This window comes from Shewanella sp. SW24 (assembly GCF_025653395.1).
GTDB lineage: Bacteria > Pseudomonadota > Gammaproteobacteria > Enterobacterales > Shewanellaceae > Shewanella > Shewanella oncorhynchi.
The window spans coordinates 1-57,671 of record NZ_JAKKSH010000016.1 but is presented as its reverse complement, the minus strand read 5'-3'; the positions used below and the strand labels follow the sequence as shown (position 1 = coordinate 57,671).

Annotated in this window: 44 protein-coding genes and 1 rRNA gene (1 of these 45 running past the window's edge); 25 read left to right on the top strand and 20 right to left on the bottom strand. The window is 45.2% G+C overall.

The window, feature by feature from the left end; translation table 11 throughout:
- The 4 genes in view from motA to L5M17_RS14190 are tightly spaced (at most 34 nt apart) and all read left to right on the top strand, a layout consistent with a single transcriptional unit that may run on beyond the window.
- Positions 1-164 carry the 3' portion of a flagellar motor stator protein MotA gene (gene motA / locus L5M17_RS14205; protein WP_168825865.1) on the top strand. 694 nt of this gene lie to the left of the window's left edge, so only the last 164 of its 858 coding nucleotides appear in the window; the start codon falls outside the window, past its left edge; its stop codon occupies positions 162-164.
- The gene (locus tag L5M17_RS14200) at positions 164-1,084 is read left to right on the top strand and encodes a flagellar motor protein MotB (RefSeq protein ID WP_131523401.1); all 921 of its coding nucleotides are present in this window, start codon (positions 164-166) and stop codon (positions 1,082-1,084) included. The genes motA and L5M17_RS14200 overlap by 1 nt, the downstream gene beginning before the upstream one ends.
- A 34-nt stretch (positions 1,085-1,118) precedes the next feature.
- Positions 1,119-1,553, top strand: a complete 435-nt coding sequence (locus L5M17_RS14195; protein WP_113940805.1) for a pilus assembly protein PilZ — start codon at positions 1,119-1,121, stop codon at positions 1,551-1,553.
- Positions 1,554-1,561: 8 nt separating this feature from the next.
- Positions 1,562-1,849, top strand: coding sequence for a hypothetical protein (locus L5M17_RS14190; protein ID WP_113940804.1), 288 nt, complete (start codon positions 1,562-1,564; stop codon positions 1,847-1,849).
- Positions 1,850-1,913: 64 nt separating this feature from the next.
- Here L5M17_RS14190 and L5M17_RS14185 read toward each other — a convergent pair whose 3' ends face one another.
- From L5M17_RS14185 to prmA, 4 genes are all read right to left on the bottom strand, one after another.
- Positions 1,914-4,928, bottom strand: coding sequence for a UvrD-helicase domain-containing protein (locus tag L5M17_RS14185; protein WP_263148198.1), 3,015 nt, complete (start codon positions 4,926-4,928; stop codon positions 1,914-1,916).
- 340 nt (positions 4,929-5,268) lie between these two features.
- A complete protein-coding gene (gene fis / locus L5M17_RS14180; RefSeq protein ID WP_006083371.1) occupies positions 5,269-5,574 on the bottom strand; it encodes a DNA-binding transcriptional regulator Fis in 306 nt (101 codons plus the stop codon).
- Between the two features lie 16 nt (positions 5,575-5,590).
- On the bottom strand, positions 5,591-6,559 hold the full coding sequence (gene dusB / locus L5M17_RS14175; RefSeq protein ID WP_105250428.1) for a tRNA dihydrouridine synthase DusB: 969 nt from the start codon (positions 6,557-6,559) through the stop codon (positions 5,591-5,593).
- A gap of 174 nt (positions 6,560-6,733) precedes the next feature.
- Positions 6,734-7,615, bottom strand: coding sequence for a 50S ribosomal protein L11 methyltransferase (gene prmA / locus L5M17_RS14170; RefSeq protein WP_105250427.1), 882 nt, complete (start codon positions 7,613-7,615; stop codon positions 6,734-6,736).
- A 454-nt stretch (positions 7,616-8,069) separates the two neighbouring features.
- On the opposite strand from prmA, the gene L5M17_RS14165 reads away from it, so the two are divergent.
- The 4 genes from L5M17_RS14165 to L5M17_RS14150 all read left to right on the top strand — a co-directional run bounded on the left by L5M17_RS14165 (position 8,070) and on the right by L5M17_RS14150 (position 12,466).
- The gene (locus L5M17_RS14165) at positions 8,070-8,792 is read left to right on the top strand and encodes a fumarate reductase cytochrome b subunit (protein WP_131523403.1); all 723 of its coding nucleotides are present in this window, start codon (positions 8,070-8,072) and stop codon (positions 8,790-8,792) included.
- Between the two features lie 171 nt (positions 8,793-8,963).
- Positions 8,964-9,635: a fumarate reductase cytochrome b subunit gene (locus tag L5M17_RS14160; protein ID WP_173247897.1), complete on the top strand. Its 672-nt coding sequence runs from the start codon at positions 8,964-8,966 to the stop codon at positions 9,633-9,635.
- Between the two features lie 93 nt (positions 9,636-9,728).
- Complete coding sequence (locus L5M17_RS14155; RefSeq protein ID WP_263148197.1) at positions 9,729-11,735, top strand: fumarate reductase flavoprotein subunit; 2,007 nt, start codon at positions 9,729-9,731, stop codon at positions 11,733-11,735.
- Positions 11,735-12,466 (top strand): fumarate reductase iron-sulfur subunit, encoded by a 732-nt coding sequence (locus tag L5M17_RS14150; RefSeq protein ID WP_263148196.1) that lies wholly within the window; start codon positions 11,735-11,737, stop codon positions 12,464-12,466. Before L5M17_RS14155 ends, L5M17_RS14150 begins: the two co-directional genes overlap by 1 nt.
- 50 nt (positions 12,467-12,516) lie before the next feature.
- Here the strand turns inward: L5M17_RS14150 and L5M17_RS14145 are convergent, their stop codons facing one another.
- Complete coding sequence (locus L5M17_RS14145; protein WP_168825853.1) at positions 12,517-12,801, bottom strand: putative quinol monooxygenase; 285 nt, start codon at positions 12,799-12,801, stop codon at positions 12,517-12,519.
- A complete protein-coding gene (locus L5M17_RS14140; RefSeq protein WP_025008131.1) occupies positions 12,798-13,820 on the bottom strand; it encodes a zinc-binding alcohol dehydrogenase family protein in 1,023 nt (340 codons plus the stop codon). Before L5M17_RS14140 ends, L5M17_RS14145 begins: the two co-directional genes overlap by 4 nt.
- 134 nt (positions 13,821-13,954) lie before the next feature.
- On the opposite strand from L5M17_RS14140, the gene L5M17_RS14135 reads away from it, so the two are divergent.
- The 4 genes from L5M17_RS14135 to L5M17_RS14120 all read left to right on the top strand — a co-directional run bounded on the left by L5M17_RS14135 (position 13,955) and on the right by L5M17_RS14120 (position 20,021).
- A complete protein-coding gene (locus tag L5M17_RS14135) occupies positions 13,955-14,884 on the top strand; it encodes a LysR family transcriptional regulator (protein ID WP_173247888.1) in 930 nt (309 codons plus the stop codon).
- Between the two features lie 301 nt (positions 14,885-15,185).
- Positions 15,186-15,605 (top strand): hypothetical protein, encoded by a 420-nt coding sequence (locus L5M17_RS14130; RefSeq protein WP_173247885.1) that lies wholly within the window; start codon positions 15,186-15,188, stop codon positions 15,603-15,605.
- 64 nt (positions 15,606-15,669) lie between these two features.
- Positions 15,670-16,539, top strand: coding sequence for a hypothetical protein (locus tag L5M17_RS14125; protein ID WP_219235590.1), 870 nt, complete (start codon positions 15,670-15,672; stop codon positions 16,537-16,539).
- Positions 16,540-16,562: 23 nt separating this feature from the next.
- Positions 16,563-20,021 (top strand): zinc-dependent metalloprotease, encoded by a 3,459-nt coding sequence (locus L5M17_RS14120; protein WP_173247877.1) that lies wholly within the window; start codon positions 16,563-16,565, stop codon positions 20,019-20,021.
- A gap of 99 nt (positions 20,022-20,120) precedes the next feature.
- On the opposite strand, the gene rho is transcribed toward L5M17_RS14120, so the two are convergent.
- Positions 20,121-21,386 carry a transcription termination factor Rho gene (rho, locus tag L5M17_RS14115; RefSeq protein WP_011787892.1) on the bottom strand — a complete coding sequence of 422 codons (1,266 nt, stop codon included), beginning with the start codon at positions 21,384-21,386 and terminating at the stop codon, positions 20,121-20,123.
- Between the two features lie 209 nt (positions 21,387-21,595).
- On the bottom strand, positions 21,596-21,922 hold the full coding sequence (trxA, locus tag L5M17_RS14110) for a thioredoxin TrxA (RefSeq protein ID WP_105250415.1): 327 nt from the start codon (positions 21,920-21,922) through the stop codon (positions 21,596-21,598).
- 152 nt (positions 21,923-22,074) lie between these two features.
- Between trxA and rhlB the strand changes: the two genes are divergently transcribed.
- Both rhlB and L5M17_RS14100 read left to right on the top strand, forming a co-directional pair.
- A complete protein-coding gene (gene rhlB / locus L5M17_RS14105) occupies positions 22,075-23,391 on the top strand; it encodes an ATP-dependent RNA helicase RhlB (RefSeq protein ID WP_063884693.1) in 1,317 nt (438 codons plus the stop codon).
- Positions 23,392-24,318: an exopolyphosphatase gene (locus L5M17_RS14100; RefSeq protein ID WP_219235591.1), complete on the top strand. Its 927-nt coding sequence runs from the start codon at positions 23,392-23,394 to the stop codon at positions 24,316-24,318.
- Positions 24,319-24,395: 77 nt separating this feature from the next.
- Here the strand turns inward: L5M17_RS14100 and L5M17_RS14095 are convergent, their stop codons facing one another.
- The 10 genes from L5M17_RS14095 to nadC form a co-directional block, all read right to left on the bottom strand.
- Positions 24,396-24,932, bottom strand: coding sequence for a thioredoxin family protein (locus L5M17_RS14095; RefSeq protein WP_106649212.1), 537 nt, complete (start codon positions 24,930-24,932; stop codon positions 24,396-24,398).
- A gap of 230 nt (positions 24,933-25,162) precedes the next feature.
- Positions 25,163-25,555 carry an 8-oxo-dGTP diphosphatase MutT gene (gene mutT / locus L5M17_RS14090; protein WP_263148195.1) on the bottom strand — a complete coding sequence of 131 codons (393 nt, stop codon included), beginning with the start codon at positions 25,553-25,555 and terminating at the stop codon, positions 25,163-25,165.
- Positions 25,556-25,634: 79 nt separating this feature from the next.
- A complete protein-coding gene (yacG, locus tag L5M17_RS14085; RefSeq protein WP_006083355.1) occupies positions 25,635-25,844 on the bottom strand; it encodes a DNA gyrase inhibitor YacG in 210 nt (69 codons plus the stop codon).
- A 73-nt stretch (positions 25,845-25,917) separates the two neighbouring features.
- Complete coding sequence (zapD, locus tag L5M17_RS14080) at positions 25,918-26,652, bottom strand: cell division protein ZapD (RefSeq protein ID WP_105250411.1); 735 nt, start codon at positions 26,650-26,652, stop codon at positions 25,918-25,920.
- Positions 26,645-27,262 (bottom strand): dephospho-CoA kinase, encoded by a 618-nt coding sequence (coaE, locus tag L5M17_RS14075; RefSeq protein WP_105250410.1) that lies wholly within the window; start codon positions 27,260-27,262, stop codon positions 26,645-26,647. Before coaE ends, zapD begins: the two co-directional genes overlap by 8 nt.
- A gap of 148 nt (positions 27,263-27,410) precedes the next feature.
- Positions 27,411-28,337, bottom strand: a complete 927-nt coding sequence (locus L5M17_RS14070; protein WP_263148194.1) for a prepilin peptidase — start codon at positions 28,335-28,337, stop codon at positions 27,411-27,413.
- A gap of 32 nt (positions 28,338-28,369) precedes the next feature.
- A complete protein-coding gene (locus L5M17_RS14065) occupies positions 28,370-29,638 on the bottom strand; it encodes a type II secretion system F family protein (protein WP_263148193.1) in 1,269 nt (422 codons plus the stop codon).
- Positions 29,639-29,775: 137 nt separating this feature from the next.
- Entirely contained in the window at positions 29,776-31,488 is a 1,713-nt protein-coding gene (pilB, locus tag L5M17_RS14060; protein ID WP_263148191.1) for a type IV-A pilus assembly ATPase PilB, read from the bottom strand.
- Positions 31,489-31,559: 71 nt separating this feature from the next.
- Positions 31,560-31,973 carry a prepilin-type N-terminal cleavage/methylation domain-containing protein gene (locus tag L5M17_RS14055; protein ID WP_317629592.1) on the bottom strand — a complete coding sequence of 138 codons (414 nt, stop codon included), beginning with the start codon at positions 31,971-31,973 and terminating at the stop codon, positions 31,560-31,562.
- 752 nt (positions 31,974-32,725) lie between these two features.
- Entirely contained in the window at positions 32,726-33,607 is an 882-nt protein-coding gene (gene nadC, locus L5M17_RS14050) for a carboxylating nicotinate-nucleotide diphosphorylase (RefSeq protein ID WP_105250404.1), read from the bottom strand.
- A 258-nt stretch (positions 33,608-33,865) separates the two neighbouring features.
- Here nadC and ampD point away from each other — a divergent pair, with 258 nt between their 5' ends.
- The 9 genes from ampD (at position 33,866) to L5M17_RS14005 (ending at position 52,421) form a co-directional block, all read left to right on the top strand.
- On the top strand, positions 33,866-34,414 hold the full coding sequence (gene ampD / locus L5M17_RS14045) for a 1,6-anhydro-N-acetylmuramyl-L-alanine amidase AmpD (RefSeq protein WP_263142920.1): 549 nt from the start codon (positions 33,866-33,868) through the stop codon (positions 34,412-34,414).
- 95 nt (positions 34,415-34,509) lie between these two features.
- Positions 34,510-35,361 carry a beta-lactamase regulator AmpE gene (gene ampE, locus L5M17_RS14040; RefSeq protein ID WP_263148189.1) on the top strand — a complete coding sequence of 284 codons (852 nt, stop codon included), beginning with the start codon at positions 34,510-34,512 and terminating at the stop codon, positions 35,359-35,361.
- A gap of 317 nt (positions 35,362-35,678) precedes the next feature.
- Positions 35,679-36,431 carry a pyruvate dehydrogenase complex transcriptional repressor PdhR gene (pdhR, locus tag L5M17_RS14035; RefSeq protein WP_105250401.1) on the top strand — a complete coding sequence of 251 codons (753 nt, stop codon included), beginning with the start codon at positions 35,679-35,681 and terminating at the stop codon, positions 36,429-36,431.
- 81 nt (positions 36,432-36,512) lie between these two features.
- The gene (aceE, locus tag L5M17_RS14030; RefSeq protein ID WP_263148187.1) at positions 36,513-39,179 is read left to right on the top strand and encodes a pyruvate dehydrogenase (acetyl-transferring), homodimeric type; all 2,667 of its coding nucleotides are present in this window, start codon (positions 36,513-36,515) and stop codon (positions 39,177-39,179) included.
- A gap of 12 nt (positions 39,180-39,191) precedes the next feature.
- A complete protein-coding gene (aceF, locus tag L5M17_RS14025; protein ID WP_263148186.1) occupies positions 39,192-41,204 on the top strand; it encodes a dihydrolipoyllysine-residue acetyltransferase in 2,013 nt (670 codons plus the stop codon).
- A gap of 147 nt (positions 41,205-41,351) precedes the next feature.
- A complete protein-coding gene (gene lpdA, locus L5M17_RS14020) occupies positions 41,352-42,779 on the top strand; it encodes a dihydrolipoyl dehydrogenase (protein ID WP_105250398.1) in 1,428 nt (475 codons plus the stop codon).
- A gap of 379 nt (positions 42,780-43,158) precedes the next feature.
- On the top strand, positions 43,159-47,652 hold the full coding sequence (locus L5M17_RS14015) for an EAL domain-containing protein (RefSeq protein ID WP_263148185.1): 4,494 nt from the start codon (positions 43,159-43,161) through the stop codon (positions 47,650-47,652).
- Positions 47,653-47,933: 281 nt separating this feature from the next.
- Positions 47,934-50,150: a patatin-like phospholipase family protein gene (locus L5M17_RS14010; protein WP_173913156.1), complete on the top strand. Its 2,217-nt coding sequence runs from the start codon at positions 47,934-47,936 to the stop codon at positions 50,148-50,150.
- A 228-nt stretch (positions 50,151-50,378) separates the two neighbouring features.
- Positions 50,379-52,421: a M13 family metallopeptidase gene (locus tag L5M17_RS14005; RefSeq protein WP_263148183.1), complete on the top strand. Its 2,043-nt coding sequence runs from the start codon at positions 50,379-50,381 to the stop codon at positions 52,419-52,421.
- Positions 52,422-52,501: 80 nt separating this feature from the next.
- Here the strand turns inward: L5M17_RS14005 and L5M17_RS14000 are convergent, their stop codons facing one another.
- Positions 52,502-52,843 (bottom strand): DUF2845 domain-containing protein, encoded by a 342-nt coding sequence (locus L5M17_RS14000; protein WP_131523423.1) that lies wholly within the window; start codon positions 52,841-52,843, stop codon positions 52,502-52,504.
- A 95-nt stretch (positions 52,844-52,938) separates the two neighbouring features.
- Complete coding sequence (hxpB, locus tag L5M17_RS13995) at positions 52,939-53,598, bottom strand: hexitol phosphatase HxpB (RefSeq protein ID WP_263148181.1); 660 nt, start codon at positions 53,596-53,598, stop codon at positions 52,939-52,941.
- Positions 53,599-54,032: 434 nt separating this feature from the next.
- Between hxpB and acnB the strand changes: the two genes are divergently transcribed.
- On the top strand, positions 54,033-56,630 hold the full coding sequence (acnB, locus tag L5M17_RS13990; protein ID WP_263148179.1) for a bifunctional aconitate hydratase 2/2-methylisocitrate dehydratase: 2,598 nt from the start codon (positions 54,033-54,035) through the stop codon (positions 56,628-56,630).
- Positions 56,631-57,483: 853 nt separating this feature from the next.
- A 16S ribosomal RNA gene (locus tag L5M17_RS13985) occupies positions 57,484-57,671 on the top strand; the annotation flags it as partial.

Below are 57,671 nucleotides of genomic sequence, written 5' to 3'. Positions count from 1 at the left end.
ATCGCAAATCGGCACAGCTTCGGTGCATAGCCGCTATTTTAGTGACCTTTTCAAAAGGTAAACCACCAATGATGGCTATTGATGCGGGACGGAAACAAATACAAAGTGAAAATCGTCCTTCATTTATAGAGTTAGAACGTTGGATGGAAGGGCAGAGAAGCTAATGCTCCATAAAAATGAGCCGATTATTATCAAGCGGCGAAAGCGAGGAAAGCGTAATCATGGGCATGGTGGTGCGTGGAAAGTCGCTTTTGCCGATTTCACGCTTGCTATGATGGCGCTCTTTATGGTGCTGTGGATCATGCAAATCGCAGATCAAAAAGAGCGAACCATGATAGTGCAGTATTTACGTGGAGATATGAATCCCACTGGTCCAATGAATCCATTTGAGCTAAGTCAGTCATCTTCGATTATTGATTTAGAAGGAAATATGTCTATTGCTCCTCCAATCATACCTTCCAATTCTATGCCTAGAGGTTCGGAGTCAGAAGGATTAGAGGAGGGTGCGCTCATCCCCGGGCAATTTGATACTCAGGCGCAATTAACTGTGCTCGCCAGAGAATTGAATCGAGTCGTGCAAAGCTCGAGCATGGCTGAAAATATTGCCGTGACGATTGTGCCTCAAGGCATACGCATCTTAATTCACGATAATGTGAATCAATTTATGTTCACGCGAGGCAGTGCGCAGATGCAACCCTATTTTGAAGAATTACTTTTATCTTTAGGGCCGATTTTAAAAAATGTCACCAACAGCATGGTTATTTCGGGTCATACAGATTCAACACCTTATGCGGGCAATTTATTTACCAATTGGGAATTATCGAGTGAAAGAGCACTATTAGCACGAAGAGTGCTTGAGCGTGGCGGTGTTAAACGCGATCAGGTTATTCAGGTGACGGGTATGGCTGATCAGGTTCCTTACATCACTTCGGATACTGCTGCGGCGGCTAATCGTCGGATTGAGGCGCTTATTTTAACCTCCTCTGCTGAACAGTTATTAAGAGGCATGATTGGCGCTCCGAACGATACAGTCCCAAGTGGCGTTACAATCAACGAAATTAAGCGCCAAGCAAACACTCGCTAGTGTTAATACCTGCTCTCATTTGTTAGGGATGACTATGAATCTGTATGAAGAGTTTGTACATTCTGAGGATGAAGTTGAAGCGACCCCTGAGTATCAGATTATTGAATTTGATAATCGTCGAACTCATCAAAGATTTAGCCTGAGACGAAATAAAAGAGCGCCACTCGCATTTGCATGCGATGGCCTGACAGTAAATTTATCAACAACTCGCTGGTTTGTTATTACGCCGATTGGAACTGCAAATATAAAAGATATTAGCATTGGCGGTGTTGGGATTTTGTGCAATGAACCACTGCCAGTAGGGAGGAGATTCTATATTGAACTTGAGCAAACACGAGTCTTATGTGAGGTAACTCGAGAACACACGATTAAAGGTCGATTGAAGTTCTTAGGCGCTCGCTGGATTTATCGTGATAAAGCTGAAGTCCAGAACTTGATTGATGCAATTAGACTACGGGCGAAAATATAGGATATGCAATGGCTGCATCTTTTCATCGAAACGGCTCGGATAAATTACAGAAGGTCTTTCTGTATCTTATTCTGCTGAATTGGCTATTGCTTATTATTGTTGCACTCAATATGAATACATTACGCTTTAGCCATGGTGTTATGATTTCAATTATGATTTTTATCTATAATTATTTTCTGGCTCATTTATGTTTTATTCGTGCTGCCAGAGCGCAAGATGCTTATCTCATTTACCCAGTGGTTATTGGCGCACTCAGCTCCTTTTTCCTCGTTGTTTATTTCTTCTTTTTACTCTAAATCCCCTGCCTATAAAAATGAGTTGCGACTCATTGTTATAGGCTTTTGTTGAGCATTCTTGCATCTAGCTCACATGCTTTTTGGGTCGCTCGCATGGGAGCGACAACTTGGCCTTGTTTAGAATATTCATGCAGCTGGGTAGGTTTTGCCCGCGGTAATTGCGACAAGCCCAAAAGGGGCCGAATCGACCATCCTTTAACAGCATATCGCCACCACAGAGGCTACAAAGTGGTGCTATATGACCACAGTTCTCATTCAAACATACCTTAAAGCCAGCAAAGCGTGTGCGGGTCATTGGGCTAGCACAGAGCTCACAACCTTCTTCCTTGTGATCGCAAAGGGGAAAATGTGAGCAGGAATAAAACGATTTAAATTTTCCCGTTCTAGGCTTAAGCGTTCCCGTGCTACAACGCACGCATTTTATGTCTTCAAATAACCTTTGAACTAAAGAGATGCTGAACTCATCTTGTTCAATTGCGTAGCCTTTTGTAAGCAGTTCGGTGACGAATGGGCTCACGTCTGTCATATCGGCAATCACATAGGCGCGGTGTTTTGCCCGCGTTAACGCGACATAAAACAGTCGACGTTCTTCTGCAAATTCAAACGCTTCTGTTTTTGGTAAAAATGCATCTAGTATCGGAGGAGTGACTTTCATTGAAGGGAAGCCATGCATTCCCGTCTTCATCCCCATGATCACCACATAATCGGCTTCTTTCCCTTTCGAAGCATGAAAAGATTGGCACTCAATTTTCAAGTTAGGGTACTTAGCCTCGAGTTGGTTTACTTGGGTTTTATCGGGTAGCTGAAACCAAAAACGTGCCAGTAAATAGACGCTTGCTACGCTGTTAAGTTTGTCACTTCTAGCGCTTATCCTTGCACTAATGGCCATTAATGCTTGTTCCAGTGCATTTGGGCTTGGTTCATTTAGGTTTGACTGCTCATTTTCTCCGCGGCGTAATATTGAGACTGCAGAGTAGGCGACCTGCATGAGGGAGTGAATGTCCTTCCTCAATTGCGTGGGATTCTGGGTAACAAACTGAGTGGCGACTTGCCCAATACTACTGTTAAACCTAAAAGTCAGATCCAAGTAGCTTTGGGTTGTTGGGCCAAAATATTGGCTAAATTGCGTTGTTAAACTCACATCTGCACCGCTAAAACGATAAATTGCCTGCCAGTCATCCCCGACACAAAATAAAGACGCCAACGCTTTAGAATGGGGTGCACAGGAATCTCTCAAGGCGCGGACTAAGCGGGCACGTGGTTCTGAAATATCTTGGAACTCATCCACCATAATAAAACGCCACGGGCTAATGAATTGTCCGCGTTGTAGATACGTCAACGCTTTGCCAATCATGTCCTCAAAATCAATGTCGCCATTTATCGCTAAATGCTGCTCATAGCGCGTGAGTATGGGCTCAAGCAGTTCGAATGCCTTGCGGGTCTGCTGAGCATCGGCGGCGCGAGCAAATACACCCTCAAACCCATGTTCATCAAGGCAAGCCGCTTTATACAGCCCTATCAGCTGACTAAACATTTTTGCCAATTCGGTCACGCGGCCAAGTTCATGTAGGGTTGCTAGTATGGCTTCATCGGGTAAGGGCGCATATTGTACTTTAAAGACCTGTAAAGCTTGCTCAAGCTTACTGATTAACAACCCTTTTTTATGTTGGTAATAAAATAGCTCAACACACTTAGTGCCATGCTGTTGATGTAGCTGGCGTTTCCATGCCATCGATTCCAAGTATTTCTGGTTATCGATATAAGGAGCGGTATGCTGGTGTTCATCAATACCATAGTATTCAAGATAAATTTGGTATTCAGGCAGATAGAAATCGGGTTGATACTGACGAAAATCAATACTGCGCACATCATGCTCATACTTAGCTTCATAGACATATTCGATTCCATTACTAAATAGCCAGTTGGCAATGTAGAGCTCACCAAAGCTTTTGACTCGCTCACCTTTAAGACTGCGAATATCGTTATTATTTAAGTATTGAAAATACTCGCCTTCCATATCGAACTCGAATGGGCTTTTTTCAACATAATAGAAACGACTGAAGTACTCGAAAAGTTGTTTACGGTAAGCCTCATTTTCAATCAAAGTCTCAAGGGTATTGTGCACCCACAGCTCTTTGGCTTTGTCATCCTCCGCTAAAGGGGACAAACTCGGTTTCGCGCGCTCAACGTCGGCGATAATTTTTGAGCCTAAACTGTGGAAGGTGCTCGCCTTGATATCATCCGTACCAAGCCTGCTTTTAATCCGCGCATCCATCTCGTCAGCCGCTTTACGGCCATAGGCTAATAGCAATATTTCATCGGCTTTTGCTTGACCACTCTTAAGCAAATATCCTGCTCGACCGACCATCACACTGGTCTTTCCCGTGCCCGCGCCTGCCAATAACAGGTTATTGTTATCATCGATAATACAAGCTCGGCACTGTTTTTCGGTTAAGGGATTAGATTCTACATGCTCAAAATAGTCAGCAAATTTAATGAGCTGCGACTGAATGTAATCTTCACGCAGTTGCTTTATATCGGCGCGAGTCCAGCGGTGGATTTGCTTAAGCCTCGCTAACCCTGTGTGTAAATGTGTCGCCAATGGCAGGTTTTCACCCCAAGGGAACCAACGCTGATATTCGCGCGCGACTCTGGCTTGTATCATTTCCACCCGTGATTCACGTAAATAATTGTGTGTCAGTGTCTTATCCACTTTCGCCATTAACTCAGCAACGCGCGGCCCATTGGCATTCGCCCAATACTGTGCGATTTGATTGCTAAATTGATGCTGTGCAAAATAGCTGAGAAACGGCAGTTGATAGGCTTTGCCTAATACCGTGAAACCGAGTAGATAACCTAGTGGACTTAAGGTAAAAAATGGTGGGGAATCGAGCTGTTGCCAGGTAAAACATTCGTCAGCTTCTACTTTGTTAGCGCTGCGAGAGTGAGCAAAAAAGCCGCCTTTAGTGCGATTAATGCTAATACCACTCGTGGTGAGTTTTACCGCATCAGCTTTGCCAATAAAGAAACGGCCAAACCAACTGTGTTTGATATCTTGTTCAGAGTGATTCAATGACAATGTAAAACCTACGGCTAAAAAGTTTTAGAATTAACAGACTGATTTTTAAATGCATTATAACTTAAAAAACGATGGCTCGTGTCAAGGTTGTGCTATGGGCTGTATGGATTATTTATTAATTTTGGTCGCTAGAGCAGCTAAGTGCATTGTATTGGTGAATGATGTCTTAGTTGGCGTGAGAGGCGTGGCAAACCAAGCATGATGGTAACTGTGTAACTATGTGCATAAGAAGGGCGCGCATTAGAAAGGTTTACATTAGAAAATGGTGTATCAGAAAGCAAAAAAGCCTGAATCTCTTCAGGCCTTTTCTTTTTCAATACAAAAGCTTAATCCTTGCGGATTAATTCATGCCGTATTTTTTCAATTTTTTACGCAGAGTACCACGGTTGATACCTAGCATGTTTGCTGCGCGGGTTTGGTTGCCACGAGTGTGTTGCATGATGATGTCAAGCAGAGGCGCTTCAACTTCGCTTAGCACCATTTCATAAACTTCTTGTGCTTCCTGACCGTCCAACTGTGCGAAGAAGTTAGTTACGGCACGCTTGACGGCGTCACGTAATAACTGGGGCTTGATAGTGCCGTTTGCTGTTTCGATTTTGCCAACGGTAAGCTGGTGAACTTCTGTGTTAGTTGTCTGATCAAACATTCTATTCTGCTCTTTATTAATTCTGTACTAATTCATCAAAATAACATTCCACGAGGGAATACTGTTCTGCAGCGGTTTCCAGCCGATTAAAGTCAGCCCTAAATTGGCGCTGAGCTTCTTGGTCTAGGTACCATCCCATATGTTTTCTGGCGAAGCGGATACCCTTGTATTCACCATATAAGTCATACAGTTTGGTGAGGTGTTCCAGCATCACTTGACGCTGTTCGGCAACCTCAATGGGCGCTAGCTTATTACCCGTTTCCAAGTAGTGCTGGATTTCTCTGAAAATCCAAGGCCGTCCTTGAGCACCCCGTCCTATCATCAAGGCATCGGCACCGGTGTATTCCAGCACAAAGCGGGCTTTCTCCGGACTGTCGATGTCCCCATTGGCGACGACAGGAATCGAGACATTCTGTTTGATTGCTTTGATCGTGTCGTACTCGGCGTTGCCTCTGTACATACATTGTCTCGTGCGGCCGTGAACGGCGAGCGAGGCTATGCCACAATCCTCTGCAATCTGGGCGATTTGAACACCATTCTTGTGTTCTGGCTCCCAGCCGGTGCGAATCTTTAACGTGACAGGCACATTCACTGCGGCGACCACGGCTTGTAAAATCTCTTTTACCAGCGGTGGATTTTGCATTAGCGCTGAGCCAGCCAGCTTTTTATTCACTTTTTTCGCGGGGCAACCCATGTTGATATCAATGATGTGAGCACCTTGTTCGACATTGAACAAGGCGGCTTGCGCCATTAAATCAGGATCAGCACCTGCAATTTGCACTGAGCGGATGCCTTCCTCGCCAGAATGCGTCATGCGCTGGCGGCTTTTATCTGTATCCCAAACCTCGGGATTGGATGAAAGCATCTCGGAAACCGCTAAGGCTGCGCCATAACGAAGACAAAGATTGCGGAAGGCTTGATCGGTGACACCTGCCATTGGTGCCACGATCAGCTGATTGTTCAGTTGATAGGGTCCAATCTGCATTTTATGTTTCACCTTAGCTCTTCAAAGGGGCGCTATAGTAGCCCTTTTTGTTGGCCGTGAAAAGGTCAATAAATGACCTAGAGGTAATTTTTTTTCTTGACTTTTAATCGACGAGAAGTCAGAGGCCAAATTGTTGGAAGCCAGCGGTGGCGCATGTTGCGCCACCCTTTAGCGCTATTTACGCTTACCTGTCAAGCGGCTCCAATCTTCTTTGTGAGCCGCTGCGTCCATATCGAACCATTGGCTATAAAAGTCAGAGATTTCTTGGGCTTGTTCTTTGAGGAGACCGGAAAGGGCAAGTTTGCCACCGGTTTTTACGCGTTCTGCGATCAAAGGCGCTAATTCTCGCAGAGGGCCTGCAAGAATGTTAGCGACCAGTACGTCGGCTTTGAGATCGGCGGGTTGGTCTTCTGGCAAGTACAAGGCTAGCTTGTCAGCGACATCATTGCGCTCGGCGTTGGCACGCGAGGCGTCGATGGCTTGATAGTCGATATCGATACCTGTGACTTTTTTCGCGCCCAGTTTCAGTGCGGCTACGGCTAAGATGCCTGAACCACAGCCAAAATCGATCACTTCTTCATCGCTTAAATCTAAGCTGTCTAGCCACTCTAAACACAGTGCTGTCGTGGGATGAGTGCCAGTACCGAAGGCAAGACCCGGATCTAAGATCACATTAACCGCGGTTGGATCTGGGATTTCGCGCCAGCTTGGGCAGATCCATAAGCGTGTGCCAAATTGGATGGGGTGGAAGTTATCCATCCATTCGCGTACCCAGTCTTTATCTTCAATTTGTTCGACTTTATGGCTGAAGTTCTCACCGAGGAAAGGTAAGGTTTTCAGCATGGCGATGGTCGGTGTCAGATCGGTTTCTGCATCGAATAAGGCCACTACCACGGTATCGCGCCACAGTGGGGTTTCGCCCAATTTAGGTTCAAAAATAGGGGTATCTTTACCGTCTTCGAAGGTGATAGAGACTGAACCTTCTTCCATGAGCAAGTCGCTGATGGTTTCAGCGTCATCGCTATTGGTGTTTATACGGAGTTGGATCCAAGGCATGGGGGCATCCTGTGACTGAGTGTTCATAAACTAAGGGTTCAAAATATCGCGGTATTGTATACCCAAACTATCCCAAAATGCAGGATGTAGCGGGAATTTAAAGCGCTTTAGGTAAGGTCGTTTGGTTATCACTAGGCTTTAGGTTCGACGACTGGCTATCCTGGTATTACGCTTTTGTCTATACAGACAAGGCGTTAGCTGGCGGGTATGGATTGGTGTTAAAAAACGAGTTGTCAGTTTTATTATTTGATATAACACTATGAAAAATATTGGTTAATTGGTTTTACCTTTGTTTGGTTTTGATACGTTTTTTGTGATCATCTTCTAAGAGTTTAACTCCGTCAGGTGAGTTGGCTCACGCTTTAAATCTGTGACACTGAAGCCTGATTTGAGTTGCTGCTATGGTGTAGTTTGCCAAGAGGTGCCAACGATAAACGACATAGGTTAATTCAAGATGACAAGCATAACTCGAGTTCACAATAGGGTGAGTACACCGCTAGGTCATCCTTGGTCGGCTAAGGCTGATAGGCTGCAGAGTGCGACAGGGATTATGCTTGGCAGCTTTTTACTATTACACATGCATTTTGAATCGAGTATTTTGCTGGGTAAAGAGGCTTTTTATCGGGTCGTTCAGTTGCTTGAAGGTGGAATGTTTAGCAGCACAGGACATGGTTTTCCTATAGTCACTAAAGTGTTTTCAGTGTTTATGCTATTGGTGGTGATAGTACATGCCGCGGTGGCGCTACGGCGTTTTCCGGCGCAGCTAGGGCAATGGCGAGCCCTGCGTTCGCACATGGGGAATATCAAGCATAAGGATACCCATGCGTGGTTTTGGCAACTGATCACTGGCTTTATCTTATTTTTCCTCGTTCCTGTTCACCTCTTCACTATGATTTTGAATCCCGAAATTGGCCCGCATTTATCGGCTGAGCGGGTTTATCACGATAACGCTTGGTTGCTGTATGCGCTGTTACTTCCCGCTGTAGTGGTACACGCCATGATTGGTCTCTATCGCGTGGCGGTAAAGTGGGGCATAACCACTAAACGTTCAGGTCTACGAAAAGTCGCTAAGGTGTTGATTATATATCTGCTATGCCTTGGGACTGCGAGCCTTGTTTCATATCTATTTATCGGTAGCGAGCTCGATATTCCTGTGCAGCCCTTCGTACCTGAGTAGGCTTTAAGCCAGCAGCAGGATTTTGTTTCACTGCTATTATTAAGCATTAGGTTAATTATTCAGCACTCAATTGATCTGGCTCACGTTTTCGTGTGGATGTGTGAGCGATATTAGTTTGCGATAAGACTTAATGAGATTGGCTCGATAAGGTCAACGGTGTGAGGCGATAGGATGGCGATCAAATTAAATATTAAAAAATGGAGTGCTTGGCTGGATTTAAGCCAGAGTTTGTCAGGGGTAATACTCGCAGTCTTTTTGTGGACCCACTTAGTGTTAGTGTCATCGATTTTATTGGGTGCGGATGCCATGAGTTGGGTTGCTCGCACTATGGAGCTGAGTTTTCTGTCCGCTGATGGACACGGTTATCCTTGGGTAGTGACTTGTATTGCCATTGGTATTGCCATTTTGGCGTTAGTGCACGTGTTAGTGGCATTGCAAAAATTACCCATGAGTCTGCGTCAGCAAAGGGCTCTGCGCCAACAAATGCAAGTGATCAACCACAGCGATACTCGCTTGTGGCGCTGGCAAGCCATTACTGGTGTAGTGATTTTACTGCTGTTGCCTGTGCATTTGTGGCTTATTGGCTCGGCTCCCGAAACCATTGGCCCTCAGGGAAGCGCCGATCGTATTTGGAATCAAGGTGTCTGGATGGTGTATCTGCCTTTACTGCTCACTGTGGAGTTACATGCAGCAATTGGTATTTACCGTGTGGCTTTGAAATGGGGCGCGGCGCGGGATCTCAACAACCGCAGTCGATTACGTAAGATCAAGACCATAGTGAGCGTGCTATTTGTCACTGTTGGCGTCGCCTCGCTTCTGGCATTTTTACCCTACGCGAGTTAATTCCGCTTTTAATCAATGATTAAGTTAATCAGTGAATAGAATGTTGAACATAAAAAAACAGCACAAAACAATAGACCCCATTAAGGAGCAGGCGTGAAACTGATTTATACCGATTCATTGGTAGTAGGAGCTGGGCTCGCGGGCTTAAGGGTCGCTATCGCTTCGAAAGAGCGTGGGCTTGACACTTTAGTTCTCTCACTCATTCCTGCAAAACGTTCCCACTCTGCTGCCGCTCAAGGAGGGATGCAGGCGAGTTTAGGCAATGCAGTTAAGGGAATGGGCGATGATGAGGATGTGCATTTTCAAGATACGGTAAAAGGTTCCGACTGGGGCTGCGATCAAGATGTCGCACGAATGTTTGCCCATTGTGCACCTAAGGCAGTACGTGAGCTGGCCAATTGGGGCGTGCCTTGGTCTCGGGTGACTGCTGGCCCGAGAGAAGTGATAGTCAATGCGCAAAAAGTCACGCTACATGAGGCCCAAGAAGCCCATGGTCTTATTAACGCCCGTGATTTTGGCGGGACTAAAAAATGGCGCACTTGTTATACCGCCGACGGTACAGGTCATTCGCTGTTATACGCTATGGATAACAAAGCGATTTCCATGGATATTCCCGTCCATGAACGTATCGAAGCCTTGGCACTTATTCACGATGGTAAGCGTTGCCATGGCGTAATTGCTCGTTGTTTGATTACGGGTGAACTTAGAGCCTATGTGGCTAAGTCCACTACGATAGCTACTGGTGGTTATGGCCGAATTTATGAAGTGTCGACCAATGCGATCATCTGCGAAGGTATTGGCCAAGCGTTGGCATTGGAAACGGGCGTGGCAAGGCTTGGCAATATGGAGGCGGTACAATTCCATCCCACTGCCATTGTTCCCGTGGGCATTTTAACAACGGAAGGGTGCCGTGGTGATGGCGGCTTATTGCGCGATAAAGACGGTTATCGCTTTATGCCTGACTATGAGCCCGATAAAAAGGAGTTGGCATCGCGGGATGTAGTATCGCGTCGCATGACCGAACATATACGTAAAGGTAAGGGCGTCGATAGCCCTTATGGCCCGCATTTGTGGCTAGATATTACCCTTTTAGGTCGCAAGCATATTGAAACGAATCTTAGGGAAGTGCAGGAAATTTGTGAGAATTTCCTTGGCATCGATCCCGCTAAAGATTGGATCCCTGTACGCCCAACTCAGCATTATTCTATGGGCGGTATTCGGACTAATGCCACAGGTGAAAGTCCGCAGCTTAAAGGCTTATTTAGCGTAGGTGAGGCGGCTTGTTGGGACATGCACGGCTTTAACCGTTTAGGCGGTAATTCGTTGGCCGAAACCGTGGTTGGTGGCATGATTATTGGTAAATATGTCGCCGATTTTTGTGAGAACAATAGCCTTGAGATCGACACTCAGCTTGCTGAACGGTTTATGCAGCAGGTGCAGAGTGAAATCGATGTGCTGGTCGAGGGTGATGGTCACGAGAGCGCCTTTGAACTCAAGCGCGAAATGCAGCGCATCATGATGGATTATGTGGGGATTTTCCGTAATGGCCCCGAGCTTGAAAAAGCGGTTTCCGAGCTAAAAGTGTTGCTCGAGCGTTCGCGTAAACTCGGACTTAAGTGTAAAAAGCGTCACGCTAATCCTGAGTTAGTTGAAGCCCTGCGGGTCAAGCGTATGCTAAAAGTGGCGCTAACCGTAGCCTGCGGCGCAGCGGCGCGAACAGAGAGTCGTGGTGCCCATGCTCGCGAGGATTATCCGCAGCGAAATGATCGAGACTGGCTGAATCGCACCTTGGCCAGCTGGCCGGTTCCCGATGCACTCGAACCTGAGCTTAACTACGAAGCACTCGATGTGATGAAGATGGAACTCCCGCCGGGTTATCGTGGTTATGGCATCAACAACGCCATAGTGCATCCCAATACCGAAAAGCGTGAACAGCAAATTGCCGAGATTTTAGCTGAGCTAGGTGATGATGCTGACCGTTATCAAAGGCAGCGGGCTCTTATGCCCTTTGAATTACCCGAGAGCTTACAACCCAATAATGAACGTTTAAGTGATACTTTAAAAAGTCCATCTGCCAATGCATTAGGAGAAAAATCATAATGAGCCAAGGTCGTCAGTTAACCTTTAATATCTTTCGTTATGATCCGCAGGAGCCAAACGATAAGCCGAAAATGGTGCGTTATCAGCTTACCGAAACGCCGGGGATGACGGTATTTATCGCCCTTAATAAACTCAGGGAAGAACAAGACACTTCATTGCAGTTCGACTTTGTCTGTCGTGCTGGCATCTGTGGTAGCTGCGCTATGGTGATCAACGGTTTCCCGACGCTAGCTTGCCGCACCTTAACGGCCAAATACCCTAAGGGCGAAATCACCTTAATGCCGCTGCCAGGTTTTGAGTTGATTGGTGATCTCTCGGTTAATACTGGTAAGTTTATGCGGGAACTGGCCGAACGCTTAAAGCTGTGGTTATACCCTAAGGCCAATGATATAAGCGTGCATCGGCTTGAAGATCCTATGGATCCAGATGAAGCTGCGCGTTTGTATGAGCTAGAGCGCTGCGTTGAATGTGGCGTGTGTGTTTCTGCCTGTGCGACTAAACAAATGCGTGAAACTTTTGTCGGCGCTGTGGGCATGATGAAAATAGCCCGTTTCGAGATGGATAGCCGTGATGCGCGCACTGCGGAGGATTTTTACCATGTGATTGGCAATCAGGATGGCGTGTTTGGCTGCATGACTTTACTCGGCTGCCAAGACAACTGTCCTAAGGATTTGCCCCACATGCAGCAAATTGCGTATTTACGCCGCAAGATGGCCATGACTTTGATTTGATTCGTGATAAATGATGAAAAGCGCCAACGTGTTTGGCGCTTTTTTGTTGATTAGCAGGCGTAGCTTTTGTGAATGTCAGCTCGATTGATTATGTCTGCGGTTTGAGCGACGAATGCTTGAAAGTGCGTACTCGCCATATGTTCATCCAGTGCGGCTTGGGATTGCCAAATTTCGTACATCCAGAAGATATTTTCATCATCTAATGAGTGATGCAGTTTGTATTCGATGCAGCCAGCCTCGGTATGAGTGTCTGTCACGAGTTGCTTGAGTATCTTAAATAGCGTATCGCTTTGGCCTTGATTCGCTATGATTTGAGCAAATACTGTTATTTTCATTGGTTAAAACCTTCTAAAACAATTTTACCGATCGCTTTGCCAGACTCTATCTGAGCGTGAGCTTTGATTAAGTTTTGGGCATTAATGGTGCCGTAGTGCTCACCGAACGTACTCTGTAACTCGCCTGTATCGATAAGGGCGCTTAAGCGGTTGAGTAAGTGATGTTGCGCAATCATATCCTCGGTCTGATATAGGCTGCGGGTAAACATCAGTTCCCAGTGTAAGGATAAGCTTTTGCGCTTAAGTTTCATCACATCTAATGGCCCCTTAGGATCATCGATTAATGCTAGTTTTCCTTGTGGCTTAAGCACTTGTACTATTTCATCAAAATGCTGATCGGTTTGGGTTAAGCTAATCACATGGGTCACATCAGTAATGCCAATATTGGCAAGTTCCTGTGAAAGTGGCTTGGTGTGGTCGATAACAGCATCGGCACCAAGTTTGTGCACCCAAGCGGCGGATTCTGGACGAGATGCAGTGCCTATTACTTCTGCACCTGTGAGTTTTACTGCAAGCTGAGTGATGATTGAACCCACACCGCCGGCCGCACCGATAATTAAAATACGGGCGTCAGTTGCCGAACCATCTTGGGGTAAAGCTAAACGGTCGAATAAAATCTCCCATGCCGTAATCCCCGTTAAAGGTAATGCCGCGGCTTGGGTATAGGTTAAACTTTTAGGTTTATGGCCGACAATTCGCTCATCAACCAATTGATATTCTGCGTAACTTCCGCTGCGACTGATATCGCCCGCATACCACACTTCATCGCCAACGTTGAAAAGACTGACTTTCTCACCAACGGCTTTGACGACACCGACCGCATCCCAGCCGATAATTTTGTATTCGCCTGCAGGTGCAGAGCTAGATGCACGGATTTTTGTATCAACCGGATTGACAGAAATGGCTTTGATTTCCACTAAAAGGTCAAAACCTGTCGCCGTTGGCTCGGCTAGCGTGATGTTTTCTAATGCATTGGGCGCTGTGATTGCACCCGCTGTCTGGTAACCAATGGCTTTCATGTTTATTCCTCTGGGTGTACTTGCTGGAGTCTACTTGTTTGAGTGTACTTGTATCGTGTAGCCATTGTGTGGAATATTAGCCAAGAGATAAACAGGATAAAGTTTGTAATTTTTTCAAAGGATTTTTGATAATCATGCTAATTAATGATTTAGCTTTGTTCGTGCGAGTCGCTGATTGCGGCAATATATCTGCCGCAGCAGCCGAGATGGATATCTCGGCTGCTTCTGCCAGTGCAGCAATAAAACGGCTTGAGAAACAGCTCGATACTAGTTTATTTATCCGCACGACACGCAGCTTACGTTTGACTGTGCAAGGTGAACGTTATCTTATTCATTGCCGACGTGCGCTAAGCGATTTAGCGCTTGGCGAACAAGCTATCGCCAGTGATAAAGGTAAAATATCTGGTACCTTAAGCCTTTCGGTTTCTTCAGACTTTGGCCGTAATCTGTTTGTGCCTTGGCTCGACGAGTTTTTGCTCGATTTTCCTCAACTACAAGTGCGCTTGCACCTTGGCGACAATATCAGCAGTTTTTACCACGATAAAATTGATGTCGCCGTGCGCTATGGAAAACCGCAGGATTCTAACCAAGTGGCTTTCCCTATCTGCAGTGTTGATCGTGTTTTGTGCGCCTCACCTGAATATCTCGCCAAGTTTGGTGCGCTTGATTCATTAGAACAATTAGTTGAGCATAATTGCTTGTTTTATAAGTTGGATGATCGCACCCACGATCAATGGCTATTTAGGCGTGATGGTCAAGAATTCAAAGTGCGTGTCACGGGCAATCGTAGTGCTAATGATGCCGAGATTGCCCGCCGTTGGGCTGTGGCTGGCAAAGGGTTGGTATTTAAGTCGAGTCTAGATCTGGCCGATGACTTAATCTCAGGGCGATTAGTACGTTTGTTGCCTGAGTATCAGGGGGAGCCAGTCGATTTATACTTAGTGTGCCCAGGACGCGAGCATGTCACTCCCGTGGTGTTACTGCTTCGCGAAATGTTACGCCAACGTTGTAAAGAGCTGCAAATGCAGTTGGCGGCTCGTCATATTCTCCCACAATACCCTTAAGCAATTGCATTATGGTGGTATATGTAAATAAGCGCACTGCATGTTGTTATTTATTTATAAATAAAGTTTTCTAAATTGTTTTGCTATATAGGCTGGGTTGTTGCTCATTGTGTTTTTTATGTTTAATTTTGCTGGATTTTTCTGATCTAACTCATATTTATTTTAATTTAATATGAGTTAGCTCTTGTGTGAGTTGTAAATATTTTTTTTTCGTGCGTATGATGCAACAAATGTATCTTTTTGTATCTTCAGCTGTGATGTCGCAGTGGAGATTATTTATAGCATGACGTATTGACGAGCAATGTTAACTAAATTAGCCATAAAAAAATATCCAAAAATACCAAAGCGTTTTCTTTTCGCTGTGGGTGAGTGGCTGATATTTGGAATATTATGGGTGAGATTACCTGTGAATATTGCCGCGTTGTCTGATTCTTGTGTTATTAAAAATAATTATTTATCAATGGCTTCAGTGTTGGCGTTTCACTGTGAATCTGTTAGCCATCAGTCAATAGTAATAGTTGGTGAATATAGCGCTCCCCTTTGGACTGGGTTTGCCCAAACGGATTTTGAAAGCATATTTTTGGGAGCGTCTTTTTTCATTTTTTTTGGTTTTATTTATTTCGTCTTAACCATATTTATACGTAGTTATATTACTAATATAGAAAACTATTATTCAGTTTTACTTAATTGGATGAAATCAATTCAAGCAAGTACATCCTAGCGTTAAATAGAGCGCATGCTCACTATCAAGATTTTTCATTAAAAATATAAATCAAGGTTTTATTATGCAACCAACGAATAATCAATATTATTCGTCGATTTCTCGTCGACGAAATAAATGGTCTGTGTTTTTCTGCGTGCAGGTGATGCTGGCCAGTTTCTCCTTTGTCGGCCAAGCATTGGCCGTCAATGAATTTGAGCTAGCAACGGATGCACAAGCAGCAAAATGGTCTGGCTACGTTAATGTGGGTTTTACGCGAAACATTTATGACTCGGAAAGTTATTACGCCTATCAAGCCTACAACATCGATAGCCGTATCGATTACAAGGCAAATTGGGGCAATGTGCTGTTTACCCTTGGGGGTGAAAAGCAAACATTACATGGCAAAGAGTCCAGTTTTTATGATCCTTTGCTGGAGTACCGCACGCCACTGTATGCCTTAACCGATACCGTCTCATTGAAAGGCAGTTTAGGTGTGTATTTACCCGCAGAACGTGAATCAAAACTAGATAGGTTGCAATATGCGCCGCGCATTGCCGCGTACTTATTTTGGAGCCCGCTAGATAACCTAAGTTTTTATTTTTCACCGCGCTATCGCTACAACGCTTACCAATACAAAACCGCTGGTGAACGCGTGTTAGTTGAACAGCAACTCGATGGATTACTCGATGCTTATTGGCAAATAACGGCCAATTGGTATTTGGATATGAGTGGTCGTTATCGGATTTCCAAAAACTATTACGGTCGTCGACTCGATGATCAATTTACCTTTGCCCAAGAACTCGGTTGGTCGTTTAAGCCTGATTGGGTGTTGGCTGTTGGTCACAACAATAGTGGTCGTTTCTATAACCCAGAAGTGGGGACATCTCAGGGATTTGAGATTTATGACAAAAAGAGTTCAACCTTTTATTTGTCAATTACTAAATATCTATAAAAAACAGTAGTTAAGAGGAATCTATGAAGAAGTCCATGCTATGTCTGGCGATCACCAGTGCACTGACCCTTGTGGGGTGTGGTGCCGGCGATGAGCCTTATAAAGAACTCCCGAAAGATGAAAAGCAAGTCACCACTGCCGACATCGATAAAGCAACTGAGCGGCAATATCTCTACATTCGCAGCGTGGGTAAGGCTCCGCGTTATGCTGCCGAGGTGCGAGGTTTTACCCAAGGTGATCCTAAGTTGGTGACCTTGCATAAAACAGAGAATGGTATCCAAGTACGTCAAATTGACCGAGATAATATCGGACTAGGTCATGACAGTCGTTATCCTAATGAGTATAACCAAGCGCCAGTGTTAACCATTCCTGGCGAATATATCGACTTTAAATGTACCGAAGATAAATGGCGTGAGTGCGTTAACGTTGAGCAAGTTAATACAGATGCTAATTTAACATGGCAGGATAAGCGCTATTTTGTCCCTGATTTTGCCAAAGCCAAAATTGCCGAGTTGAGCATTAATGACATTTTCACCTTTGGAGAATGCGTTACTGAAACAGAAGCCCCGCGTCTAGTGAATACTCAAGGCCAAAAAGGCTATGAGATGGATTTAGCTAAGGGCGTGGTTAACTTTGAAATTGAGCATACTTATCAAGCTTCACCAAGTTGCTTTAACCAATTTTACGGTGGCAACCTCGACAACCTATCCTTTACGACCACTGAGTTTATTTCGATTGTGGCGGTGGATCAATTAGCCAGTAAAGACTATCAAGCGATTCCCTATGCTGAAAATGAAAAGGGAGCATTTGGTTTCTTTACCTCCTCACATACCTATCGTGATGCGACTGACTCAGAGGGCGTTGACGGGTATGTGCGAACTTACTTAAATCGCTTCAATCCGGCCAAATCGGAACTGACTTATTACCTGAGTAATAATTTCTACGATGCGAAAAATAAACCCTTTTTGGATGCTGCCATTGAGTCTGTTACGGCAATTAACATTCAAAACAAGTTGTATAAAACCGGTTTTCCACAGATAAAGCTTGAGCAAGCAAACGATAAACGCCATGGCGATCTACGTTATAGCAACATCACTTTATTCGATGAGCCGCTAGATAATGGCTTGGCGGGTTATGGTCCATCAGCGGCAAACCCGCTAACAGGTGAAATTGTTAGTGCGCGAGTTAATCAATACAGCTCGAATCTAAAACAAGGCGCAGTACGTTACTATCGCCAAGTGCGTTTAGATTATAACAGAGGTAAATTGGACGCGAATTCAGTGACGTCGTTAACGGGTGAGCCATATGTCTCTCGTTTGGACAAGCCAGATGTCAGCCTAGACACCGCGCCAGTTGAGGCGGCTGCATTTGAGCAACCCACTCAGCAACTTATCGCTGCACCCAAATCGATGTTATTAACTCCCAAGGATAATAGTTTCGATGCCTTAGCGGATTTTGATAAAAAAACACAAGCGTTTTGGTCTGAAAACTCAATGATGCATGTGGATACCGTGTTTGCTACGGGTGGTAGTGATCGTGAATTACCTCGCGGCATCAAAGGTCATGAAATTGACTGGAAAAAAGCTGAAATGTGGGTTGATGGCAAAGTGGGCGGTAAGTTAGCGGCATTTGAAGATCTGCCCATAAGTTTACAAGACTCCTTAACGACAGCCCTAGCCGCGCAAGCATTTGCTGGCACCTTAACCCATGAGTTAGGACATACCTTTGGCTTAAGGCATAACTTTGCTGGGAGTCGCGACCACGACAATACCTTTAACCAAGCGCAACTGACGGAGTTAAAAGTCGCCTTTAGCGATGCGGGTTACCCAGAAATTACCGTTAATGCCGAGTTTTCCAGCCAAATGGATTACAACGTGAATCGGTTTGCGACCACGTTTGAACCCTATGACTTAGCCGCGTTACGTTTTGGTTATGCCCGTGAAGTAGAAACGAAGGCCAACGAATTTGTGTCGCTCAAAGCGGAAGATGTCAAACGCCGTGACGAACTCGCCAAAGGGGTTGTTAATGGAGATACTCGATTTGGTGTGCTCTATAACATTGAGCAAAACAATAGCCTACGTCAGTATTCTTACTGCACTGATGAACATGTGTCCCTTAACAGCAACTGTAATCGTGGTGATGCAGGTAAAAACTTAGATGATATTAATCAGTTCTATATCGAGAAGTATTTTGATAGCTACGAGACCATGAACTTACGCCATAATCGTCAATCTTTATTTGAAGATCATAGCCTAAGTTACGCCATTAATCGTAAAGCTCAGTTTGATGAAATACGTCAATTCATTGAAGATGTGAGCTTTTTAGAGCAATTATTTGGTCTATCTGAAAACTTTTTCGCTGGTGAATGCGAACGATTGGCGGCGGCAGGTAGCGAGGCTTGGTATTGCGCGAATCAGCGGGCGATGAATCAGTCGGCAGATTTCTTCCTTAAGCTGGTGGGAGAAAATGATGCGACCCTCGATGTGACATACAAGCAAGCCGATGGCAGCGTGGCCTTAAGACAGCAGTATAATTTTGGCAAAGTGCTTGAACAATATCGTTTTAAAAGCGGCGATATGAAGGCGAAGTTTGAGCCAGGTGAGGTGATAAGTCAGTTCTCTGATTCTCCTGAAGCCTTGAAAGAGCTGATCATTAAATCGCAAATTAATCCTAAATTTCAGGATTTATTAACGGCGGATGTCAGCTTTTCGGGTCGCTTACTCAACGGTATTAAAACGCCTGCATCCTCACCTAACCATCCCTATGTGAATGAGCGCGACGTCTTGGGGGTGTGGCCAGATAAATTGTTAGCCGTGAGAGCCTTAGTATCACGTACCACCCCACGTAGTACATCGAGTCTTGGTTATAAAGCATTGGTTGATTTACCTAATGTGGGTCCGGTGTTCAAAGATATGTTGTGTAAGATGACCATGGGCGAAGGCCCAGGGCTAACTCGTGGTAATGCACCCCTCTTTACCGAAAGCTGTGGTGTGAGTGGTAAGCTCGATAGCTATTTGCCTTATTACACTGATTTTGCGCAACAAAGTATTGAGCCATTACCTAATTACGACCGTTCGGTATCACGTTACTTCCAATTCGATACTGTTAACGGGCAGCCAAAAGGTAAGAGTAATTTACTGCAGATGATATTACGTCAAGTGGTGCTTGCATCCGTGGACAGTGACTATCAAGGCGAGCAAAAAGCCAGGCTATGGCGTGAATACGTTGGTATTCGTTTAGCTGGCCCAGCATTGGCGACTCAAGCAGAAGTGACGGTAAATGGCCGAGTGTACGCGGCAACCGCAGAAAACACCTTAGCACTTGCGCTGATCAACCGAATTAAAGAGATGGAAACCTTTAAGACGCAAGCCGGGGAGGCCACGCTTGCCATCAAGTTAAACAATGGCACAGTAGGTGAGATCATTGATAGCCAGTTAAGTCGAGATCAGTTAGTGCTCAGTTACTTACCTGTGCTTGATTAAGTCACTTGAATCAAGATTAGCCGCACCCGCGGCTTTTTTAATACATAAACAAAAGGCCGCTCAGTGAGCGGCCTTATTATTCATGCAATCTTGTATGGCTTAAGACTTAGTGCGTTTCATGGCGGTAAAGAACTCTTCGTTAGTCTTGGTCATCGCCAATTTATCGATTAAGAATTCCATTGCGCTGACTTCATCCATAGGATTGAGGATCTTACGCAGGATCCACATTTTTTGCAGTTCTTCTTGAGTCGTGAGTTTTTCTTCACGACGGGTACCGCTGCGGTTGAAGTCAATGGCTGGGAACACGCGCTTTTCTGCCGCTTTACGTGACAAATGTAGCTCCTGGTTACCTGTACCTTTAAATTCTTCGTAGATCACTTCGTCCATCTTAGAACCCGTATCAACCAAGGCTGTGGCGATAATGGTCAAGCTGCCGCCGTGTTCGATGTTACGTGCCGCACCGAAGAAGCGTTTTGGACGGTGCAGGGCGTTGGCATCTACACCACCAGTTAACACTTTGCCCGATGATGGGATAACAGTGTTATAAGCACGGGCTAAACGGGTAATCGAATCGAGTAAGATAACGACGTCTTTCTTGTGCTCAACCAAACGTTTTGCTTTTTCAATCACCATTTCGGCAACTTGAACGTGACGGCTGGCTGGTTCATCGAAGGTTGATGCGATAACTTCGCCTTTAACGAGGCGTTGCATCTCAGTTACTTCTTCTGGGCGTTCGTCGATCAGTAATACCATCAACACCACTTCTGGGTTGTTGTAGCTGATGCTTTGAGCAATACCTTGGAGTAATAGCGTTTTACCGGCTTTTGGTGGTGCAACGATCAAACCACGTTGACCTTTACCAATTGGTGAGCATAAATCCAGAATACGCGCGGTAATATCTTCAGTTGAGCCGTTGCCGCGCTCCATACGCATACGTTCTTCTGCGTGGAGTGGGGTTAAGTTTTCAAAGAGGATTTTATTACGGGAGTTTTCTGGTTTATCGAAGTTAACTTCGTTGACTTTCAATAGAGCAAAATAACGCTCGCCTTCTTTTGGTGGGCGAATTTTACCAAAAATGGTATCACCCGTTCGCATGTTGAAGCGGCGAATTTGGCTTGGTGAGACATAGATGTCATCTGGACCAGCTAAATAAGAACCGTCTGAGCTGCGTAAGAAGCCGAAACCGTCTTGGAGTATTTCTAATACCCCACCACCGAAAATGTCTTCTCCACTTTTTGCGTGGGCTTTAAGGATTGAGAAAATAATGTCCTGCTTGCGAGCGCGGGCCATATTTTCGAGCTTCATATTTTCAGCTAGCGAGACTAGGTCAGAAATCGGCGTGTCTTTTAATTCAGTTAAGTTCATTTTGGGGGTCTTGTGTTACGCGACAAAGCTTACCGCGATCAATCAGTAAGGATGTAATTCAGGATAGTGATTGACGAGCGAGAAGAGGTTATTAGAAAGAATCTGGTTATTAAAGTAGCACTAACAAAGCGGGGCGTCCAGAAATTTAGGGAAATTCCGGCACAATTAATTTATAGCTTGTGCCGGAGGTCACTCATTACGACGTCAAATTAGATTTGAGCGTCGATAAACTCTTTCAATTGCGTTTTTGAGAGTGCGCCAACTTTAGTCGCGGCTAATTCGCCGTTCTTGAATAGCAGTAAAGTTGGGATGCCACGAACGCCATATTTCGCTGGAGAAACATTGTTTTGGTCAACGTTTAATTTAGCGATAGTCAAGCGACCAGCATATTCTTCAGACACATCGTCTAAAATTGGAGCGATCATTTTACAAGGACCACACCACTCGGCCCAGAAGTCTACCAATACTGGCAAATCAGACTTTAATACGTCGTTTTCGAAGCTGTCGTCACTCAGGTATATAATTTTATCGCTCATGATGTTCTCCAGTTTGGGTGCCATTGCTGGTTTGTTAATGGCTTACCATGTATATTGGGGCTGAAAAATAGCTTTTCAAGTTACCTTTTTACAATGTGGCTATTTCAAACGATCGAGTATCTTATTGCAACCTCAACAGGTAAGCTTGCGCTATGAGCGAAACACATCTATCTACCCAAAGGTTTGCCGACCTACCTCTACATCCTGAGGTTAAACAGGCCCTTGCCGAGAACGGCTTCGAATTTTGTACGCCGATTCAGGCGTTATCACTGCCTGTATTACTCCAATCAAAAGATATCGCAGGCCAAGCACAAACGGGCACTGGTAAGACAATGGCCTTTTTGGTCGCCACGTTTAATCATTTATTATCGACTCCCATACCTGAAGGTCGACTGATTAATCAGCCCCGCGCCATCATTATGGCCCCGACTCGCGAACTGGCGATTCAGATTGCCAAAGATGCGATTTTACTCGCCAAGCACACACACTTAAAGGTGGGTATTGTTTATGGCGGTGAAAGTTACGATGTGCAGCGTAAAGTATTAGATCAAGGTGTTGATATCTTGATTGGTACAACGGGTCGAATTATCGACTACGTTCGCCAAGGTATTATTGGCTTGAATTCAATTCAGGCTGTGGTACTTGATGAAGCCGATCGTATGTTTGATCTTGGTTTTATTAAAGATATCCGCTTCTTATTTAGACGTATGCCTGAGGCAAATCAACGTCTTAATATGCTATTTTCGGCAACCTTGTCCATGAAAGTACAAGAGCTGGCTTATGATCATATGAATGAGCCCGTTAAAGTTGAAATCGCCCCCGAAGAAAAAACCTCCAAAAACATCAAAGAAGAAATCTTCTATCCTTCCCAAGAAGAGAAGATGCGTTTGCTGTTGACCTTGATTGAAGAAGATTGGCCAGAAAAAGCCATTGTTTTCTCCAACACTAAGCACAGTTGTGAAACGCTTTGGTCTTGGCTTGAAGGTGACGGACATCGTGTGGGTTTATTAACGGGTGATGTGCCACAGAAAAAGCGTATTCGTATCCTTGAGCAATTTACCAGTGGCCAGCTAGATATATTGGTTGCTACTGATGTTGCGGCTCGTGGTTTACATATTTCTGACGTTTCACACGTGTATAACTATGATTTACCTGATGATTGCGAAGACTATGTTCACCGAATCGGTCGTACGGGTCGTGCGGGTAACAAAGGCATGTCGATAAGCTTTGCCTGTGAAGAGTACGCATTGAACTTGCCTGCAATCGAAAGCTATATCAATCATTCGATTCCAGTAAGTAATTACGACAGTGAAGCTTTACTGGCCGATATTCCTACGCCAGCGAAGATCCACCGTAAACACCCTAGCGGCACTCGAAACTTGCGTGATCGTTCAGGGGCAAGCCGGCCAGGTGCTCAACGCAGTGGTGCTCGCCCTCCTCGTCATGATAGGACACGTAGACATTCGTAAATGCCAACACCCGCTTATGCCGCTATAACATTAGGCTCAAATAGTTTTAATATGCTGATCGCCAAAACGCGTGGTGGTCAGCCGCATATTATTGCGAAATATAAACGCAAGGTGAGGCTCGCCGAAGGCATAGGCAACGATGGCAAATTAAGCCCCGATGTCATGCAGCGCGGCCTCGACTGTTTGAGTATGTTTGCCCAGATGTTGGTGCAACATAAGATTGAAGCAAACCATGTCGCTGTGATTGCTACCGCAACCCTTCGCAGTATTAGCAATGCCGATGAGTTTAATCGGCGTGCATTGCCACTCTTAGGTCATCCGATCGAAATTATCTCTGGTATGCGTGAAGCAGAGCTTATTTATCAAGGTATGGTGGCGACCACTTGTGGTCAAGGCCGTCGCTTAGTTATTGATATCGGTGGGGCGAGTACAGAGTTTATCATTGGCGATGGGCATCAAGTGCTGTTCAAAACCAGCTTGCCCTTTGGTAGCGTGACTTATAATCGCCAATTTTTCAGCAGTTTGCCGCTGCAGCAGTTAGATTTCGATGATGCTAAGCAGCAAGTGCTAACCGCATTAGCTGAGCATAGACAAACCCTACGTGATCTTGGTTGGCATTGTGTCGTTGGTGCCTCCGGGGCTGTACAGTCCGTGGTAGAAGTGCTACTCCACCGAGGGTTATCTGAAACTATCACACTCGATGTGCTTACTCAGTTGAAGGCTGAGATCCTCACTCAAGAAGATATTAGCTTAATGGGGATTGCTGGGCTTTGCAGCGAGCGAGCACCGACTTTTGCTGCGGGTGTCGCTATTTTATTGGCTTTGTTTGAGTTGCTGGGGATCGAGCATTTAGCCTTATCTGGCGGCGCGTTACGTGAAGGTGTTTTAGTGATGTTAGCTCAGCGTATTATTGACGAAGTCAGCTAATATTTTATTGAAACATGATAAAAACCAAAGGCCGCGATGCGGCCTTTATTGTTTGTATATTCTTTGTACTGTGTCGATTATTTCAATAAATCGGCGAGATCTTTTTCTAAGGAAACCGTTGGGCGTTCTACGATGCGGCCAACTTCTTTACCTTGCTGCAGTACAATAAAGGTTGGAATGCGGGTAAAGTCGTATTTTGCGGCTAAGCCTTCGGGATCTTTTTTCGTTCGGTCGACACCAATATAGGTCACTTTAATATTGGGATTAGTGACTTCTTCCATAATACGGATAAAGCGCGGCGTTTCCCGGTGACAATCTGGGCACCAAGTACCAATGATCACTACAATTTCTGTAGGTTCAGTGATGCTTTTAAGCGGGGTGATTGCAGTGGTATCGACTTGATAGGTTTTATACCCTTCAGCAAACTCATTGAGATCTGTGACTAAATGTTGTGCTTCTACTATGCCAGTTAAAATCACTTCTTGTTTCTCCTCACTGCAGGTCGCAATTAAACCCTGTTGTTGTTCTTCAAATCCACAGCCACCATTGGCTAGTACCTGACAACTAAAAAATAAGGCGGTAGTGGCTAGGAATGCCTTAACGTTATTGTGCATGATGCGCCCTCGAAATCGAAGAGAAAGAATGAAATTTGATTCAAACATTATTCTGGATACGATTAAAGCGATTAATTGATTTGCTGCAAGCAAGATCACGCATTGCTAATATCTATCAGCTTAACGATCACATAATTACATGTTTTTCGGAGTTAAGGCATTGAAAAAGTTCATCCCCGAATCGTGATTCGGGGACAGAACACATTGAGAGGATAAGGTAAATTGCTGGATTACTGAGCCAGAATTTTTTCAAGAATAGGCTTATTAGCCTCGGGGAAGTCGTAATTGGTTAAGTCGGTTTTAGTGACCCAAGCGATAAGCTGACCTTCGAGGCCTTGAGCTGTGCCGTTAAATTCTGTGACTGAATGGATATCGAGTAGCACTTGTTTATCGGGATAATCGAAACTCAACGCCATAAATGGCTGACTATCGGTGACATCGAGTGCAACTTCCTCTTTGAGTTCACGGATCAATGCCTGAGTGACTGTTTCGCCAGTCTCAACTTTACCGCCAGGAAATTCCCATTTCCCACCTTGATGTAAATGATCTGGGCGTTTTGCCAACAGAATTTCACCGGCCGAGTTAGTAATAATGCCGACGGCAACATGGATGCGTTTAGTCATAATATTTATCGATTAATGAGTGGGTAAAAGTAAGTGCATTAAAGGCTTGAGCTGAGTGATTCGTGTATAAACCCACAAATTACTCTTTAAAAAAATCGCCTTCATCGAGATCAAATTCATCAAATGCTTCTGGATCAAATTCGGCTTTGACTGGGATGACGTGTTTTTCTGACGCCCAATCGCCGAGGTCGATCAACTTACAGCGCTCGCTGCAAAAAGGTTTAAATGCAGATTGTGGCACCCACTCGACAGGGGCTTTGCAAATAGGGCAGTTAACGGTCAATGGCATAATTGTTCTCTTGGTTAACGGCGATAAAGCGGCCGCCAATACGAATGTCTTTCAGGCCATTAGTGTAAAGGCTTCATGCACAGGTAGCCAGTAAGAAATCAATTGAACGGTCGGAGTGGCGTTGTTGTTCAAACTGCACAAAATGGATAGCGAAACGGTTTTTATGGCCGCTAATCGTAGGATAACACCCGTGGGAAGCATCGACTTTAACCCTTACCAAAGCAAGTGCTTGGGCACTGTCACCTTGATAAAAGCCAGCATGGGCAACGGCATTGTCGTAATGGGCTGTACTGCGGGTGAGTTGGAGTAATAGTGTGATGGGGGTGAGCAAAGGTTCGAAATGCGCTATCCAAGAGCGATAATCGTGCTGTTTTTCTTCCCAAGGTTTAGATAGCCAATAATGCAGTTGTGGTAGGTCGAAGTTACAGCAAGCACCTGGCATGCCGAAGCGTTGTCGTAGTGCGGAAATAAATTTGTCTTGTTTTAATTGGCTGCCGAAGCGTTCAGGCTTTTGTAACGGTTCGCGGGCTTGGGTGAGGGCGTTGATATAGATATTGATTTGCTGGTGGTCGACGTGATCTAATTCTTGCCATTTGTTCAGTTGCAGCAAGTGCCGCTCAATATCTTTTAATACTTCATTGCGATAATCGCAGCGTTCAGACAATTCACAGAGGGAAAACAGCGGATAAAAACATCTATGTTGGTGGTCATTGCTTAGGTTACTTTGCAGCTGTTTATCGAGGTATTCGAGCCGCAAGTAGCTGCGAATTTTCTCGTTTAGGGGCTGTTCGTAAACTAATTTAGTCATGGGCGTTATGAGTACCAGATAGTTGTAAATAGCGTTGGTGCAATGCTAGCACCTCTCGTTTTAAGGTTGATATCTCTCCCTGATTATCAATAATGTCGTCGGCTCGGGCGAGTTTTTCGCTGCGGCTCAATTGGCTATTAATGATGTTATTTACTTGAGATACATCAACATTGTCCCTTTTTATGGTGCGGCTGATTTGCAACTCTGGCGAAATATCCACCACTAAAGTCCGATTGACTAACCTATCTAACCCGTTCTCAAATAGCAAGGGCACGACCATAATTACATAGGCTGAGGTTGCTTTTTCTACCTGCGCTAGCATTTCTTGGCGGATCATGGGGTGCAATAGCCGGTTTAACCATTCACGTTCTTCAGGGTGGCTAAATATCCGTTGCCGCAGTTTGGCGCGATCGAGTTCACCCTCAGGCGTTAACATCTCAATGCCAAAATGGCTAACGATAGTCTCAAGCCCTTTTGAACCCTGAGCGACAACGTCGCGGGCAACGATATCAGCGTCGACTAAGGTAATGCCTTCTGCGGCGAATAAATTGGCAACAGTCGTTTTACCGCTACCAATCCCACCCGTTAAACCAACAATAAATTTGGACATAAAACTCTCTTAAAAGCTATGAAGTACGCTACGCTGCTAGGACGGACTTCGTCCTTACAGTCTACGGAACGGGCTTCGCCCTTACGGTAAGCGAAGCGTTCAGTGAGTGAGCTTGCGAACGTTCCGTTATCCTTAAGTGAAGCCTGTTCTATAACGTACTTAAGTACCAGTCCACTATAGATTGACCCCATATTAGGGCTATCCAGCCTGCGGCAGCAATATAAGGCCCAAATGGGATGGGATTACCTTGTTTGAGGCGTTTACTGACAATCATAGTGATACCGACGACAGCTCCGACTAAGGACGAAAGTAAAATGACCAGCGGCAGCATTTGCCAGCCGAGCCAAGCACCGAAAACGGCGAGCAGTTTAAAGTCCCCATAGCCCATGCCTTCCTTGCCAGTGAGGATCTTAAATAGCCAAAAAATGGACCACAAGCTTAAATAGCCAGCTGCCGCACCGATAACGGCATCGGTTGGGCTCGCAAAGGTATGATTTAGATTGATGATCAAGCCGAGCCAAAGTAACGGTAACGTCATTTGATCTGGCAGCAGCATCTCATCAAGATCGATACCAGTAAGGGCGACAAGTACAAATGTCAGTATGCTCGCAAAGACAAATTGCCAGCTTGGACCAAAGTGCCACGCTAAAGTCGCAACAAGTAGCCCTGTGATGAATTCAATTATTGGGTAGCGGGCGGAAATGGGGGCGTGACAGGCGGCGCATTTTCCCTTGAGCATTAACCAGCCGAATACAGGTAAATTATGCCAAGGTTTAATCGACGTTTTGCACTTAGGGCAGGCTGAGCCCGGCACCACGAGATTATATTTTTCGGGGAAGCTATCTATAGGTGTATTGAGTTTATCAATACCGATTTTTGTGACTATCTCAGCGTGGTATTCCTGCAAATACTGATTACATTCTTGCTGCCATTCCCGTTTCATCATCACAGGAAATCTGTGGATCACTACGTTTAAAAAACTGCCTATGGTGGCGGCAAAAATAAAGCTTAGCGTAATAAAGAGCCAAGGACTCTGATCAAAAGAGTGGCCCAAAAGAGAGATAAATTCTGACATTTAGTTTTCTTATTTTATTTGAATCGAATGAATTAACTGACGATTTTACCCATTTGGAAGATAGGAAGATACATAGCGACAATTAACCCGCCGACCACAGTACCTATGACTACCATCATAATAGGTTCAATTAGGCTTGATAAACCATCAACCGCATCGTCTACCTGCATTTCATATATGGTTGAGACTTTATTGAGCATGTTATCCAGCGAGCCGGATTCTTCGCCTATCATCACCATCTGCACTAGCATATCGGGGAAAAGCCCTGTGGTTTGCATCGCGACATTCATTTGCATCCCCGCCATTACCTCTTGGCGAATATTCAATATGGCTTTGCGATAAACTGCATTACCCGATGCGCCAGCGGCGGATTCTAAGCCATCAATTAACGGCACACCTGCAGCAAATGTGGTAGCTAAGGTGCGGGCGAAACGAGCCATAGCCCCTTTGTGTAAAATCGGTCCAATGGCAGGGATTTTTAGCACGGCTTCGTCTACTCTATCTCGCACCATTTGCGAGTTTCGATGTGCTCGTACAAACAAAAATACGCCGCCAACAATAGCGGCTAAAAAGATGTACCAAGAGGATTGTAAGCCGCGGGAAATATGCAGTACCAGTTGCGTAAAGGCGGGTAGTTCTGCACCAAAGCCCTTAAAAATTTCCTCGAATTGAGGTACGACAAAGAGTAATAACAATGTCGTGACTAAAAGCGCGACTATGACGACCGCTGCAGGATAGAACATGGCTTTCTTAATTTTTGATTTGAGCGCTTCCGTTTTTTCTCTGTAGGTTGCGACGCGATCGAAAACCAAATCGAGTGAACCTGAGTGCTCACCTGCGGCGACTAAGTCTACATAAAGTTCGTCGAAGTAACGTCTATGGGGGCGCATGGCATCGGATAAGGGAATACCCGATTGAATGTCGGTTAAAATAGTACCCAGTAATTCCCGCATTTTAGCTTTTTCATGGCCACGGCCGAGTAGTTCAAATGTCGTTACCAAAGGAACGCCTGCCGCCAACATAGTCGCGACTTGACGGGTCATCATTGCTATATCCATAGGGGTGATATTGGCTTCACCTAACTTAAATAGCGGAGAGGACTGCTTACGAACGCTCTTAGGGTTTACTCCTTGGGATTTAAGCTGACTACGGATTTCGGCTGCGGTTGCACCTCTAAGTTCGCCTGCCGTTTTTTTGCCGTCGCGATTTACGCCTTTCCATTCGAAGGTATAGATTTTGGGCTGGCTTTTTTGCTCGTTTTTCTTAGTTCGAGACTTTCTTGTTGTCGTTGCCGTAGCCATAAATTATCCCTGTAAATAAATCGTTCTAGATTTCTAGTTAACTGAACGCTGTGCTAGCGAAATAGTTTGGACTCTAAGATTCAAATATACGAGTAGTAATACGGTATTGCCTAAATTTTAGATATAAAAGATTGGATTTAGCCAAAACTGGTGACGCGATTGACTTCTGCAATACTAGTTACGCCGTGAATCACTTTCAATAATCCTGATTGCCGTAAATCACGCATCCCTTGCGCTTTAGCTTGGGAGGCGATTTGTAAGGAGTTACCGCCTTCCATGATAGTACGCGCTATTTCATCGGACATCTTCATCACTTCGTAAATACCAACCCGGCCTTTGTAGCCGCCGGAGCAATGCTCGCAGCCCACAGGTTTAAAGGTGGTAAAACCTTGTGTAATTTGTGCTTGGGCAAAACCTAAACGTAATAGTTCATGCTCAGGGATGATTTCAGCTTGCTTACATTCGGGGCAAAGTCGACGTGCCAAACGCTGGGCAATAATCAGGTTAACTGAGCTGGCGATGTTATAACCTGGTACACCCATATTGATTAAACGAGTCAAGGTTTCGGCAGCCGAGTTTGTGTGCAAGGTTGATAACACTAAGTGTCCCGTTTGTGCCGCTTTAATGGCAATTTCGGCGGTTTCAAGATCGCGAATTTCACCCACCATCACCACATCGGGATCTTGGCGTAGGAATGAACGTAAAGCGGAGGCGAAAGTGAGGCCGGCTTTTAAGTTAATGTGAACTTGGTTTACGCCCTCAAGGTTTATTTCTACCGGATCTTCGGCGGTAGAAATATTACGCTCTTCGGTATTAAGAATATTTAACCCTGTATAGAGGGAGACGGTTTTACCTGAGCCAGTAGGACCGGTCACTAAAATCATCCCTTGGGGTTTTGCCAACATCTCAAGATAGAGTTTTTCTTGGTCAGGCTCGTAGCCAAGCTTTTCAATGCCCAATTGTGCGGAGGATGAATCCAAAATCCGCATTACAATTTTTTCGCCCCACAGGGTCGGCAAAGTGCTTACCCGAAAGTCGATGGACTTAGTGCGGGAAAGTTTCATCTTGATTCGGCCGTCTTGTGGCACGCGGCGTTCGGCGATATCAAGTTTCGACATTACCTTTAATCGCGCCGATAAACGATTTGCAAGGCTAATAGGGGGTTCGGAAACTTCGTGGAGAATACCGTCGATGCGAAAACGAATGCGGTAGCGCTTCTCATAGGGTTCAAAGTGTAAATCCGAGGCTCCTTTACGAATCGCATCGGTTAGAATTTTATTGATATAGATAACAATAGGTGCATCATCGCTACTCTCACCCGTTGACTCTTCATTGCGTCTGTCGGTATCTGTTATTTCAATATTGGCTAAAGCCGCTTCATCCATACCGCCTAAATCTAGGCCGCTAATATCTACTTCGAGAATTTTCTCCAGTGCTTTGGCTAGTTTATCTTCTTCAACTAGAATCGCTTCGGCGTGCAAGCCTGCACTAAATTGGAAATCTTCGAGGGCAGCAATATTGGTCGGGTCGGATGTGCCTATATAGAGGCGATTTCCCCGTTTAAATAGCGGTAAGCAGCGGTGCTTTTCAATCAGTTTTTTATTGAGGAAGTCCTCAGGAATCGAAGCAAGATCAAATTCATTGAGATCGAGTAGTGGGGTGCCATATTCCTCGTAGCACAGTTCAGCAATAGCACGTGCTGAAACCAGTTTACTTTGTACTAAAGTGCTGACTAACGCTTGCTTATTCTGACGGGATTTTGTGATGGCGTTAGCCATCTGCTCTTCATTAAGCAGGCCCTTACGAATAAACAGGGTCGATAAACCTAAATGAAGGCCAGTTGTGGGCATTTTTAAAACCTAAACTAATGAAAGATTAAATGGCAGCAGTGCTGCCATTTATTATAGATATACTTGCTAAACTATAAGCCTGCACCAGCAGTACATTGTTCTAATGTCGCCCCCGCACCTGCGCTAACAATGGCGTATGTAACTCTACCTTCAGGAGATATAGTTGCAGTAAGTGTACATGAACCTTCCGCAAAAACTAACGTCCCACCAATTCCTTCGGCAGTCAGTTCGGTTAACGACATTCCGGGGGAAGCAGCAACATCAGCTGGTAAAGTATCGCAACTAATACCTGATTGCGTACATGTAACAGCTTTAGTTGTATATGATGCAATAGCTTTCATGGCTGCACCACCATGAGCCGAACCAACATAATCACGATAAGCTGGCAATGCTACAGCTGCCAAAATACCGATAATGGCGACTACGATCATCAGTTCGATCAGAGTAAAACCCTGAGCTTGTTTCTTTAAATTCATGGCCTTCATTTTTCTCTCCAGCTAACTATTTAGTGACTTACTGTGGTTGAATAGAGTGTTTAACCTAACCGCTGTTTTACTCTATAAATTGTTTTATCTCATCAAACTTTATTACTCATTTATGTCAATAAAATCATTTATATGATCTATGTAACATTAACAGTACACCGATGATCTTGAATGACCCATGTGTAATGACTCATGCTGATTTATCCAAGCTCGCTTTGCTAAATTAGCACTAAGTTAATGCTGGGTTAGCACTTGTTTGAATAAATTGTTTCGGCAACCGCACCTTAGGCTAACGTTTTCAAAAATATGCCTCTCAAAAAACGTGAACTAGACAATTTTAAAAAGAATCCCAGTGCTGACCTTAGGTGAGGTTGACCAAACGGCCATCTCGCCTTGGTAAAAGTTAGTACAAAGTTAGGTAAAAGGAAACAAAAATTAAGTATAAAGTACTAATAAAGTGTTGTTTTTGTATAAAAGGCTAACTTATCGACAGGTTAGGTTATAACAACTTTTTGACAATGTCAGTTTAGCTGGCGTGTCTCTCTATGTTGTCAAATTGGTGACATAAAATGGTGACGGGGTGAGTGCATCGTGAGGGGGAATGCTGAGTATGATAGTGCAGGCAGGATTTCGCATTTGGTTTGCAGGAACCCTACAAAACAAAGGCATTTCGCCTTAATATTTTATGAGTGGAATGTGCTTACGGTACTTTGCGAGAACATTCCACTGCCAGTTATTAACATCTAGCGGTTTTAAGCTTTTAATCTGAGTGATAAATCTAAGGCGCGAACATGCTTAGTGAGTGCGCCAACTGAGATATAGTCCACCCCTGTTTTGGCGAATTCGGCTAAGGTATCTAAGGTGACATTACCAGAGACTTCGAGCTTAGCGCCGGCGCCTTTAGCCTTATATTGATTGTTCATTTCAACCGCTTCGACCATCTTAGTGATGTCGAAGTTATCTAACATTATGATATCTGTGCCAGAGTCGAGTGCTAAGGCGAGCTCTTCGAGTGACTCAACTTCGACTTCAACGGGTTTATTCGGGTACAAACTGCGGGCGGTATCTACGGCTTGGCGAATACCGCCACAGGCCATAATGTGGTTTTCTTTAATCAAAAAAGCATCATATAAACCAATGCGATGGTTTTTTCCGCCGCCGCAGGTGACGGCATATTTTTGTGCCGTGCGTAGGCCTGGAATCGTCTTGCGAGTATCCAACAAGCGAGTGTGAGTCCCCGCCAGTTTATCGACATAATGTTTGGTTAAGGTGGCAACACCAGAAAGTGTTTGAATAAAGTTCATTGCCGTGCGTTCGCCAGTGAGAATAGCGCGCGCAGGACCTGATAATTCACATAATAGCTGGTTGGGTAATACTAGATCGCCATCATCCACATGCCAATGCAGTGCGACTTCGCCACCGAGTTGGTTAAAAACCTGCTCTGCCCATGCTTTACCACAAAAAACGCCTTCTTCACGGGTGATTAAAGTGGCTTCAGCGTACTTATCGGCGGGGATCAACATTGCTGTGATGTCGCCATAAGCGATGGCTTTGGTTTGATCGTTGATTTCGGTGCCACCTAAGTCTTCACTGAGGGCGGATTTTACTGATTGGCGGATATCGTTTTCTAACATAAGTGGAGTCCTTGCATTACGGCCTACTTGCATTTTAGGTTAAGATTACCACGGCCTTAGGTCCCACGGAACAGGTTGGAAGATTGAGCAAAAGGAGTAAGCTGCAGCCTTATTTGAATTGAGAGTGGATGGTTTGTTCCATGATCTCAATATTAAAAGATAGCTCAGTCAGTAAGTTCCGTGTGCAGGGTTTCTTCTTTGCTTGGAGGAATACTGTTAGAGTAAGGCGGTATATGTGGCATAGAGGATAAGCTCATAATGCGGTTTGATTCGGGTTGGTGTGATAGTGCGAGGCGTTGTGAGTCGCCACATTTTAATCAACGTCCCTTGAATGAAGTGAGTTTGTTAGTGATCCACAATATTAGTCTGCCCGCAGGCTGCTTTGGATTACCTTACATTGATCAATTATTTCAAGGGTGTTTAGATACTAATGCCGATTCCAGCTTTGCACCGCTCAAGGGCTTACAAGTGTCGGCGCACTTTTTGATCCGCCGCAATGGCGAGCGTGTCCAATATGTAAGCTGTAATGACAGGGCTTGGCATGCTGGGGTGTCTCGTTATGGTGAGAGAGAGAATTGTAATGATTTTTCCATTGGTATTGAACTGGAAGGCACAGATACTGAGCCTTACACTCCTGAGCAATATCAGTCACTCATCGAGTTAACACAAGCCCTACTGGTAGAATATCCATTGCTGAGTATTGAACGGATTGTGGGTCATTGTGATATTGCGCCAATGCGGAAAACGGACCCTGGGCAAAGTTTTAATTGGGAAGGATATTTAGGCAAGTTAAAGGAATATATTTAGGCGTTGTGCTCTTAGTTAATCACTTAACTTTTTGGATTTTAGACGTATTCCATATAAACCTAGACTATTTATGGACAAATTATAGAGGTACACCCATGGCATTATTTTCACTCTTGGTCGCCATTTTAGTGGAGCGACTTAAATTTCTTCCTTCATCATGGCAATTTGATCGTTTACTGCAATCCTATCAGGCAACATTTTTTGGTGATAAAGCATCACTGACAAGCGTGATGATGGCGTTGGCGTTAGTGCTACCAGCCTTGTTGGTATATGTTTTATCTTGGTTAGTGGCGGGAATGTTTTGGGGCTTATTAAGTTTAGCTCTATGGATTGTTGTGGCAGTGGTTTGTTTTAACCATCAGAAACAGCGTGATATTTTCAAAAAATATATGCAAGCGGCTTGTCGCTCAGATGTCCAAGCTTGTTACCATTATGCCGCTGAACTCGATTGTAGCGAGTGTTTAGATGCTGTATCCGAGAAAGACCTAGGTGCCAAAGTGGGGCAAAGTGTTGCTTGGATTAACTATCGTTATTATGGTGCCGTGGCGCTGTTTTTCATTTTTTTAGGTCCAGTCGGTGCGGTACTGTATTGCACGGTACGTTTTTATGCCGAAGAGAATGCCCGTAAATCTCTAGAGCTACCCTTAGTCAACGAAGTGATTACGATACTGGATTGGTTACCGAGCCGGATTTTCGCCTTTGGTTATGCCTTAAGTGGTCAATTTAGTGAAGGTTTAGCGGCGTGGCGCCGTAATGGATTGGCCTTAAATGTGAGCGCTCGCACTGTGGTTGCTGAAACGGCATTAGCGGCACAACCTTTACCTGAGGTCGCAAGTGCACCTATATGTGTACAATCAACCTTAGCATTATTAGTGCTCAGTAAACGTAACTTTACACTTATTGTTGCAATACTTTCATTACTGACCATTTTCGGATTGGTGAGCTAAAAGAAGGATGCTTCGCTGTTAGAATCGAGAACGCTTCGCTGCTAGGGCGTCGTAGTGCTCCTTCTAGTCTAGAATCTAGAGCCTAGAATCTATCCGCTGCGCTTTTTGCAGCGCCTAGTAGGGCGAAGCCCGTGCTTTTGTCAAATGGTCTGACCCCATAAACATTTTTTTCCGCTATGCTCTCTCTTCGTGAGTGCTTTTGATCGAGATCGCTTTTAAGGAGTGATCTTCAATCTGGACATCAAAACGCTGATTTGATAAAGTGCGCTCACTCAAAAAAATTGGTAAGACCAATTTACAACGGAGCTGAGCGCCTGATGGCCTATAGTAAAATTAATCAGCCAAAAATTTCTGACGTGATCATGGCGCAATTAGAGCAAATGATCTTAGAGGGGAGTTTACAGCCCGGTCAGAAGTTACCGCCTGAACGCGAACTGGCGATCCAGTTTGAAGTGTCTCGACCTTCTTTGCGTGAAGCTATTCAAAAGCTTGAGGCAAAAGGACTGTTAATGCGCCGCCAAGGCGGTGGTACTTATGTCAAAGAACAACTCTGGCAGACCCTTGCCGATCCTATTGTTGAACTGATGAATTCAGATCCAGAGAGTCAGTACGACTTACTGGAGTTCCGCCATGCCACCGAAGGCATGATGGCCTATTTTGCGGCCCTGCGTGGTACCGACGCCGATATGCAAAATATCAAGCGTATGATCCTCGAGGTGGAAGCCGCCACCGATATCGAACAAAAAGCTGCTGCGATTGTGCGTTTTTATCGTGCTGTGGCGGAAGCGTCACATAACGTGGCTATGTTACACCTCGTTCTTAGTTTAACCCCTGTGCTGCATCAAAATGTGGCGCAAAACCTGGAGCTTTTAAGCCGCCGCGAAGAAGCTTCTACTATGGCTAACGATCACAGACGGGCCTTGCTCGCTGCCATCGTTCGTCGTGATCCCGACGCCGCCAGAGAAGCCTCGAATGAACACTTAAGTTACATCGAAGAGGTGATGTTATCTGTGCGGGAAGAAGATAGCCGGTTGCAGCGAAGCTTGCGCCGTTTAAAGAGTGGCGCTTAAGTTCTGTGATTTAGCTGCCAGCTAAATCGGAATATGCCGCAAACACCATTCATTATCATGTATATAGAGAAGGACAGTGTCATGTCTGAAGATATGCTACAAGACGTAGATCCGTTAGAGACTCAGGAATGGGTTGATGCCCTGCAAGCCGTGTTGGAACAGGAAGGCCCAGAGCGCGCGCATTTTTTACTAGAAAAGCTGATCGATAAAGCGCGTCGTAATGGCACTCACTTGCCTTATAACGCCACAACGGCTTACCTGAACACTATCCCTGCGGGTCAAGAGCCGCACATGCCTGGCAACCAAGAGATGGAACGTCGCATTCGCGCCATCATCCGTTGGAACGCTTTAGCTATGGTGCTTCGTGGTTCTAAGAAAGATTTAGAATTAGGCGGCCATATTTCAAGCTTCGCCTCAAGTGCGACTATTTATGACGTATGTTTTAACCACTTCTTCCGCGCACCCAATGAAAAAGACGGTGGCGATTTAGTGTATTTCCAAGGCCATATCGCCCCTGGTATTTATGCGCGTTCATTCTTAGAAGGTCGCTTAAGCGAAGACCAACTGGCTAACTTCCGTCAAGAAGTGGATGGCAAGGGTCTGTCTTCATACCCACATCCAAAACTGATGCCGGATTACTGGCAATTTCCAACCGTTTCTATGGGCTTAGGTCCTATCCAAGCGATTTATCAGGCGCGTTTCCTGAAATATCTGACTGACCGTGGTCTGAAAGATTGTTCAGCACAAACCGTTTACTGTTTCTTAGGTGACGGTGAGTGTGACGAGCCAGAAGCCTTAGGTGCGATTGGTTTAGCGGCCCGTGAAGAATTAGATAACTTAGTCTTCATCGTTAACTGTAACTTACAGCGTCTTGATGGCCCTGTACGTGGTAACGGTAAGATCATCCAAGAACTTGAAGGCGAATTCCGCGGCGCAGGCTGGGAAGTCGTTAAAGTGATTTGGGGTCGTTACTGGGATCCATTATTAGCCCGTGATACAAGCGGTAAGTTACTGCAGTTAATGGAAGAAACCGTTGACGGTGAATACCAAAACTGTAAAGCCAAAGGTGGCGCTTATACTCGCGAACACTTCTTTGGTAAGTATCCTGAAACGGCAGAAATGGTTGCTAACATGTCAGATGATGACATTTGGCGCTTAAACCGTGGCGGTCATGATCCAGTGAAAGTGTACGCTGCCTTAGATCACGCACAAAAAACCAAAGGTCGCCCAACGGTGATTTTAGCTAAAACCGTAAAAGGTTATGGCTTAGGTGATGCGGGTGAAGGTAAAAACATCGCTCACAACGTGAAGAAAATGGGTATCGAGTCTATCCGTTACTTCCGCGATCGTTTCAATATTCCGATCCCAGATGACCAGTTAGAAGATCTGCCTTTCTATCACCCAGGTCCAGATTCTGAAGAAGTGAAGTACATGATGAGCCGTCGTGAAGCGCTGCATGGTAGCGTGCCACAACGTCGTCAAAAGTTCACTGAAGAGATGGAAGTGCCGTCACTGAAGATTTTTGATTCGATTTTACAGGGCTCTAACGGCCGTGAAATTTCATCGACTATGGCATTCGTTCGTGTTCTGACAGCTCTGCTGAAAGACAAGAAAATTGGCAAAAATATTGTGCCAATTATTCCTGACGAAGCTCGTACTTTCGGTATGGAAGGTTTGTTCCGTCAAGTGGGTATTTATGCTCACGAAGGCCAAAAATATATTCCGCAGGATTCTGACCAAGTTGCTTACTACCGTGAAGATAAAACCGGCCAAGTATTGCAAGAAGGGATTAACGAACTCGGCGCTATGTCTTCATGGGTATCAGCAGCGACGAGCTACTCAGTCAACGATACACCTATGATTCCGTTCTACATCTACTACTCAATGTTCGGTTTCCAACGTATTGGTGACATGGCTTGGGCAGCGGGTGATATGCGTGCTCGTGGTTTCTTAGTCGGTGGTACTTCAGGTCGTACAACGCTTAACGGCGAAGGTTTACAGCATCAAGATGGTCATAGCCACGTATTGGCGAACACTGTCCCTAACTGTATTACTTACGATCCAACCTACGGCTACGAAATCGCCGTTGTGGTACAAGATGGTATCCGTCGTATGTACGGCGAAAATCAAGAAGATATCTTCTACTACTTGACCACAATGAACGAAAACTATGAGCAACCAGCCATGCCAGAAGGTGCGGAAGTGGGCATAGTGAAAGGTATCTATAAGTTAGAAACGGTTGCGGGCTCAGGTAAAGGCAAAGTGCAGTTAATGAGCTGTGGCACTATCCTTGAACAAACCCGTAAAGCGGCGCAAGCACTGGCGAAAGACTTCGGTATTACTGCCGACGTATTTAGCGTAACTAGCTTCAACGAATTGACTCGCGATGGTCAAGCCGCTGAGCGTTGGAACATGCTGCACCCAACCGAAACGCCAAAACAAGCCTATATCAGCCAAGTGATTTCAAGTGATGCACCTGCAATCGTCGCGACTGACTATATGAAGATTTACGGCGAACAGTTACGTGCTTATATTCCTACCGATTACAAAGTGTTAGGTACTGACGGTTTCGGTCGTTCAGACAGCCGCGAGAATCTGCGTCACCACTTCGAAGTGGACGCTAAGTTCATCGTGATTGCGGCACTGAAATCACTGGTTGATCGCAAAGAGCTGCCTGTCGATGTGTTAGCAAAAGCCATTAAAGAATATGGTATCGACGCTGACAAGATCAATCCACAGTACGCGTAAGAGGCAATGAAAATGGCTGAATTAAAAGAAGTTTTTGTTCCTGATATCGGCGGCGATGAAGTGCAAGTGATCGAAATTTGTGTGGCTGTGGGTGATACCTTAGCTGCAGAAGAATCGATTCTTACCGTCGAAAGCGACAAGGCGACTATGGATATTCCAGCGCCTTTCGCCGGTGTTTTAGCCGAATTGAAAGTGGCTGTGGGCGATAAAGTATCTGAAGGTACTTTGATTGCTATGATGCAAGCGGCGGGCGCGGCAGCAGCCGCTCCGGCTCCAGTTGCAGCACCCGCTCAGGCGGCACCAGCATCTGCACCAGTTCAAGCGGCTCCTGCCCCTGTGGCTGCTGCTCCTGCTATGGGCGCAACCAAAGTGGTTGAAGTCACTGTGCCAGATATCGGTGGCGACACTGATGTATCGGTTATCGAAGTCCTGGTTGCTGTCGGTGACAAGATTGAAGTTGATAGCGGTTTAATTACCCTAGAAACAGACAAAGCGACGATGGACGTGCCATCACCTTTCGCGGGTGTGGTTAAAGACGTTAAAGTTGCGGTTGGCGATAAAGTGTCGCAAGGCTCTTTAGTCATCATGCTTGAAGTGGGCGGTGCTGCACCTGCTGTGGCTCCAAGCGTTAGCGCGGCAGCTGCAACTGTGGCTCAAGCTGCTCCTGCCGCTACGGTAGCGCCAGTGGCTACTGCACCAGCGGCAAGTGTGGTTGCGGTAAAAGAAATTCAAGTGCCGGATATTGGCGATGCCAGCAATGTCGATGTGATCGAAGTGCTTGTGTCTGTCGGTGATGAAATCACTGCCGACCAAGGTTTGATTACGCTTGAAACTGACAAAGCCACCATGGAAGTGCCAGCGCCATTTGCCGGTAAACTGCTGTCTTTGACTGTTAAAGTGGGTGACAAGGTTTCTCAAGGTAGCGTCATTGCGACGATTGAGACGACTTCTGTTGCAACAGTAAGTGCTCCAGCACCTGCTGCACAAGCGGCGGCTCCTGCTCCAGTGAGCGTGGTGCCCGTTGCAGCTCCAACACCAGCAAGCCGTCCTCCAGTACCCCATCACCCAAGCGCAGGTACACCTGTGTCTACTGGTGCGGTACATGCGTCTCCTGCTGTACGTCGTTTAGCCCGTGAGTTTGGTGTCGACTTGACCCAAGTGACAGGTTCTGGCCGTAAAGGTCGCATCATGAAAGAAGACGTACAGGCGTATGTTAAATACGAACTGTCGCGTCCGAAAGCGACTGCGGCAACTTCTGTTGGTTCAGGTAATGGCGGCGGTCTGCAAGTGATTGCAGCACCTAAAGTTGATTTCAGTAAGTTTGGTGAAGTGGAAGAGATTCCATTAAGCCGTATCCAGAAGATTTCTGGCCCTAACTTACACCGCAACTGGGTGACTATCCCTCACGTGACTCAGTTCGATGAAGCTGATATCACTGAAATGGAAGAGTTCCGCAAGCAGCAAAACGATGTAGCGGCGAAGAAAAAAGCCGATTACAAGATCACGCCTTTAGTGTTTATGCTGAAAGCTGTGGCTAAAACGTTGCAACAGTTCCCTGTGTTCAACTCGAGCTTAAGCTCTGATGGCGAATCACTGATCCAGAAAAAGTATTTCCACATCGGTGTGGCGGTTGATACGCCAAACGGTTTGGTTGTGCCAGTCGTGCGTGACGTGGATAAGAAAGGCATTATCGAGTTATCTCGTGAACTGGCTGATATCTCTATCCGTGCCCGTGATGGCAAGCTGAAATCTGCTGATATGCAAGGTAGCTGTTTCACCATTTCAAGTTTAGGTGGTATTGGCGGTACGGCGTTTACGCCTATCGTGAACTACCCAGACGTGGCGATTTTAGGTGTGTCTAAATCTGAAATTAAGCCTAAGTGGAATGGTAAAGAGTTCGAACCTAAATTGATGTTGCCGCTGTCACTGTCATACGATCACCGCGTGATCGATGGTGCCATGGCTGCACGTTTTAGTGTAACGCTGTCAGGAATTCTGTCCGATATTCGTACTTTGGTTCTGTAAGCATATAAGGCTGCTCATCTTGAGCAGCCTTTTGTTTATTGTGATCAGTATCAAACACAGGTTAAAATGCGCCCACCTTACGCGCTGGCGCATTTTCGGTTGGCAGGATAGCTCCTCCAACGGATTGAATGAGAATTAGAGGAAAACATGAGTAACGAAATCAAAACTCAGGTAGTGGTATTAGGTGCAGGTCCTGCAGGTTATTCTGCGGCTTTCCGTGCTGCTGACTTAGGTCTGGAAACCATCATAGTTGAACGTTTTAGCACTTTAGGTGGCGTGTGTCTTAACGTGGGTTGTATCCCATCTAAAGCCTTACTGCACGTTGCTAAAGTTATCGAAGAAGCCAAAGCGGTTGCCGCTCACGGTGTGGTCTTCGGCGAGCCAACTATCGATTTAGATAAGTTACGTGGCTTTAAAGAAAAAGTCATTGGCCAATTAACTGGCGGATTGGGCGGCATGTCCAAAATGCGTAAAGTTAACGTGGTTAACGGTTTTGGTAAATTCACTGGCCCTAACACGCTAGAAGTGACTGCTGAAGATGGCACTGTGACTAAAGTGACTTTCGAGCAAGCGATCATTGCAGCGGGTTCTCGCCCAATCAAACTGCCATTTATTCCGCATGAAGATCCACGTATTTGGGATTCGACTGACGCATTAGAACTGAAAGAAGTTCCAGGCAAGTTGTTAGTGATGGGCGGCGGTATTATCGGTCTAGAAATGGGTACTGTGTACGCATCTTTAGGCAGCCAAATCGACGTGGTTGAGATGTTCGACCAAGTGATCCCTGCGGCTGATAAAGATGTGGTTCGCGTATTTACTAAGCAAATCAAGAAGAAATTCAACCTGATCCTTGAAACTAAAGTCACAGCGGTCGAAGCCCGTGAAGACGGTATCTATGTTTCTATGGAAGGTAAGAGCGCGCCAACTGAAGCCGTTCGTTACGATGCCGTATTAGTGGCTATTGGCCGTGCACCTAATGGTAAGTCGTTAGATGCTGAAAAAGCAGGTGTTAACGTTGATGAGCGTGGCTTTATCAAGGTTGATAAGCAACTGCGTACTAACGTACCGCACATCTATGCAATTGGTGACATCGTTGGTCAACCTATGTTGGCTCACAAAGGCGTGCACGAAGGCCACGTAGCGGCTGAAGTTATCGCTGGCATGAAGCACTACTTCGATCCAAAAGTCATCCCATCAATTGCTTATACTGACCCTGAAGTCGCTTGGGTTGGTTTGACTGAGAAAGAAGCGAAAGAGCAAGGTATTGCTTACGAAACCGCAACTTTCCCATGGGCTGCAAGTGGTCGTGCGATTGCGTCAGATTGTTCTGAAGGTATGACTAAGCTGATTTTCGACAAAGACACTCACCGCGTGATCGGTGGTGCTATTGTGGGTGTTAACGGCGGCGAGCTGTTAGGCGAAATCGGTCTAGCGATTGAAATGGGTTGTGATGCTGAAGATTTAGCATTAACCATTCACGCTCACCCAACACTGCACGAATCAGTCGGCTTAGCGGCTGAAATGTACGAAGGTTCTATTACTGATTTGCCAAACCCAAAGGCAAAGAAAAAGTAATTTAGCTGTCGATTAAAAAAGCGCTCACTTGAGCGCTTTTTTATTGCCTGTATTTTTTTGTAACTTTTATGTAAACAAGCGGATGAATTGAAGGGATTGAGCTGCTACAGTACAGTTATACCCAAGCGACCTCAAAATACGAGTTTCAGAGCGCCCAGGGTGCTTCAATTCAAGGCGCATCAATGAAAAAATGTGGCCACCTTTTGAATTGATGCAACACGGAAGTGGAGTGCCCTGGGTGCTCCGTCCCGGCGGGTTTTAACGCACTTTATGCGGTGTTGGCTATTTTTGACTTAGCCCACTAGGCCTGCAAATAGCCGTCTTGCCTAAAGTGCGTTAAATTCCCGCTGAATGCTGCATTTTGAGGTGGTTTGGGTATATGTATGAAGTAAGTTGTCACATGCAAACAAAAATAATTAGAACAATTCTGACATGTTTCATCCTTTCACTGATTAGCGTCCATTCGGCTTGGGCGGGCGGCTTTGTGCAGCGTGTTTTTACCGATAGAGACGGTTTAGCTGTCACCAGCATCCGAGGTTTAGCCTTAGATGACTATGGTTTTGTATGGGCAGCGACTGAGCAGGGCTTGTATCGGGTCAGTAATTCTAAGGTGCGGCGCATTGATAAAATTGGCACGGAATCACGGCTTGCGGATGACTTTTTAACGACAGTGGTAAACATCGACCGAGACAAGTTATTGGTCAGCACCAATGCCGCGATTTACCTTTACGATATAGTACAAAATCAATTTACCGCGTTTGGTTCTCCCTATCTATTCCCGCAGTTTCCAGGTGGTGCGCTGATATCGGCAGCCCGCAAGAATAGCAAAACATGGCGATTATTAATTGATAATGGTCAGATCTATGAGTTTTCCCCTTCAAAGTCTGAACTGCGCCTTATCACCCAATTAGCTGTTAATCGCGACCTTCCTTGGCGCAAGTTATTGCTTATGCCCAATGGACACATGTTGGTTGCGGGGCAGTTGCAACTAGAGCTCCTCGATAACAAGGGCGAACGGCTGTTCCAATACCCTTGGACCGAATCTATGGGCAGTATTCTCGATATGTTGGAGGATACTCAACATAGGATCTGGATTGCGACAGGGCGTGGTGTTTATCAATTAGATCAAATCGCTCATCAAATTACACCTGTGCCAGAATTACCCGATTGGAGCACAGCGATCATTGAAGATGCTAAAGGGTATTTGTGGTTTGCCAGTCGTATTGGCTTGTTAAAATGGTCGCCTGAGACGCGGTTGATTGAGAATTATCAGCAAGAGTTGAAGGCTGAGGCCAACATGGAAACGCTGAAAGCCATGTTGTTTGATGATGCAGGCTTGATGTGGGTTGGAGGCTCTGGTGATGGATTGGCATTGTTAGCGTCACCGCCTGATTTCATTCTTGATACTTATGCGGCAGATGAACCCTATCAGCTGAGCGATGCCATGACTTGGTCTGTACATGCCAGTGATGAAGGGGTTTGGCTCGGTTCTTCCAGTGTAGATTTTGTTGCTAAGGGCAGTAAAAAAGCGGTTAACATTCCGATTGAGGGGTTTAATCCCCACGAAAGTATTTATGATATTAGTGAGTTTGAGGACCATTATTTACTGATCTCAACAACCAGTGGTCTTTTTGTTATTGATAAAGAGACCTTGCAAGGAAGTAGTTTTTCTAAATGGACTCACGGTCAGGATGACTTTAAAAATAAGCTCATATATAAAACTTATCGGGATCCCAAACTGAAAGGACGCGTCTGGATTGCGACTACCACGGGACTCTATTTTTGGGAAATGGGACTCTATGAGCCCCAGCCATTTGATATTGATAAGTCATCGAACGAATTTGATGGCCCCAAGCGGCCAGTGATCCGCACGATTTATCGTACCTCTGACGGTCGTCTTTGGGTTGGCGGTAAAAAAGTCTTTGGTTACATAGACAGTCAAAACGAGTTTCATGATCAACGGCACTTATTTAATGCTTTTGCGGCACAACCAACGATTAGCCATATTGAAGAAATGTCCCCGGGAATTATCTGGTTTGGTTCTTATGAAAAAGGTTTGTTTGAATATCAGCAGCAGGCGGAATCGTTAGTTTCACTGACTTCCGAATGGCAATTAAATTGTAGTTCAGTGTTTTTTATTCAAAAGACCCCTAAGTCAAATCTTGTGGGTTGTGCTGATTCTTTGATTCGTCAGGATATTCAAACTGGCAATATCGCCATGTTTAATCAACTCGATGGTTTGATTTCCGATGAAATGAACGAGGGCGCTTATTTTTATTCGCCAAAAACAGGCTTTTACTTAGGAACACCTGAAGGTGTGATGCGACTCGATGTCAATAGGCTGGTCAATCGTATAACCGATGACCATGTGATGCTTGAATCTGTCTCTGTGTACTATAACAACACGACAGAAGTATCCTTGTTGCCGCGTAACCTGATGACCATCAAACCCGATGCGAATATGGTGAGTTTTCAAATCACTAACTTAGATTACCTCGATGATTCGCCAATTCAATTTAAATACCGATTACGTTATCAGGATGAAGATAGCCATTACGTCTTGTTGCAGGGGGAATCTCAGATCAACCTCGCAGGATTAGCGGCGGGTGGCTATGTGTTAGATATTTTGAGTCAAGTTAATGGGATATGGTCAGATAAGCCGTTCTCTTATCCTTTTTATGTTGAGCAGCATTGGTGGTTATCCCAAGGTTTTAAAGGCATTTTGCTGCTGTTATTTTCAATTATTGCTTTAAGTCTTGCTTGGTATCGACAACGACAGATCAATACCTTTAAGCAGATGAATCTGGCATTAACGGAGAGTGAGGACAGGTTAAGGCAGTCTTTGCGCGGCAGTGACTCAGATCTCTGGGAGTGGCATAAAAATACTCAGGCATTTCACCTTGATAATCGCGGTTCGGTGCTTGGTACGCATGCCAATGAGATTGTGGTGAGCTTAGAGGATTTGCCTGTGCATCCGCAGGATAGGGAGAAAGCTCTCGCTCAGTGGGATAACATGATGGCGGGTGAGATTGACCGATTCGAGGCCGAATATCGCTATCAGCGTAAGGACGGTAATTGGGGGTGGCTGAGGGTTAGAGGGCGGCCAGTTGCTCGCAATAAGCACTCAAATGAAATTGAACGGGTCGCGGGTATTTATAGCGATATTACTGTGCAACGCCAGCTAGAAGATGAAATTAATTTATTGGCGAAAGCGTTTGGCAATACCTCTGAAGGTGTGTTGATTTTAGATGTCGAAGGCGGTATTCGCGTTGCTAATTACGCTGCGCAACAAATTATTGGTATAGATTCTGACGACTTAGTTGGGCAACCATTTGCACAATTCGTACAGATGAATGACGGATTAGCATCGGAGATTAAGCAACTTCTCCGTGATAGTCAGTCTTGGACCGGAGAGCGGGAGTTAATCCGCGCCAATCAGCAACTCTGTCCAGTGTGGCTAAACGTGTCGGTGATGCAAAGCATTAACGGGAAAGTAACCCACTATGTGGTGGTATTTTCTGATATTACGGAGCGTAAACGTACTGAAGCCGATTTACGCCGTTTGGCTAATTACGATGTGCTTACTGGGTTGCCAAATCGCTCCTTATTTTCTAGCCGTCTATTACAGTCGATTCAAGCTGCGCAACAAACAGGTGAGAAACTGGCGCTACTGTTTTTAGATCTCGATAGATTTAAGCATGTTAATGATTCCTATGGTCATAGCATGGGCGATGCACTGTTGGTCGAAGCATCAAGCCGACTGCAATCTTGTATTTCCAGCGAGCATTTACTCTGTCGTTTTGGTGGCGATGAATTTGTGATTTTACTCCGCAATGCAAACAGCATTGACGATATTAACCATGTCGCCGAGCGCCTGTTGGAGCAAATTGTCGCGCCTTTTAAGTTGTATGGTCGGGAATTTTATATTTCGACCAGTATAGGCATCAGTATTTGGCCCGACGATGCGGTGCAGCCTGAGGCTTTTATCAAGAATGCCGATCTTGCTATGTACCATGCCAAAGAAGAAGGGCGAGGCAATTTTCAATATTATTCCTCGGAGCGTAATGCTCAAGCCCTCTATCATTTACGGCTTGAAGCCGATTTACGCAAAGCGATAGAGCGGCAAGAGTTCGAGCTTTATTACCAGCCGCAAATTGATATTTTGCGTAATGATAAGCTCATAGGAATGGAGGCATTAATTCGCTGGAAACATCCGCAAGACGGCTTTATTCGCCCCGATATTTTCATTAAAGTTGCTGAGGCTTGCGGTTTAATTGTTGATATTGACCGCTGGGTATTAAGACAAGCCTGTGTGCAGGGGGCCAATTGGACTAAGCGCTATGGCTCGGGCTTTAAGTTGTCGGTTAATATTTCGGCGGTGCATTTTAGGCAGCCAGATTTTATTGAAGATATCCAAAGAATTTTACAAGAAACCCAAATGCCAACTGCATCTTTAGGATTAGAAATCACCGAAGGCGTATTGATGAAGGAGTTGCATGTCGCTAAAGACCATCTGACTCGATTGAAATCTTTGGGGATCGAGGTTGCCATCGATGACTTTGGTACTGGGTATTCTTCACTGGCTTATTTGCGTAATTTTGAAGTCAATACCCTAAAAATTGATCGCTCCTTTTTAATTGATATCGCCACTAATACCGCAGATCAGGCGATTGTGAGCAGTATTATTGAATTAGCCCGTAACCTTAAATTAAATGTGGTTGCTGAAGGGATTGAGACGGTTGAGCAGTTAGAGCAAGTCTTTAGCCGTGGCTGTTATATTATTCAAGGGTATTATTTTGCTAAACCTATGTGCGTTGATGATTTTGAGCGCTATTTAGAGACAGATAACAAAATCGTCTCTATTGATCATTAAGCTAGAAACATAGTCTATTATTGGCTCGCGAATACTTAATATTTGTACCGCTGATGGGCAATCGTCTGCACGATATAAGCCAGTGAGCTTGAGATGTAAACGTTATCGTCTTCAGTGGTGATGGATATTTTGTTTAGCGGTTTATTCAATTAAACTTCATCTGTTTGTATAAAGAGTACACAAACTTATCACTAGTCGGTCCAGATAAAATATGACTGACGGTTAAATCGATAAGTTTGTTAATATAACTCGGATTTTTATCCCATAAAAAGTAGCCTCACATGATGCGTCAACTACTCGCTTCTATTATTTTGTGTTTGTGTGTTACCCCGTCTTTGGCTGCAGAGCGCCTTAAAATTGGTGTCGTACTAAGTGGTGGTGGTGCTAAAGGCGCTGCTCACGTGGGCGTGCTCAAAATATTAGAAGAACATAACATCCCAGTCGATTACATCGCGGGCACCAGCATAGGTGCCTATGTCGCTGGCATGTATTCACTGGGTTACAGTGCGAGTGAAGTGGAAGCTATCATGATGGGGGTCAACTGGGACAGTGGTTACTCGGACACCATACCGCGCAATATTTTGAGTTACAGGGATAAACAGTTACGCGACCGTTACAATATTCCGTTAAACATTGGCTATAACGAAGGCCAAGTGAGGGCGCCAAGTGGTCTGCTACGTGGACAGACTATGTCGCAACTTTTACGTCAGTCGACGGATCTGGTGCAGCAATTTGGTCATTTTGATGATTTAGCCATTCCCTACCGAGCGGTTGCAACCGACTTAGAAACTAGCTTACCTGTGGTTATTAGTCACGGCAGTATGGTTAAAGCCATGCAAGCGTCTGCAACTGTACCTGGTGCACTTCAGCCCGCACAAATTGAAGGCAAGTTATTGGTCGATGGTGGTATTGCTAATAACATGCCCGTCGATGTGGTTAAGGCCATGGGAGCCGATATTATTATCGCCGTCGATATTGGCTCGCCTCTGGTTAAAAAAGATAAATTAGACAGTACTATCGCAGTGCTTGATCAGCTCTCTAATTTTTTGACCAATGCCAGCACTGAAAAACAAAAACAATTACTGACAGATAAAGATGTATTGATCCGACCCGCGATTGACGCCCTCAGCACCACTGATTTCACTATTATGCCGCTAGCATTAACCCTTGGAAAAGAAGCCGCTAATGGTCAGCTTTATAAGTTGAGCAGTATGAGCGTGAGCCCCGAGGAATATGCCGCCTACGTCGAGGCTAAAAAAGCCAAAGGTAAATTATTAATGGCGGATGTACGTCATCCCATTAATGAAATCGTATTTGAAAACCAATCTAAGGTGAGTTTGAATCTCTTGACGGAAACCTTGAATATTAAACCTGGGCAAGCTGTATCTAAAGACGAGCTTAATGAGGCGTTAAAGCGTATTTACTCCCTCAATAAATTTGAACGTGTCGATGCTGAATTTGTAGAAGGTGAGGATGGCCGCATACTCACTGTCACTACTAAGGCTAAGTCTTGGGGGCCGAATTATTTCCAACTGGGCTTTAATTGGGAGGATGACTTTAATTCAGAATCTGCCATCAGTTTTGATATGGCTTATACCATGACCGATTTGACCTTTAATGGTGGCGAGTGGCGCAATGAGGTCAAACTCGGCATTGAAAAGTTGTTTGCAACTGAGTTTTATCAGCCTTTAGACAGGGACCAACAGTTCTTTAGCCGTGCCCGCTATCAATACGATACCCGTGATTGGGACTTATACGATAATAACAGTCGTATCTTAACCTTCGACAAGAAAACCCATACGATTGAATTAGGCATAGGTTATAACTACACCTTACAAGGGATGATTGAGTTAGGCTTAGTCGCAGAGAAGGGGTCGATAGTCAATGATGTTTGGTTAACGCAGGACTTAGATTTTAGTTCCTATGGTGCTTACTTTAGGTTCGGTTACGATAGCTTAGATAGCATTAGCTTTCCAACATCAGGTAATCGCGTAACCTTAAACGTCTACGTGCGTAATGAAGATTTCAATGACAGTATCGACGATAATCAAAACCAATTTAGCGTGCAAATAGAGGCCGACTGGAAAGGTGCCTTGAGTGTCGGTAACCACGCTTTTGTTGGTAAGGCATCGATTGCTACCAACAATAATGATGGTGTCAATACGCTGCATTTATCCGAATTGGGAGGATTCTTAAACCTGTCTGGTTACCATAAAGACTCAATTATGGGCGCACATAAAGTGTTTGGGGCCTTTATTTATCAATATGATCTCGGGCGTGATGCGCTAGGCATGACAGATTATCCTCTATACCTAGGTTGGAGCTTAGAGGCGGGAAATGTCTGGGACGAGCGTACTGACGTCACCTTGACCGATCTGATTTATGCATCGAGTCTTTATATCGGTACAGATACTTCCATGGGACCTGCGGCACTTGGTTTTGGGATCACAGATCTTGGCGATAAGTCTTTCTATTTATTTGTGGGTAAAAACTTCTAGTTTGATATTTGTGTAAAGAACTTAAGGGCATGACTGAGGTTGTGCCCTTACTTTTTGGTCGATGGAAAAACTATAAGCGTCATCCCTATGGAAGTTCTCTTGCCGAAATAGCTAAGAGTGTCGCTAAAGTGTCATATCCTTTTACAAAATCTTACTACTGTGAGGCGTGCCAAGATGCTAAGGTTTTGCGGGAAAAATAATAACTCTCAACGGAAGCTGGGGAAAACAATGAAGAAGATAAGCACACTGGCACTGAGTATCGCCTTGAGTTTAGGTTTAGCGGCTTGTAGTACTGAGCCTAAAACTGAAGCCGTCGCGGTGTCTGGCATTGAATTGCAAAACTTTGATGCCTCAGTCCGCCATCAAGATGATTTCTATTACAGCGTTAATGGAAAATGGTTGGCAAATACGCCTATTCCAGCTGACAAATCTAACTATGGCGCGTTTTCTGTGTTGTACGACCAAAGCCAAGATGCATTGAAGAAAATTATCGACGAAGCGGCCGCTAAAAAGAATCCTGCTGCAGGCTCGAATGAGCAGAAAATCGGTGATTTCAATGCCAGTTTCATGAATACCGATTTGCTTGAAACATTAGGTGTTACTCCGCTTAAGCCATTGCTGGCCGATATCGCTGGCGCAAAAACACACGCTGACTTACCCGCTGTTATGGGCAAATTACTGACGACGGGTTCTGGTATTCCTTTTGGTTTTTACGTCAATAATGACGCTAAAAACTCAACTCAGTATGCGGTGTATTTAAGCCAGTCGGGCCTTACGTTGCCTGACCGCGATTATTACCTTAAAGATGATCCTAAGTTTGCCGCTAATCGCCAAGCCATGGCCAAGTATGTGACAGACATACTGACCGAAGCAGGTTACAAGGACGCTAAACGTGCGGCTAAAAACGTCGCTGATATCGAAATGATGATCGCTAAAAGTCAGTGGAGCCGAGTTGAATCCCGTGATGCCAACAAGGCATACAACAAGTTAGATCGTGCTGAACTGCAAAAGTTAACCGGTCAATTCGATTTTAATGCCTTTGCTGCGAGTGCGGGCTTAGGCGATAAAGTGACTGAAGTGATCGTGCGTCAGCCCTCTTATTTTGAAAAACTCGGCACCAGTTTCGAGACATTCCCAGTATCGGCTTGGCAGGATTATCTTGCGTTCCACTTAGTGGATAGCTACGCCGAGTTACTGAGTAAAAACTTTGTTGATTTGAACTTTGCCTTTAAGAGCAAAACCTTAATGGGTATCGAAGAGCAGCAGCCACGCTGGAAAAAAGCAGTTGATGGCGCCGACCAAGTGATTGGTGAGTTAGTGGGTGAAGAGTACGTTAAGCAATACTTCAAGCCAGAAGCTAAAGCACGCATGGAAACCATGATCAAAAACTTGATCAAAGGTTTTGAAGTCAGCATTAATGAACTTGAGTGGATGACGCCAGAAACCAAAATTGCCGCTCAAGAAAAACTGGCTAAATTTACCTACAAAATTGGCTATCCAGATAAATGGAAAGATTACTCAGGTTTAGATATTAAGGCTGACGAGTTAGTGGGTAACTACATGCGTTACGCTCAGTTTGAATATCAAGACATGATCAACAAGCTAGGCAAGCCAATTGATCGTACCGAATGGGGCATGACACCACAAACGGTGAATGCTTATTACAGTCCAGTGAAAAACGAAATTGTGTTCCCTGCAGCGATTCTGCAACCGCCATTCTTTAATATGGATGCCGATGATGCCGTTAACTACGGTGGTATAGGTGCAGTGATCGGCCATGAAATTAGCCATGGTTTTGATGACCAAGGCGCTAAATACGATGGTGATGGCAACCTGCGTGATTGGTGGTCAGATAAAGACAGAGAAGAGTTCCAAAAACGCGGTAAGCAGTTGTCTGCCCAATACTCAGGTTATGAGGCAATGCCCGGCAAGTTTGTTAACGGTGATTTGACCTTAGGGGAAAACATCGGCGACTTAGGTGGTTTAACCGTAGCGGCACGTTCGTATTTGATGAGCCTTAACGGCAAACCTGCACCTGTGCTCGATGGTTTAACGGGCGAGCAACGCTTCTTTGTGGGTTGGTCGCAAGTATGGCGCCGTAATTACCGTGATGAAGAGCTGAGCCGTCGTTTGCTGACAGATCCGCATTCACCGAGCCATTATCGTGCCATGGGTACGCCACGTAACGTGGAAGCCTTCTATAAGGCCTTCGATATGAAAGAAGGCGATAAAATGTATTTAACACCAGATGAGCGTGTGAAAATTTGGTAATACATTCATTAGATTGAAATAAGAAAAGCCAGACAATGTCTGGCTTTTTTATTGATGATCATAATCTAGGATTCTGCTGATTAATGCCCGTAACCTAAGGATTCAATTTTTGTGACTTTATTATCAGTGGCATACAGGCGACGCATTAAGCGTGTTGGTCCAAAGTCATAGGTCCATTCTTGATACTCAGTTGGCAACTTGCTGGGATCGATCACCCTGTCTCCGTTAGCGTTGAGATAAGTCGCGGGCAGACTGTATTCTCGAATATCACTGGGCGAGCCGCATTTATCCTGCACAGTCGTTAAAGTATCGCCCGTATTGATCACTTGTTGTTTACAGTGCATGGTTTCACCTGCGCTAGCGGGTAAACAGGTGGACATGAGCATTAAGGCCATGGGCAGTATTAAGGACTGGTACTTCACATTGAATTCCTTCTGGTGCATACACCATTCTGTCATTTATCCGTAGGGCAAAGACTAAGCTTATCCGCCCTGCAGAAACTCGGTGTGTTGTGACGTTATTTTGCCAAAATTGTTGTTAATGCCAACAAACTCTCGGCCTGATGATGGGCGATAATCCACTTAGCATCGCCTCTTTGTTCTGGCGCAGGGATCGCGACCGTTTGCATGTTGGCTGCTCTTGCGGCAATTAAGCCGTTAAAGGAATCTTCGATGGCAAGACAACAACGGGGATCAACATCTAACGCCTTAGCGCAATTCAAATAAACTTCTGGGTGGGGTTTGCCATAGGTGAGTCCCTCGGCCGATTGTACTGCCATAAATTTATCACTGAGTCCTAGCTTAGAAAGAACTGCCTCAATAATAGTGTAGAACGACGAGGTCGCTAAGCCGATTTTAAGGCCAAGCGCTTGGCAGTGATCAATCGCTTCGTGGACGCCCAGCATAGCTTCGCCGCTAACCAGAATTTCATTTGCAACTTTATCAACAATCGTTTGGCTGACCTTGGCATTATCATAGTGTGGCCAAGGTGCCTTGTGGTACCAATAATCGACGCATTGATCGATGCGTAAGCCCGTGGTTTGTTGAATCGTTTCTATCGTCACTGGCACGCCGAGTGCGTATAACACTTCATACTCGACTCGCTGCCATAGGGGTTCTGAATCGATTAAAACGCCATCCATATCAAAAATAACGGCTTGAATGCTAAGGGATGTCATTGGTACTCCGATGGACTAAGGAAATAACTGAGATATGCAGTAAATTAAGCCTGAGTGTAAGTTCTCGCACTGCATCTTAAAAGCCAAAATGCAGCAAGATGAGAAAAATTTATACCTATTTGCTCTTGGGCGCGGAAAATTGCTTGTTCGATTTAAAATTAATGAAACATTGTTAACTATTTGTAGTGTATGGTTTTTTGTCTGTTTTCAAACTATTGTCTAATTTCACTTGTTTTAATCTTCCCGTAAGTTGGCATTCGCCGCCGGATTTAGTTCTTATTTCGCTTTTTGCCGAGTGTGACCTGATTCATACTTTTGCAAAGCTGTAGTATACTGCAGGCCGGAAATACGGGTCGATCATGTCGGACTGTCAGCTTCAATTAAGAAGACGTGCAGTTTCGTTGTTAGAGCGCCAAACAAAGAGGAATGTTGCCGTGCTAGAAGCATATCGTAAACACGTCGCAGAACGTGCTGCAGAGGGCGTAGTCCCTAAGCCATTAGATGCACATCAAGTGGCTGAACTGGTTAAGTTAGTTCAAAATCCACCCGCAGGTGAAGAGGCTTTCGTTCTCGACCTGCTTGAAAATCGAATTCCCCCAGGTGTTGATGAAGCTGCTTATGTTAAAGCTGCTTTTTTAGATGCGGTTGCCAAAGGCACTGAAAAATCACCGATTCTGTCTGCTGAGCGTGCTACTGAGTTGTTAGGCACAATGCAAGGCGGCTACAACATCGAACCTCTGATCGCGCAGTTGGATAACCCAGCGTTAGCACCTTTAGCTGTTAAAGCGCTATCTCACACTCTGCTGATGTTTGATTCTTTCCACGATGTGGTTGAGAAGATGGAAGCGGGCAATGAGTTTGCTAAGCAAGTGGTTGAAGCGTGGGCGAATGCAGATTGGTATTTAAGCCGTCCAAAACTGGCCGACAAAGTCACTCTGACAGTATTTAAAGTCTCTGGTGAAACCAACACCGATGACTTGTCACCTGCACCAGATGCATGGTCACGTCCTGATATCCCATTGCACGCGTTAGCTATGCTGAAAAACGCCCGTGATGGTATCGAGCCTGATGTTGCTGGCGCCGTTGGCCCAGTGAAAAAAATCGAAGCATTAAAAGCACAAGGTCATCCATTAGTATATGTGGGTGACGTTGTGGGTACGGGTTCATCACGTAAATCTGCGACTAACTCAGTACTGTGGTTTATGGGCGATGATATTCCATTCGTACCTAACAAGCGCGCTGGCGGTTTCTGCCTTGGCGGTAAAATTGCACCGATTTTCTTCAACACTATGGAAGATGCGGGCGCACTGCCAATCGAGCTTGACGTAAACAAGATGGAAATGGGTGATGTGATTGACATCTACCCATACGCTGGTGTGGTTAAGCGTCACGATAGCGACGAAGTGATTTCAGAATTCAGCTTAAAAACTGAAGTCTTGTTAGACGAAGTTCGTGCTGGTGGTCGTATTCCATTGATCATCGGTCGTGGTTTAACTGACAAAGCCCGTGACGTATTAGGCTTAGGGTTATCTGACGTCTTTGTACGTTCTCAAGACGTAGCTGATACCGGTAAAGGTTATACGCTTGCGCAGAAGATGGTCGGTAAAGCTTGTGGCGTAGCGGGTGTGCGTCCTGGTCAATACTGCGAACCTAAGATGACGTCTGTCGGTTCACAAGACACGACAGGTCCTATGACCCGTGATGAGCTGAAAGATTTAGCTTGTTTAGGTTTCAGTGCTGATTTGACTATGCAGTCATTTTGCCACACTGCGGCTTATCCAAAGCCAGTGGATGTGAACACACATCATACTCTGCCAGATTTCATCATGAACCGCGGCGGTGTATCACTGCGTCCAGGTGATGGTGTTATCCACTCATGGTTAAACCGTATGCTGCTACCAGATACCGTTGGTACAGGTGGTGACTCACATACGCGTTTCCCAATTGGTATTTCATTCCCAGCGGGTTCTGGCTTAGTAGCGTTTGCTGCTGCGACTGGCGTTATGCCACTCGACATGCCTGAATCCGTATTAGTGCGCTTCAAGGGCAAAATGCAACCGGGTATCACACTGCGTGATCTGGTTCATGCTATCCCATTAAAAGCCATTGAACTGGGCATGCTGACCGTTGAGAAGAAAGGTAAAGTAAACATCTTCTCTGGTCGCGTACTGGAAATCGAAGGTCTTGAAACCTTGAAAGTTGAACAAGCTTTCGAACTGTCTGATGCTTCAGCTGAGCGCTCTGCTGCCGGTTGTACTATCAAGTTAGACAAAGAACCTATCATTGAATACCTGAACTCAAACATCACCATGCTCAAGTGGATGATCGCTGAAGGTTATGGCGATCGTCGTACGATTGAACGTCGTATCAAAGGCATGCAAGAGTGGTTAGCCAATCCTGAGCTGATGAGTGCTGATAAAGATGCTGAGTACGCTGCAGTAATCGAAATCGACTTAAATGACATCAAAGAGCCAATCCTGTGTGCGCCAAACGATCCTGATGATGCCGTTTTACTGTCATCTGTTGCGCAAACTAAGATTGACGAAGTGTTCGTAGGTTCTTGTATGACCAACATCGGTCACTTCCGCGCAACCGGTAAGATGCTAGACAAGTTTGCTAAAACCCTGCCAACACGTCTGTGGATTGCACCACCGACTAAAATGGATAGAGATCAGCTGACTGAAGAAGGCTACTACGCGATTTTTGGTCGTGTAGGCGCGCGCATCGAGATCCCAGGTTGTTCACTGTGTATGGGTAACCAAGCACGTGTAGCTGAAGGTTCAACTGTGGTATCGACTTCTACCCGTAACTTCCCTAACCGTTTAGGTACAGGTGCTAACGTTTACTTAGCCTCTGCTGAGCTGGCTGCGGTTGCTGCACTGTTAGGTCGTCTGCCGTCACCTGAAGAATATCAAGAATACGCTAAAGAGTTAGACGCAACTGCAGCTGACACATACCGTTACTTGAACTTTGATCAAATCGAGTCTTACACAAAAAAAGCATCGGAAGTGATCTTCCAGACAGCTGTGTAATCGATTGCCGTTAAGGTAACTTGATGTAAAAAGCCAGCGTAAGCTGGCTTTTTTGTGGGTTTGTTTTATTTCTACATCTATATGCACCAATGAACCCTATCATAGTCATGTAGTCATGCCTTTAGTTCTTACATCATAAACTCGCTACTTACTAATGGTCATGCGTTGTCGTCATTAAAAAATCCATTTAAGCCGATCCGTCGGTCAATCTCGCACTTAGCCCCGTTTCTTCTATTTTCATAACTATCAACAAATCATCTGATGGCTTTTGGCTATACATAATGCGAAACAGAGGCGCAGCCTTGACTGAGTTGTGGATAACTTTGGGGTAAGTGGTGGGTATGGTGTGGCTAGATTAGATAATTAGCATTAACTGCAAATTTCCTTAAAATAGGGGTTGCACAAAATCCTCTGCTGCCTATAATGCGCATCCACTGACACGGCAGACAGCGTTAAGCAGCCTAGTGTGACAGTTCATTGATGAGTTTACTGATTGATGAGTGTTGAGAAAGTTTGCAAAAACTCCTTGACGCGAAACGGGAAATGCGTAGAATACGCAGCCCTAGCTAACTGGAAGCGTTCGGCGCTCAGTGTGGTACTCACCTTCTCTTATGAGGTTGAGTTGCTCTTTAACAAGATAAAACAAGAAATCTGTGTGAGCACTCACAGGTGTTGAGTTAATCGAAACTGCTTAACCTTCGGGTTGGCAGTCAAAAATTTAAATCAATGTAACAATGAGTGTTCATAGTAATATGTACAGTTTGTTTCAGCCCTTCTTTTATAGGGAGTGCGAGAAACAAAAAATCAGAATTCATTGAGCCGCTGAAGTCGCAAGACGGAAGCAACAAAACTTTAATTGAAGAGTTTGATCATGGCTCAGATTGAACGCTGGCGGCAGGCCTAACACATGCAAGTCGAGCGGCAGCGGGAAGATAGCTTGCTATCTTTGCCGGCGAGCGGCGGACGGGTGAGTAATGCCTAGGGATCTGCCCAGTCGAGGGGGATAACAGTTGGAAACGACTGCTAATACCGCATACGCCC

What these genes read in the sequence shown, in the direction of transcription:
- L5M17_RS14190 (WP_113940804.1), top strand. Translation starts at nt 1,562, where the DNA reads ATGGCTGCATCTTTTCATCGAAACGGCTCGGATAAATTACAGAAGGTC.
- L5M17_RS14200 (WP_131523401.1), top strand. Translation starts at nt 164, where the DNA reads ATGCTCCATAAAAATGAGCCGATTATTATCAAGCGGCGAAAGCGAGGA.
- L5M17_RS14125 (WP_219235590.1), top strand. Translation starts at nt 15,670, where the DNA reads ATGCAACCAACGAATAATCAATATTATTCGTCGATTTCTCGTCGACGA.
- L5M17_RS14140 (WP_025008131.1), bottom strand. Translation starts at nt 13,820, where the DNA reads ATGAAAGCCATTGGTTACCAGACAGCGGGTGCAATCACAGCGCCCAAT.
- lpdA (WP_105250398.1), top strand. Translation starts at nt 41,352, where the DNA reads ATGAGTAACGAAATCAAAACTCAGGTAGTGGTATTAGGTGCAGGTCCT.
- hxpB (WP_263148181.1), bottom strand. Translation starts at nt 53,598, where the DNA reads ATGACATCCCTTAGCATTCAAGCCGTTATTTTTGATATGGATGGCGTT.
- L5M17_RS14095 (WP_106649212.1), bottom strand. Translation starts at nt 24,932, where the DNA reads ATGCACAATAACGTTAAGGCATTCCTAGCCACTACCGCCTTATTTTTT.
- zapD (WP_105250411.1), bottom strand. Translation starts at nt 26,652, where the DNA reads ATGACTAAATTAGTTTACGAACAGCCCCTAAACGAGAAAATTCGCAGC.
- coaE (WP_105250410.1), bottom strand. Translation starts at nt 27,262, where the DNA reads ATGTCCAAATTTATTGTTGGTTTAACGGGTGGGATTGGTAGCGGTAAA.
- L5M17_RS14065 (WP_263148193.1), bottom strand. Translation starts at nt 29,638, where the DNA reads ATGGCTACGGCAACGACAACAAGAAAGTCTCGAACTAAGAAAAACGAG.
- L5M17_RS14100 (WP_219235591.1), top strand. Translation starts at nt 23,392, where the DNA reads ATGCCAACACCCGCTTATGCCGCTATAACATTAGGCTCAAATAGTTTT.
- rho (WP_011787892.1), bottom strand. Translation starts at nt 21,386, where the DNA reads ATGAACTTAACTGAATTAAAAGACACGCCGATTTCTGACCTAGTCTCG.
- L5M17_RS14055 (WP_317629592.1), bottom strand. Translation starts at nt 31,973, where the DNA reads ATGAAGGCCATGAATTTAAAGAAACAAGCTCAGGGTTTTACTCTGATC.
- rhlB (WP_063884693.1), top strand. Translation starts at nt 22,075, where the DNA reads ATGAGCGAAACACATCTATCTACCCAAAGGTTTGCCGACCTACCTCTA.
- aceF (WP_263148186.1), top strand. Translation starts at nt 39,192, where the DNA reads ATGGCTGAATTAAAAGAAGTTTTTGTTCCTGATATCGGCGGCGATGAA.
- L5M17_RS14070 (WP_263148194.1), bottom strand. Translation starts at nt 28,337, where the DNA reads ATGTCAGAATTTATCTCTCTTTTGGGCCACTCTTTTGATCAGAGTCCT.
- pdhR (WP_105250401.1), top strand. Translation starts at nt 35,679, where the DNA reads ATGGCCTATAGTAAAATTAATCAGCCAAAAATTTCTGACGTGATCATG.
- L5M17_RS14015 (WP_263148185.1), top strand. Translation starts at nt 43,159, where the DNA reads ATGTATGAAGTAAGTTGTCACATGCAAACAAAAATAATTAGAACAATT.
- pilB (WP_263148191.1), bottom strand. Translation starts at nt 31,488, where the DNA reads ATGCCCACAACTGGCCTTCATTTAGGTTTATCGACCCTGTTTATTCGT.
- nadC (WP_105250404.1), bottom strand. Translation starts at nt 33,607, where the DNA reads ATGTTAGAAAACGATATCCGCCAATCAGTAAAATCCGCCCTCAGTGAA.
- dusB (WP_105250428.1), bottom strand. Translation starts at nt 6,559, where the DNA reads ATGCAGATTGGACCCTATCAACTGAACAATCAGCTGATCGTGGCACCA.
- L5M17_RS14145 (WP_168825853.1), bottom strand. Translation starts at nt 12,801, where the DNA reads ATGAAAATAACAGTATTTGCTCAAATCATAGCGAATCAAGGCCAAAGC.
- L5M17_RS14130 (WP_173247885.1), top strand. Translation starts at nt 15,186, where the DNA reads ATGTTAACTAAATTAGCCATAAAAAAATATCCAAAAATACCAAAGCGT.
- ampD (WP_263142920.1), top strand. Translation starts at nt 33,866, where the DNA reads ATGCGGTTTGATTCGGGTTGGTGTGATAGTGCGAGGCGTTGTGAGTCG.
- L5M17_RS14150 (WP_263148196.1), top strand. Translation starts at nt 11,735, where the DNA reads ATGAGCCAAGGTCGTCAGTTAACCTTTAATATCTTTCGTTATGATCCG.
- ampE (WP_263148189.1), top strand. Translation starts at nt 34,510, where the DNA reads ATGGCATTATTTTCACTCTTGGTCGCCATTTTAGTGGAGCGACTTAAA.
- fis (WP_006083371.1), bottom strand. Translation starts at nt 5,574, where the DNA reads ATGTTTGATCAGACAACTAACACAGAAGTTCACCAGCTTACCGTTGGC.
- mutT (WP_263148195.1), bottom strand. Translation starts at nt 25,555, where the DNA reads ATGACTAAACGCATCCATGTTGCCGTCGGCATTATTACTAACTCGGCC.
- L5M17_RS14160 (WP_173247897.1), top strand. Translation starts at nt 8,964, where the DNA reads ATGGCGATCAAATTAAATATTAAAAAATGGAGTGCTTGGCTGGATTTA.
- L5M17_RS14010 (WP_173913156.1), top strand. Translation starts at nt 47,934, where the DNA reads ATGATGCGTCAACTACTCGCTTCTATTATTTTGTGTTTGTGTGTTACC.
- L5M17_RS14195 (WP_113940805.1), top strand. Translation starts at nt 1,119, where the DNA reads ATGAATCTGTATGAAGAGTTTGTACATTCTGAGGATGAAGTTGAAGCG.
- L5M17_RS14165 (WP_131523403.1), top strand. Translation starts at nt 8,070, where the DNA reads ATGACAAGCATAACTCGAGTTCACAATAGGGTGAGTACACCGCTAGGT.
- aceE (WP_263148187.1), top strand. Translation starts at nt 36,513, where the DNA reads ATGTCTGAAGATATGCTACAAGACGTAGATCCGTTAGAGACTCAGGAA.
- yacG (WP_006083355.1), bottom strand. Translation starts at nt 25,844, where the DNA reads ATGCCATTGACCGTTAACTGCCCTATTTGCAAAGCCCCTGTCGAGTGG.
- L5M17_RS14135 (WP_173247888.1), top strand. Translation starts at nt 13,955, where the DNA reads ATGCTAATTAATGATTTAGCTTTGTTCGTGCGAGTCGCTGATTGCGGC.
- L5M17_RS14120 (WP_173247877.1), top strand. Translation starts at nt 16,563, where the DNA reads ATGAAGAAGTCCATGCTATGTCTGGCGATCACCAGTGCACTGACCCTT.
- prmA (WP_105250427.1), bottom strand. Translation starts at nt 7,615, where the DNA reads ATGCCTTGGATCCAACTCCGTATAAACACCAATAGCGATGACGCTGAA.
- L5M17_RS14005 (WP_263148183.1), top strand. Translation starts at nt 50,379, where the DNA reads ATGAAGAAGATAAGCACACTGGCACTGAGTATCGCCTTGAGTTTAGGT.
- trxA (WP_105250415.1), bottom strand. Translation starts at nt 21,922, where the DNA reads ATGAGCGATAAAATTATATACCTGAGTGACGACAGCTTCGAAAACGAC.